This window comes from Micromonospora reichwaldensis (genome assembly GCF_031845925.1).
In the GTDB taxonomy this organism is placed as follows: Bacteria; Actinomycetota; Actinomycetes; order Mycobacteriales; family Micromonosporaceae; genus Micromonospora; species Micromonospora reichwaldensis.
In genome coordinates this window covers 56,759-113,122 of record NZ_JAVRFL010000011.1, presented here as the reverse complement: position 1 = coordinate 113,122, position 56,364 = coordinate 56,759, and the positions used below count along the sequence as shown (strand labels likewise).

Below are 56,364 nucleotides of genomic sequence, written 5' to 3'. Positions count from 1 at the left end.
GGGCGCCCGGATCGAGCGCGTCTTCTTCCTGTACCGCAGGACGCTCGGGGACTGACAACGGGGCGAAGGGGATATAGACCCTCATAACGTCATTCGCCCGCATTGGTGATCGTCGCGCCCTACCGTTTCCGGTAGAGGAGGCAGCCATGACCACGGACGACGAACGCCCCGGCCCGTTGCCGTTCGACCGGCTCGACTACGGCGACGCCGAGCAGCAGGCGGAGATGGCCGGCGTCGACGAGCCGGCCGACGAGCCGGTGACGCTGGTCGACGAGCCGGTGCAGATCCCGCAGCCGTACGACCGGGCGCAGAAGAGACGCAACCAACGGCCACTGCCGACGTGACGGCGCAAGGGGCGGACCGCTGACGCGGCCCGCCCCTCACGGCGTTGTTGGAGCTGGACTCAGAAGTCCATGTCCCCGCCACCCGGACCAGCCGGGGCGGCCGGGGTCTTCTCCGGCTTGTCCGCCACGACGGCCTCGGTGGTGAGGAAGAGCGCCGCGATCGACGAGGCGTTCTGCAGCGCCGAGCGGGTCACCTTGGCCGGGTCGATGATGCCCGCGGCCAGCAGGTCGACGTACTCGCCGTTGGCGGCGTTGAGGCCGTGACCCGGGTTCAGGTTACGGACCTTCTCCACCACGACGCCGCCCTCGAGGCCGGCGTTGACGGCGATCTGCCGCAGCGGGGCGTCCAGCGCGACCTTGACGATGTTCGCACCGGTCGCCTCGTCGCCGACCAGGTCCAGCTTGTCGAAGGCGGTCTTGCCGGCCTGCACCAGCGCGACGCCACCACCCGGGACGATGCCCTCCTCGACGGCGGCCTTCGCGTTGCGGACGGCGTCCTCGATGCGGTGCTTGCGCTCCTTGAGCTCGACCTCGGTGGCCGCGCCGACCTTGATCACCGCGACGCCGCCGGCCAGCTTGGCCAGTCGCTCCTGCAGCTTCTCGCGGTCGTAGTCGGAGTCGCTCTTCTCGATCTCGGCCCGGATCTGGTTGACCCGGCCCTGGATCTGCTCGGCGTCGCCGGCACCGTCGACGATGGTGGTCTCGTCCTTGGTCACCACGACCTTGCGGGCGCGGCCCAGCATGTCGAGGCCGACGGCGTCCAGCTTGAGGCCGACCTCCTCGCTGATGACCTGGCCACCGGTGAGGATGGCGATGTCGGCCAGCATGGCCTTGCGGCGGTCACCGAAGCCCGGCGCCTTGACGGCGACGGACTTGAAGGTGCCCCGGACCTTGTTGACGACCAGGGTGGCCAGGGCCTCGCCCTCGATGTCCTCGGAGATGATCAGCAGCGGCTTGCCCGACTGCATGACCTTCTCCAGGATCGGGAGCAGGTCCTTCACCGACGAGATCTTGCTGTTGACGATCAGGAGGTAGGGGTCGTCGAAGACGGCCTCCATGCGCTCCGGGTCGGTCATGAAGTAGGCCGAGATGTAGCCCTTGTCGAAGCGCATACCCTCGGTGAGCTCCAGCTCCAGCCCGAAGGTGTTGCTCTCCTCGACGGTGATGACGCCTTCCTTGCCCACCTTGTCCATCGCCTCGGCGATGATCTCGCCGACGCTGGTGTCACCGGCGGAGATGGAGGCGGTGGAGGCGATCTGCTCCTTGGTCTCGACGTCCTTGGCGAGCTTGAGCAGCTCCTCCGAGACGCTGGCCACGGCGGCCTCGATGCCCCGCTTCAGGGCCATCGGGTTGGCACCGGCGGCCACGTTCCGCAGGCCCTCGCGGACCAGGGCCTGGGCCAGGACGGTCGCCGTCGTCGTGCCGTCACCGGCGACGTCGTCGGTCTTCTTCGCGACCTCCTTGACCAGCTCGGCGCCGATCTTCTCGTAGGGGTCCTCGAGCTCGATCTCCTTGGCGATGCTCACACCATCGTTGGTGATGGTGGGGGCACCCCACTTCTTCTCGAGGACGACGTTGCGGCCCTTGGGGCCGAGGGTCACCTTCACGGCGTCGGCGAGCTGGTTCATGCCCCGCTCGAGGCCGCGGCGCGCCTCTTCGTCGAACGCGATCATCTTGGCCATACGGCGTTGTCCTCCTGGACACTCACGGGCCACCCGGAGTGTGTGTCCCGGATGGGCCGCCTGGTGTACGCACCTTGGGACGTCGCCACCTGGCGACGACGACGTCTCCTCGGCCGGGCCGGATAGCCCGCGACGACCGGCCATGTGCCGCAGCCGCGTCTGGACGCCGCTACGACCGTGGCCCTACCGCCCCGACCATTGGCACTCACGGTATGCGAGTGCCAATGACTTGTTTAGCACTCTCCCCTGCCGAGTGCAAGCACGATCGCCCCGGTCAGCCGAGTTCACCGGCCAGCCGGGCGCTGTCCACCGGCCCCTCGTGGGCACGCTGCTCGGCGTACGTGACGACCAGGCCGACCAGCTGGGCGAGGTGGGTCGGCAGGGCCAGCACCGCGCCCACCAGCGTCACCACGAGCACACCGACCGCCGTGCCGGGCGATTCCAGCGGGGTGGTGCCGAACGGCAGCGTGCCGATGCCCTCCACCATGCTGGCGGCCCCGCTGCCGACGATCACCGCCGCCGCCACCAGCGCCACCCGGCCGAGCAGCAGACCGAGCCGGTCGTGGAACATGCGGAAGGAACGGCCGATCGGGTGCTGCCGCTCGAACAGGTAGACCGGGCCGGCCATGCTCAGCGCGAAGGCGAAGTAGATGCCGGGGATCACGCAGAGACAGACCCCGAGCCCGATGATGACGCTCATCAGCAGGGTCCAGCCCCAGAGGCCCAGCGCCCGGCGCACCCCGTAGGAGAGGGCGGCGCCCACGCTCACCGGTTGACCTGCCGCCTGCCGGGTGACCACCCAGGTGCCGGCCGCCCAGCCCAGGCTCTGCACGAAGCCGAAGACGAGGGCGCTGCCGAGCACCACGGACAGCAGGACGACCGTGTCGGTCAGGAAGGTGTCGGGCAGCGCGGCCGGGTCGCCGGCCATCGACTCCTCCCACTTGGCGCTCGGGTCGACGACCAGCGAGAGCATCGACACCACCAGGGCCGGCAGCGCCTGGGTGAGCAGCAGGATCGGCAGCAGCAGCCGCCAGCCCCGACGTACCGCGCCGACGCACCGGCCGAACCAGCCGTTGACGCCCGCGCCGGGCGGGGTGACGAGCACGTCGGCCGGGTCGAGGCCGTGCCCCGGCGGGTACCACCCGTGGACCGGCTGCCCGGGATAGGCGACCGGGGCGCCCGGCTGCCCGGGGTACGCGACCGGGGCGCCGGGGTACCACGGCTGCCCGCCGTACGGGCCGGAGCCGGCCGGGTACCCGCCGGTGGGCGGGAAGACCCAGTCCTGCGGCTGTTGCGGGCCTGTCGGCGCAGCGCCGCCCGGGCCGACGGGTGGCGTCGCGGAGGGATCGGGATCTCCCGGGGGCGGCGCGGCCTGGGGTGGCTGGTCGGACATGAACCCTCCTCAGCGATGGCTGGAACGGCTCACGATCCTCCCCTGCCGACGCAACCGCGCCGAAGCCCGCCCCCGTGGAGCGAACCGGCCGACGACCGCCCGGCCCACCGGGCGCCCACCCCCGGCCGACGCCCCACGACCGGCGGTCAGGAGGTCGGTCGGCGCGGGGACGCGGGAGGGACGCCCGTCAGGCGATGACGCGCACGCGCTCGGCCTGGGGGCCCTTCTGGCCCTGGGCGATCTCGAACTCGACCCGCTGGCCGTCGTCCAACGCCTTGTAGCCGTCCATCTCGATCGCCGAGAAGTGGACGAAGACGTCCTGCCCACCGTCGACGGCGATGAAGCCGTAGCCCTTTTCGGAGTTGAACCACTTCACGGTGCCCTCTGCCACGGTGCACTTCCTCACTCTGCGCGGCGTTCCACGACCCCGGAGGCCGGGCGGGCCGGCACCGGAGGACCACCGGCTCGGCGATCGACGAGGGCCGCTGAAACGGTGACCGAAATCGCACGCTACACGAAGCGTGACGACACCGCACGACCACAAATCGGACATACGCCGATCGCCGGCCATCGGCCGTCATCGCTGTGATAGGCATTCGGCATGACGAGCACGCCCGACGGTCCGGGGCCGACGCGGCGGGCGGAGATCCGGCGGGTCCGACCCCCGGACGCTGCTCGGATGCGGGCGCTGCGGCTGGAGATGCTCGCCGACGCCCCGCTGGCCTTCCTGGAGACCCTCGCCGACGCGGCGGCCCGGTCGCACGCCGACTACGCGGCCAGGATCGCGTCCGTCTCCGTCGGGACGGGCACCGCCCAGTTCGTCGCGGACCCGGGCGGCCGGCTCGTCGGGCACGCCGGCGGCACGGTGGCCCCCGGGGAGCCGGGGCTGACCGTGGTGTACGCCGTCTACGTCACCCCGCCCTGGCGGGGCACGGGCCTCCTCGGCGACCTCGTCGACGCGGTCGCGGCCTGGTCCCGCGCCTGCGGGCGCCCCGAACTGATGCTGGAGGTCGTGGTCGGCAACGACCGGGCCTACCGCGCGTACCGGCGGCTGGGCTTCGTCGACACCGGCGTACGCGTCCCGCACCCCACGGTCCCGGCGCTCACCGAGCTCCAGATGCGCCGCCCGGCCTGACCCGCGCCGGCGATGCGTTCCGCCCGGACCGGATCGGCTGCCCGGAGCGGCCCGTGCGGGGCCGACCCGGGCAGCCGGACCTCTCAGGCGTGCCGGCGGGACTGCACGATGCGGAACCGGTTGGCCACGTAGGCGCCGTCGGTGAGCGCCGAGTTGGCCGCCGCGTTGGCGCCGCTGCCGTGGAAGTCGGAGAAGGCCGCCGACTGGTTCACGAAGACCCCGCCGGTCAGGTTGCAGGACAGGTGCACCCCGACCTCGATCGCCGCGGCCTCGGCCGCGTCGAGGACCGCCTCGTCGGTGGAGTAGACCGCCGCGGTGAGCGCGCCCTTCTCGCCGACCGTGGCGCGCAGGATCTCCAGGCTGTGCGCGGTGGAGTCCGTGGCGATGGCGAACGAGATCGGCCCGAACCACTCCTTCGAGTAGGTCGCGGTGTCGTCGGCCGCCAGCCTGACCACCGTCGGGGTGCGGACCACCGCGCCGGGGAAGGCCGGGTGCTCGACCGTACGCGACTCCAGCACGGCCTCGCCGACCTTGGTGACCTCGTCGAGGCGCTCCAGCACCCCGTCGTTGACGATCGCGCCGGTCATCTCCACCCCGCGCGCCGGGTCGGCGGTGACCTTGGCGACCGCAGCGGCGATCCCGCCCGCCACCTCGTCGAAGCTCTTGTGCCCCTGGTCGGTCTCGATGCCGTTGCCGGGGATCAGGATGTTCTGCGACGTGGTGCACATCTGGCCGCTGTAGAGGCTCAGGGTGAAGCCGAGGTTGCGGCACATCCCGGCGAAGTCGTCGGTGGAGTCGATCACCACCGTGTTCAGCCCGGCCTTCTCGGTGTAGACCGCCGCCTGCCGGGCGTTGGCCTCCAGCCAGTCGCCGTACTCGGTGGAACCGGTGAAGTCGATGATCTTCACGGCCGGATGCAGGGCCAGCGTGGAGGCGAGCTTCTCCCCGGGAGCCTCGGGGGCGAGCAGCACCAGGTTCGGGTCGAAGCCGGCCTCGGCCAGCACCTCCCGGGCGTACTTCACCGTGATCGCCAGCGGCAGCACCGCGCGCGGGTGCGGCTTGACGACCACCGGGTTGCCGGTGACCAGCGAGGCGAACAGCCCCGGGTACGAGTTCCAGGTCGGGAAGGTGTTGCAGCCGATCACCAGCGCCACGCCACGGGGCACCACGTGGAAGGTCTTGGTCATCCGCAGCGGGTCGCCCTTGCCGGCCGCCTTCTCCCAGCCCGCCGTCCCCGGGTGCCGGGTCATCTCCGCGTACGCGTAGGCGACCGCCTCCAGCGCGCGGTCCAGCGCGTGCGCGCCGCCGGCCTGGAAGGCCATCACGAAGGCCTGGCCGCTGGTGAACTGCACCGCGTTGGCCAGCTCGAAGATGTGCTTGTGCAGCCGGTCGAGGATCTCCAGGCAGACCCCCGCCCGGGCCTGCGGGCCGGCGTCGCGCCAGGCGGGCAGGGCGGCGGAGGCGGCGGCGACCAGCTCGTCGGCGCCGGCGTGCGGGTAGCGGACGTTCAGCTCGACGCCGAACGGGCTGCTCTCGGTGGCGACCCGGTCGGCCGCGCCCGGCTGGTCGAGGGGGAAGTCACCGCCGAGGTACGCCTCGAAGGCGGCCTTGCCGTCGGCGGCGGCGGTCTCGCCGTAGACCCGGGGGCTGGGCGACTCGGGGTAGGCGGACCAGTACCCGCGCTCCGTGATCGCGGTCAGCGCCCGGTTGAGGGTGTCGGCGTGCCTGTCGTACAGGGGGTGCGGGGTCTCCGTCATGCCCGCCATCATGCAACAGGAACCCCTCAGATCAGTAGGGCCGTGTCACAACTCGGATCGTGAGCTGCCAGTCCGTCCAGCCGCCGAGGCAGCGACGGCGTCGCCGCACGCCCGCACCCCCTCGGCGGGCCGGGGTCCGGGGAATTCGGGTCCACATCGGATACCCCGGGTCAGTTACAGTGACGACCTTCTATCTGTATTCGAGGAGGTTCTGTGGAGCAACGAGAGTCTGCCTTCCGTCGCCGGCCGGCCTGGTCGATGCTGGTGGTGTCCGGGATGCTCGCCGCGTCGGCCCTGTTCGCGACCCCTGCCGCGGCTGACGTGGGAATCGCCGGAAGCGCCTGCAACGCGGTCGACGGTGGGGAACTCGTCTACGATGACTTCACCAAGTACAACGACTCGCTGAATCACGCGGTCAACCAGTGGAACGCGCTCAATCCCATCGACGTCAGAGCGGACGACGCCTGGAGTTACTCCGACGTTGACGTCAGCGACAGCAATGACGGCGGGAACGGCACGGTCGCCTACTACTCCTGCGTGGCCGGCGCGGACGACATCGTCATGAACACCCACTATCTCGACAGTTACAGCACCTCACGTGATCACGCCGCGATGACCCACGAATTCGGGCACGCCATCGGTCTCGACCACGGTCCTGAAGTTGCGGTCATGGACCCCTACTCGACCGACTACAACCCGAACATGAACAACAATTTGCAATCGTGGGACATCAGCACCTATCACAGCAAATGGGGGTACTGAAGATGAACCACCGACTGAAGGCCCCGTTCGTCGGGCTGGTCGCCCTTGTCCTGGCCGTCGGCGGCTGGTTCACCTACCAACAGCTCCGCCCGGCTCAGACCCACCCGGTTTCGGTGAGCTTCGCGTTCGACACCACCAACCGCGCCAAGGTCGCCGGCTACGCCGATGCGGTCGTGGTCGGGACCGTCACTGGCGTCGCGGAGGTACGCCAGGGTGAGCGCGGCGCCCCCCACACCATCTTCAAGGTCGCTGTTTCCGACAAGCTCAAGGGCGACGTCGAGGACACCATCCTCGTCGACCAACTGGGCGGAACCCGCGGGAAGGACACCTGGACAGTCGAAGGCGTCCAGCAACTCGCCGTCGGCTCCGCGTACGTCCTGCCCCTCACCAGCCGGAACGGGTCCGACGAACACGTCCTGGTGCTGACCCCGACCCTGGCACCGGTCACCACGTCCGGCGCGAGCGTGCACGTCTGGACCCAGGCGGTGGCGAACCAGGACACCACGGTGTCCTAGCTCGGGCAGACACCGCAGGGCGCCCGGCCCCGATCCGATCGGCGGACAGCCCGGCCGGACCCGCCGCCCCCGGTGATCGCGGTCAGGTCGGTGGCGGGGATCGACGCGCTCGTTCAGCCCGCCTGGCGTGGGTGTGCCGCACGACGACGATCGGGCCAGCGGATCAACCGCTGGCCCGATCGGAAGTTGGTCGGGAGGGACGCTCGCACAACGCCTCCGGCGTTGGGTCGCAAGAACTGAAAGTCTCCGGCGAAACGCCCTCCCGCACGGAGCATCTTGCGCCGTCCGGTTCCTGCCGTCAAGTCCTTGTCAGCGCGTTTTCCGCACTCACAGCAAAAACCCAGTTACCCGCCGAATCCCCCACCCTCCTGCCCGCAACCCCCTCGACACGCCAGCTCCCGGCCCTTCGAGGACCCGGGGCCCGAGGCCGGCGGCACTGTTCGCGATCAGCTTCGCCGCCAACCTCATGATCGACGCGGAGGGGCGGGGGAAGACCAGGTGCGGGGCGGGGTCAGCCGAGGAGGCCGGCGTCGCGGGCGGCGCGGAGCGAGGGCTTGATGCGGTGGGTGGGGCCGACCTCGCCGGCCACCGCGTCGAGGGTCTTGAGGCCCTCGCCGGTGTTGAAGACGACGGTCTCGGCGGCCGGGTCGAGGCGGCCGGACTCGACCAGCTTGCGCAGCACGGCCACGGTCACCCCGCCGGCCGTCTCGGCGAAGACGCCGGTGGTCCGGGCCAGCAGCCGGATGCCGGCGCGGATCTCGTCGTCGTCGACGTACTCCATCCAGCCCCCGGTGCGGCGCACCGCCTCCAGCGCGTAGATGCCGGCGGCCGGATCGCCGATGTTGAGGGACTTGGCGATGCCGGTCGGCTTGACGGGCGTGATGGTGTCGGTGTCGGCGTGCAGGGCGGTGGCGATGGGGTTGCAGCCGGCCGACTGCGCGCCGAACACCTTCCAGCCGCCGGCCGGCGCCTCGACCAGGCCGATCTCGACCAGCTCGGCGAACGCCTTGTCGATCTTGGTGAGCAGCTCGCCGGAGGCCATCGGGATCACCACCTGCGCGGGGATCCGCCAGCCGAGCTGCTCGGCGACCTCGTAGCCGAGCGTCTTCGAGCCCTCGGCGTAGTAGGGGCGCACGTTGACGTTGACGAACGCGGTGTCCTCGAACTCGTCCGTCTCCACCAACTCGCCGCAGAGCCGGTTCACGTCGTCGTACGAGCCGTCGATGGCGACCAGTTCGCCGCCGTAGACGGCGGTGGTGATGACCTTGCCCTGCTCCAGGTCGCCGGGGATGAAGACCACCGACGGCGCGCCGGCCCGGGCCGCGTGCGCGGCGACGGAGTTGGCCAGGTTCCCGGTGGAGGCGCAGGCGTAGCGGCTGAAGCCGAGCGCGCGGGCCGCGGTCAACGCCACCGAGACGACCCGGTCCTTGAACGAGTGGGTCGGGTTGGCGCTGTCGTCCTTGACCCAGAGCGGGGCGGTGATGCCCAGCTCGGCGGCGAGGTGCGGGGCGGCCACCAACGGGGTGAAGCCGGGGTCGAGGGTGACCCGGGTGGCCGGGTCCTGGCCGGCGGGCAGCAGCGCCGCGTACCGCCAGATGTTCTGCGGGCCCGCCTCGATCTGCTCCCGGGTGACCGTCGCGAGCGCGGCGGCGTCGTAGTCGACCTCCAACGGGCCGAAACACTCGTAGCAGGCGTGCTGGGCGGCGAGCGGGTAGCGCGCCGAACAGGCGCGGCAGACCAGGGCGCGGGCGGGGCTGGCGGTGGTGTCGATGCCGGAGGGGGCGAACGTCGACGTCATGTCGCGGGTCCTCTCATCTTTCCCCGCATCGCACCCTGCGGCGGGGACGGAATTGGCACCTGCCCCGCCGGTCGCTCTGCGATGAGCGCGCGGGGTGGTTGCCGGGGCGTCGTCGGGCCGTATCCCTCAGCCCCTCTGGATGAGGTATGCAGTTGTGCCGTCGAGTCTAAGCACCGACGCCGCCGGGACCGACGCGAGATCCCACGCTGTGAGCGATCCCGCAGCCGCCGTCGGGCGGCCGGCGGGCCTTCCTCGACGGTACGGATTCAGGCGGTCACCGAGCGGGAGCCGGCGGGGCGTCGGGCCCGCAGCGCGGTGTCGACCGCCCACGCGCCGGGGCCGAACACGGCGATCAGCAGGAACGACCAGCAGAACAGGACGGCCAGCTCACCGCCGTTGCGCAGCGGGAGCAGCGCGTCGGGCTGGTGCACCACGAAGTACGCGTAGGCCATCGAGCCGGACGCCAGCAGGGCCGCCGCCCGGGTCAACAGCCCGACGAGCACCAGCCCGCCGCAGACCGCCTGGATCAGCGCGGCCCACCACCCCGGCCACTCGCCGAGCGGGACCGCCTCGCCGGTGCCCCGGCTGCCACCGAGGACCCCGAGCAGCGAGGCCAGGCCATGGCAGAGGAAGAGCAGGCCGACGACGGCACGGAACAGGGACAGGGCCGGGCCGCCGATCCGGTCAGCGAGCATCAGGGCACCTCCGATGAGACGACGGGACGACACCAGAATGCCGACGCCCATTTGGCAATGTCGATGGATTCCCTCTTCGTGGGAACGCTCCCACGAAGCTGCGGGATATGCGTGGCGCGGCCCCGTTACGGTGCAGGCACATCGACCGAAAGGAACGCGCGAATGCGTCGCAAGCTCGTCCCGGTGGTGGCGCTCTCCATGGCCTGCCTGCTGACGGTGACCACCGCCTGCTCCACCGGCAACCGCAAGAAGCGGAACCGGTCCGCCGACCGGACCGCCGGCACCGCCGCGAAGCGGGACGACGTCGACGCCACCCCGGCGACCACCCGGGCCACCCCCACCCCCCGCCGCACCGGCGACCAGCTCACCTGCCTCGAACTGCGCGACACCCGGGTCGGCAGCCGGAAGGTCCACTACCGCGGGTACGCCGCCCCGCTCCGCCTCACCGATGGCCGGTGGGCCGACCGGGACGGCACGACGGTGGAGTTGCAGCGGCCGTGCGCCGTCGGCGACCTCGACGGCGACGGTGCGGGCGACGCGATCGGCGTGGTCAGGCTCGACGGCGGCGGCACCGGCCGCTTCTTCACCCTCGCCGCCTGGCGCAACGTCAGGGGCGAGCCCGACTATCTGGCCCAGGTCGACCTCGGCGACCGCACGCCGGTGGAGAGCGTCAGCGTGCGCGACGGCAGGGCGACGGTGATCTACCTGACCCGGCCGGCGGGCGGCCCGATGGCGGAACTGAGCATCCGGCGCACCGCCGTCTACCAGCTCAGGGGCGCGACGCTGGCCGAGCTGAGCCACACCGACGCCCGGGTGACCGACGCATCCGACGACGGGGACACCGCCGACTCGGGCACCACGCCGGACTCCCCCGACTCCCCCACCCGCAAGCGCAGGCCCCGTTCCCGCTGACGTCCCCCCGACCGGGCCGCCTCAGTCGGGGACCGGTCGGTGGTTGCGGCTCCGGCCGTGCCGGGCACGCGCGGCTCAGCCCGGGACCGGCCGGTGGACCGGCGGCCTCGGCAGCCGCACCATTCCGGTGGCCGGGCAGTCCTGCTGGCGCACCTCGCCGAGACAGCCCCACTCCGTGCCCGGGGGGCGTTCGAAGTACTGGACGGGCTGCGACGGGATGGCCTCGGTGGTGAACGTGCCCGTGCCGCTCGGGATGCGTTGCTCGTGGGCACCGGTCGTGTCGGTGTAGGACGCGACGATGTGCCACTCGCACGTGTGGGTGGACACCTCCGGCTGGACGCGGAAGGCCATGTTGGACTGACCGTTGCCCAGCTCGACGACGTTGCGGCGGAAGTACAACTGTCCCTCCTCCGGTTCGCCGTCGGCCAGGGTGTACGGGCCGTGGGGCTCGTCCGTCGGCCCACCGGTCAGGTCCCACAGCAGGCCCTGCCGGGGCTCGGCACCCGCCGGGGGAAGGGTGACGACGGTCTGCGCCGTGGGCGCGTGGCACGAGTCCTTCACGGCGGTCATGTCGTTGATCGTGAGCCCGGCGGCGCGGTCGCTGTTCAGGTTCAGGTCGAACGTCTGGGCATGACCACGATTCTCGTTGCCGTCCTCCCGCGAGGCCACGTAGGACGCGTGCTCGACCATCCGTCCGCCGAGCGGCTTCAGGAACTCCCACACCTCCGACCTCGGGCCGGTCAGTGCGGTGAGGGCGACCTGCTCGTCCTCGGTCAGGGGCCGGTCGAGCAGGACGGTGAAGGCCTCGGGCAGGTCCCGGTCGTAGTCCAGGGGCGTGACGGTGGACACGAACGCGGGCTGCTCACGGTCGACCGCCTTCGCGGCCTGCCTGTCCGAGCGGGCCCGATCGGTGGCCGTCGACCGGTCCAGGAGGAAGTTGGCCTGGTAGGCGAACAGCGCGCCGACCACGAGGATGACGACGGCGGCGGTCGCGTACACCGCGCGCTGCCTCGGCGGGAGCCCGCGAATCCCGGGCAGGCGCTGATCCGCCAGTACGGCCCAGGCCTTCGGCTCGGCCGCAGACGCGGATGACCGCGCGGGCGCGGACGGCGGCGCAGGCGTAGGCGCGGACGGCGGCGTAGGCGCGGGCGCGGACGGCGGCGTAGGCGCGGGCGCGGACGGCGGCACGGGCGCAGACGCGGGGGAACGCTCGGACGACGGCGCGGGCGCAGACGCAGGCGGCGGCGCAGGCGCAGACGGGGCGGACCGCTCGGACGACGGCGCGGGCGGCGATGTGGACGACGGCTCGGACTGTGGCTCAGGCGGCGGATTGGCCATACCCGATTCTCACTCACCGACACCACGCCATCACTGGAACACTTGCACCGTGCCGGTGGCCGACCGCCGTCACCGCACCCCTAGGGCCTCGCGGCCCGACCGGCGATTCCCTTGTCCTGCCGTCGGACCGGGCCGAGGGAGTGCCCGACCCGGGTCATGTGGGAGTGGGACGGGTGATGTCGTAGACGATCCAGCTCGACACGCACACGCCGTGCCGCCGCCCCTGCCGAACCGTCGACCCTGATGGTGACGCTGCCGCACGGGGCCCCAGCTGGGGTCGGCGGGAAACTGACCAGGGCCGCTCCGGGCCGGTCCCACAGATGGGGCAGCTCGACAGCGCCGCACCGGGACCCCGGCGGCCACCCGACAGAAGCCCCGCGGCGCGAGGTGGCCGGGAGGCCGGCGGACGGGTGCGGGGCCCGTCCGGTGCGATGATCGGACGATGGCAACGGCAACGGCAACGGCGACGAGCCCCGCGCACCGGCCCACACCGCGATCGCGCCGCGCAGTCCCCGGTCCGGTGAGGGCGGTCGGGGTCGCGATCGCCGGCCTCGTCCTGCTCGGCGCCTGCGCGCCGGGGCCCGGCCCGGTGCCGGCAGACCCACAGCCGGCCAGCCCACAGCCGGCCAAGCCCCAGCCGGTCGACACGATGCCGATCGATCCCCCGCGGCTCGTCCCGCGGCCGGGCGGACCGGCGCCGCGCGACACGGCGTCCGACCTTGCGGGCGAATGCCCGGAGTCCGGCGTACGGATCACGTCACCGGGCAGCAGCGCCGCGATGGGACTGCGGGCGCTCAGTCTGCTACTGGTCAACTGCGGCACGAAGCCCTACCGGCTGAACGGCTACCCGGTGCCGCGTCTCTACGCCGGCGACGGCGACCCGATATCCGTCCGGGTCGTCGACGGGGCCAAGGAGATCACGTCGGGCTTCGACGCCCCGCCCCGGCCACTGACCCTGCGGCCCGGCGAACGGGCTGCGGCCACCGTGCTCTGGCGCAACCTGGTAACCGACTCGACGGTCGTCGCCACCAACGGCGAGCACCTGGAGATCGCGCCCGCCGAGGGCCGGCCCGCGCAGATGGTGGGCCTGGACGGGCCGGTCGACCTCGGCAACACGGGCCGGATCGGGGTCAGCGCCTGGAAGAAGGCGACCGACCCGGCGCCCTAGCTGGTGACGTCCTTGCGGGTGAAGCGCCAGAACGCCAGGCCCCAGAACAGTGTCGCGTAGCTGATCGCCGAGATCGCCCCGCGTACCACGTCGTCGGTCTGCACCGGCGTCGACAGCAGCCCCAGCCAGGCGGTGCTGTAGTGCGTCGGCAGGAACGCGCGCAGCGCGCCCAGGGCGGTGATCTGGTCGAGGATGCTGGAGAGGATCCAGAGCAGCACCGCGCCGCCGACCGCGCCCAGCGCGGCGTCCGTCACCACGGACAGCAGGAACGCCAGGCCGGCCACCACCAGGAGTACGACCGCCAGGTAGCCGAGCACGCCCAGCAGCCGCAGCAGCCCCTCGCCCGGTTCGAGCTGGGCCGCCACCGTGCTGCGCAACGGCTCCCAGCCGTAGCGGAGGGTGCCGATCAGCAGGGCGGTGCCAGCGAGCAGCAGCAGTGCCACGGCCGAGTAGACGAGCGCGACGAGCAGCTTCACCGTCAGCAGGCGGGCCCGGGGCACCGGCACCGCCAGCAGGTAGCGCAGGCTGCCCCAGCTCGCCTCGCTGGCCACCGTGTCCCCGCAGAACAGCGCCACCACCACGACCATCAGGAACGACGCCGAGACGAAGATGGTGAAGAGCGTGAAGTTCAGCCCGCCCGACGTGGCGAACTCCACCAGGCTGCCGAACTCGCCCCGCCCGTTGTCGTCGTCGCCGCCCGTGTCGAACTGGAACGCGATCAGGATGATCAACGGCAGCAGCACCATGAACCCGAGCGCGAGCTGCGTACGCCGCCGGGAGGCCTGCCGCCGGAACTCGGCGCCGAACGGCAGGGTCGCCGAGGGCCGGTAGCCCGCCGCCGCTCCCACCGTGGGTGACGTGCCCGCCATCATCGGTCCCCGCTTCCCCGAGAGTTCTCGCCCACCAGGGCGAGGAACGCGTCCTCCAGGCGGCGCCGCGGCACCACCCGGTCCACCCCGATGCCGGCCCGGACCAGCTCGGCGACCACCTCGCTGCGGGCGGTGCCGTTGGTGTCCACCACGAGCTGCCCCTCCCCGTCGGGGAGCACCCGCACCCCGTCCAGGCCGTTCAGCACCGCCCGGGCGGCCTCCGGGTCGGTCACGTCGAAGAGCACGCTGGGCGACTCGCCGACGATCTCCTCGACCGGGCCCGAGGCGACGATGCGGCCCTTGTTCACCACCACCGCGTGGGTGCAGGTCTGCTCCACCTCGGCGAGCAGGTGGCTGGAGACCAGCACCGCCCGGCCGTCCGTGGCGTAGCGCTGGAGCACCCGGCGCATCTCCGCGATCTGCGGCGGGTCGAGCCCGTCGGTCGGCTCGTCGAGCACCAGCAGCTCGGGCAGGCCCAGCATCGCCTGCGCGATGGCGAGGCGCTGCCGCATGCCGTGGCTGTAGTTGTTGGTCCTGCGGTGCACGGAGTCGCCCAGGCCCGCGATCTCCAGGGCCTCCTCGAAGTGCGCGTCCTCGGCGGGCCGGCCGGCGGCCCGCCAGTACGCCTTCAGGTTGTCCAGCCCCGACAGGTGCGGCAGGAAGCCCGGTCCCTCGACGAGCGCCCCGATCCGGGACAGCACCGGCGACCCGGGCACCAGCCGGTGCCCGAAGACGTAGATCTCGCCGGCCGTCGGCTGGGTCAGCCCCATCAGCACCCGCAGCGTGGTGGTCTTGCCCGCGCCGTTCGGGCCGAGCAGGCCGACGACCTGACCGGGGTGCACCTCGAAGTCCACGTTGGAGACGGCGACGAAGCCGTCCGCGTACTCCTTGCGGAGCTGCCGCACGGCCAGCGGGACGCCCGCGTACGCCGGGTGGATGGAGCTGTCCTGGCGGCGGTGCCGACGGCGGACCACGGCGACGACCACGACGAGCCCGACGACGATCGCCGCGACCAGGCCGGCCAGCACCCAGCGCCACACGGTGGCGGAGGTGGGGATGGGGTCGCCGGCGACGGTCGGCAGGCTGACCGCGCCGGTGGCCGCGACGGTGTGCACGGCCGGTTCGACCGGGGTGGCGTACGCCTGGTCGGAGGTCGCCACCACCACGCGCAGCCGGTGCCCGGACTCGATCCGGCGCACGATCGCCGGCAGGGTGACGGTGACCGGCCGCGCCGCGTCGATGGTCGGCGGCAGGCCGGTGAGCCGGACCGGGGCGACCAGGCCGTTGGGCAGGGTTGCCGCGCCGTTGGGGTCGACGTCGTAGAGCTTGACGAAGAGCACCGCCTCCCCCGTCGGCGACGCCGCCCGCACGTCGACGGTCGGGGCGCCCACCACGTCCACCGCCTCGGCCAGCGGCTCCGACTCGAACCGGGCGTGCTGGCCGGGAATGTCGCCGGCCACGCCGCCGAGCAGCGACGACAACTCACCGGCGAAGGGCACCGAGGAGATGGCGGCCGGGTTGCGTGACGGCGGATTGGCGACGGGCTGGGCGGGGCCGGCCACCGGCACGCTCCGGCGGGCCGTGCCGGCGACGCCGGGATAGTCGGCGTAGCGGTAGCCGGTGGCCACCAGGCCACGGTCGAGGGCGTCGAAGCCGGCGATGCGGGACCAGGTGAAGTCGTCGCCCGGGGCGTCGCCCTCGCCCTTGACGTAGTGGTCGAGCCACTGCACGGTCAGGAACTTCACCCGGTCCGAGTCGGTCTTCGGGCCCTCACCGCCGTCGTGCCCGCCGGTGAACCAGGCCACCCGGACGGGGGTGCCGGCCGCGGCGATGCCGCGCGCGTTGGCGTCCGCCTCGCCGAGCGGAAAGAGGGTGTCGGCCTCGCCCTGCACCAGCAGGGTCGGCGCCTTGATCCGGTCGAGCACCCCGGCCGGGCTGGAGCGGCGCAGCAGGTCCACGGCGGCCTGGTCGGCCCTGCCGGTGGTGGCGATCCGCAGGTACGCGGCGCAGATGTCGGCGGCGAACCGGCCGCAGGCCGGGTCTCCCGCCCCGGCGGGGGCGCGCCCCGGACCCGTCCCCGGACCGGCGCCCGGCCCCGGGCTGGGCGGGCCGGCGGAGGCCGGCGCCCCCTCGGGCTGCGCGGCGCTGTTCCCGGAGAGCCCGGCCGGCCCGGAGCCGACGTTGCCGCCGCCGCCGAAGAACAGCCCGGCCCAGCCGGACTTGAACACGCCCTCGGTGGGCTCCTTGCCGCTGCTCTCCGGCAGGAAGGAGCGGGACAGGTCGTTCCAGGTGATCATGGGCACGATCGCGTCGACGCGCTGGTCCTGCGCGGCGAGCAGCAGCGCCAGGCCGCCGCCGTACGAGCCGCCGACGACGCCGACCTTCGGGTCCCCGGCGGCGTCGGTACGGATCTCGGGCCGGGCGGCGAGCCAGTCCAGCAGCCGTTCGGCGTCCCGGACCTCGTAGTCCGGGTGGTCCAGGTGGATCTGCCCGCCGCTGCGGCCGAAGCCCCGCGCGGTCCAGGTGAGCACCGCGTAGCCGCGTCCGGCGAACTCCTCGGCGTCGGCGCGGACGGACTCCTTCGTGCCACCGAAGCCGTGCGCCAGCAGCACCGCCGGCACCTTGTTTGCCGCCGATGCGTCCTCGGGCAGGTAGAAGGTGGTGTCCAGGTCGACGGGCTCGTTCCCGGTCGGCCCGGAGGAGACGTTCACGAACGCCGCCTCGGTGCGGACGGCCGGCCCCTGCGGCAGGACGGCCCAGGTCACGGCAGCGGCGAGCAGCACGACGACCGCCGTCGCGGCGACGGCGCGTCGGCGGGTGGGCAGGGCACGCCGGATCCACGCGGCCGACAACGGCGATCTCATTGGGCACACGGTACGGCCCGGATCCTGAGCGTTGGCTGAGATCCTCCGTACGTCCGTCCGGTTGATCCGATCGGCGTCGCGCCGGCGCGGTCCAGACCGTCTCACGGAGATGAATTCGGATCATGTGAATTCCGATGTTCGTCGGAAATCCACTCCGATCCATCCTTGCCACTCTCTGACCCGGCACGGAAGGTGTCCGATGAGTGACCCTGCGGTTACTTCGGGCTTCGTGACGCAAAGCTGACCGTCCGGCGGCCGGAACGGCCCCCGCTGGTCGGTTAGTTTTCCGGTCCGGTGCACGGGACTTCGCCGTCGACCCCCCGCCACCCCCACCGATCCCGTGCTCCCGCCGGAGGAGACAGACATGACCGTCCCCGCACCGCCGGCCCGCCGGCGGCCCACCGCGGTGGGCCGCGTACTGCCGCTGCTGCTCCTCGTCGCCCTGCTCGCGCCGATGACCCTGCTGTTCGTCCAGACCTGGGGACTCACGGCCGACGACCGGGACCTGGCCGACCGGGAACGGCTGGGCGTGGAGTACCTGCGCGCCCTCGCCCCGGTCACCCACGCCCTGGTCGAGGCCCAGTCCGCCGCCGTCGCCGCCCGGCCCGTCACCAGCGAGGCGCTGACCCGCGCGGTCGAGGCCGCCGCCTCCGTGGACGCGCGGATCGGCGACGAGTTGCGCACCCAGGAACGCTGGGCGGGCCTGCGGGCCAGGATCGAGGCGCTGGGCGCCCGCGGTCCCGCCGACCCGGAGACGGCCTTCACCGCGTACGGCGAGGCCACCGACCTGCTGCTTGCCCTGCACGGCAAGGTCCGGGAGACGTCCGGGCTCGTCCGCGACCCCCGGCCCGACTCCTTCTTCCTCCAGCACGCGAGCCGGGACCTGCCCGAGGCGGTCGTGGCGGCCGGTCGGCTGGCCGACCTGGCCGTGCTCGCCGCCCGCCGGCCCGCCGCCGAGCGGAACCGGACCGCCGTCGAGATCGCCGCCCTCCGGGTGGGCGTGCTCGCCCCGGCCGGTGACCTGGTCGCCGACCTCCGGGCCGCCGTGGACAACTCGGAGAGCGCCGACCTCGGCCCGAGCGTGCTGAACCCGCTCGACACCTACCAGCGGGCCGTCGAGACGTTGGCCGCCCACTCCGCGCCGGCCGGTCGCGACGCGGAGACCGACCAGGCCCGGATCGCCGGCGCCCGGCGGAACGCGCAGGCCGCCGCCGAACAGCTCCAGCCCGTCATCCTGGACGAACTCGACGCGCTCCTCGCCGGACGCTCCCGCGACCTGGACCGGGACCGCTGGCTGACCGTGGCGGCCGGCGCGCTGGCCGTCCTGCTGTGGGCGGCACTGGGCGCGGTGTGGCTCGCCGCCGCCCGGCGGGGCCCGGGGCGCGCGGCACAGGCCCGACGCGAGCGGTACGGCGCCGACGCCCCGCCGGAGGACACGCCGTGGCAGCCGGCCGCCGGCCGGGGTGCCGAACCGCGTCAGCTCCAGCCGGCGGGGTCGACCCGCGAACCCGGCGGCGCGCAGTGGGGGCCCTCCGATGCTGCTCGCTAGGCTCCGCATCCGGGGCAAGCTCGCGCTGCTCGTGGTCATCCCGCTGCTCAGCATGGTGGCGCTCGCCGTGCCGGCGGTGCTCGACCGCGTGGCCGCCGCGCAACGGGCCGGTGACATCGCCGACCGGGTCCGCGTCGCCAGCCGGATCGGCAGCCTCGTGCAGGACCTGCAACAGGAGCGCGTCCTCTCGGTCGGGCTGCTGCTCGGCCGGGTCACCCGGAGCGAGCTGATGCAGCGGACCGCCGGCGTGGACGACCGGGTCGCCGACCTGCGGGCCACCTCGGCAGGCCTGCTGCCGCCGGAGGTGACCGAGGCCCTGCACGGCGTACGCGGGCTGACCGACCTGCGTGCCGCGGTGCTCGCCGGCACCGCCACCCCGGACCAGATCATGGCCGCGTACGGGCCGGTCAGCACGGGACTGATCAACGCGCTGCGGCTGCCGTTCGGGGTGGACACCGAGACGGCGGCCGGGCGGCAGGTGCTGGCCCTGGACGGGTTGCTCCGCGTCGACGAGGCGATGGGCGCCTGCGCCACCCTCATCGTGCTCGTCAAGGCCACCGGCTCGCCCCGGGTCAGTGCCTCGTACGTCGCCTGCATGGCGGGGCTGCGGGCGGACAACCAGGGGTTCCGCAGCCTCATCACGCCGGAGCAGTTGAAGCTGGTGACCCTGAACGACGCGGCCGTGGCCGCCCGGACCAGCGCGGACTTCCTCACCAGGAGCGCGCTGGACCCGGCCGCCGCGACCAGGGACATCCCGCTGGACGCGCTCTTCCCGTCGGTCCGCTCGATGATCACCTTCGGGCAGTTCATCGAGAAGAAGCTCGTCGCCGACGTCATCGCCGAGGTGACCGGGCAGCAACGCCGGGCGCTGGCCGAGGCGTACCTGGTGGCGGGGATCGTCACCCTGATCCTCGCCGTGGTGGTGCTGCTCAGTGCGGCCGTCGCCCGGACGGTGGCCCGGCCGCTGACCCGGCTCACCCGCTCCGCCGACCGGGTGGCCCGGGTCGCCGAGGCGGAGCTGACCCGGGTCGCCGACGACGAGACCGAGGGCGCCGCGCCGGTACGCCTCGACCCGGTCGACGTACGGGCCCGCGACGAGATCGGCGACCTGGCCCGCGCGTTCGACCGGGTGCAGAGCACCGCCGCCCGGCTCGTGGAACGGCAGGTCGCCGGCCGACGCAACGTGGCCCAGATGTTCGGCCACGTCGGCCGCCGTACGCAGAACCTCGTGGGCCGGCAGATCGCGCTGATCGACCGGCTGGAGCGGCAGGAGACCGACCCCGGCCGGCTGGAGCACCTGTACCGGCTCGACCACATCTCCAGCCGGCTGCGCCGCAACGCCGGCAGCCTGGTGGTGCTCTCCGGCTCGGCTGGCGCCGACCCCCACGTGGCGCCGGTGCCGCTCGCGGACGTGGTCCGGCTGGCGCTCGGCGAGATCGAGGACTACACCCGCGTCGACGTGCAGGTCCCGCCCGGCGTGTCGGTGGCGCCCGGCGCCGTCGGCGACCTCGTCCTGGCGCTGGCCGAGCTGATGGAGAACGCGACGGTCTTCTCCCCGCCGCACACCCGGGTCACCGTGGGCGGCGAGCCGACCGGCTCCGGCGCCCGGCTGACCGTGGTGGACCGGGGCATCGGCATGGCCCCGGAGCGGCTGGCGGAGGAGAACGCCCGGCTCACCCGGCGGGAGCGGCTCGACCTCGCGCCGACCGAGGTGCTGGGGCTCTTCGTGGTGGGCCGCCTGGCCCGCCGGCACGGCTGGCAGGTGCGGCTGACGCCGACCGCCGGTGGCGGGGTGACCGCGCACCTGGACGTCCCGGAGACGTCGCTGGTCGTCCACCGCGCCGAGCGGGCCGGCGTGACCGTGGCGCGGGCCGCCGTACCCACCCGCGACCGGCGCTCGCCCGACGAGCCGGAGGCCGCCCGGCCCCGCGCGGCGGTCGGCACGGCACCGTCCGAACCCCGCGCGACCGTCGGCACGGCGCCGTCCGGGGTCGGCGCGGCGCCGGAGGCTGCGCCGTCCGGGTTCGACGCGGCGCTGCTGAGCCGCGCCACCCGCAGCCTGGAGTCCGGCGCCTCCTGGGACGCGTTCACCTCCACCGGTGAGCCGGCCGGCGTCGAGCTGCGGGCACCGGCCGGCACCGGGCCACGGGGACCGGCCGCAGCCGCCCCGCCGGGCATCCGGCAGCGGGTACCCGGCGCCACCCTGCGCCCGGCCGGGCCGCCGGCCCCGTCGGCCGCCCCGCCGGTGAGCGGGCCGGTGCCGGTCACCGACGCGGACCCGGCCGCCGCCCGCGCCCTCGTCGAGGCCGTCGAGTCGGGCGTACGCCGGGCCGAACTGGGCCGGGGCACCCCGGACGGCACCGCGCCGACCGGGCTGACCCGGCGGGTGCCCGGGGCGAACCTGACCGCCACCCCGGCCCGTCAGCCCGACAGCCCGCCCGAGAACCCGGACGAGGTCCGCGACCTCCTCACCGAGTTCGAGGCGGGCGTCGCCCGCGCCCTGCGCGAAGTCAGCCAAGACCACCGCTACGAAGAGGGAACATCACGGTGACCAGCCCCTTCCTGCACGACAACGTCGACCACCAGAACCCGGGCGCCGGGGACCTGAGCCCGGAGGCGCGCACCTTCAACTGGCTGCTGGACTCCTTCACCTCCAGTACGGCCGGCGTGCTGGAGGCGATCGCCGTCTCGTCGGACGGGCTGCTGATGGCCATGTCTGCGATCAAGGACCGCTCCAACGCGGAACGGCTGGCCGCCGTGGTCTCCGGCATGACGAGCCTCGCCGGCGGCGCCGCGAGCTGGTACGCCCTCGGCGGGCTGAACCGGGTGGTCGTGGACATGGCCGAGGGCTACCTGCTGATCAGCGCGATCAGCAGCGGCTCCGTGCTCGGGGTGGTCGCCGACCGCTCGGCGAACCTCGGCACCGTCGCCTACGAGATGACGCTCTTCGCCGGGCGGGCCGGCGGCGCCCTCACCCCGAGACTGATCGCCGAGCTGAAGAACGCCGCCCAGCAATGACCCCCGAGGTCGCCGGCGAGGGACCGGATCCGGAGCCCACGGTCCGGATCCGGCCCTACCTGCGCGCGTCGTCCCCGCACGACGCCCGGCCCGGCCTGCCGGCGACCACGGCCGCGCCGGCGACCGAGGACGGGCCCGCAGGCCCGCGCCCGTTCGTGCTCACCGCCGGGCGGGTGGCCGGCGCCGACCCGGCGATCGGGCTGGAGACGCAGGTGACCGCCCGGCCGGCGACCGACCGGCCGGCGTCGCTGACCTGGCTGGCACCCGAGTTGCAGGCGATCGTCTCGCTCTGCGACGAGCCGATCTCGGTCGCCGAGATCTCCGCCCGTACCCGGTTGCACTTCGGCGTGACCCGGGTGCTGGTCGGCGACCTCCGTGCCGCGGGCCACCTCGACGTGCACGACGGCGCCGACGCCCTCGACCCCGACATCATCCTGCGAGTGATTGATGGACTCCGTGCGATCTCCTGAATGGCCGGTCGCCCCGCTGGGCGGGATCGCCGCCAACAGCGCCGCCACCCGGTACGGCTCCCCGACGGGGCCGCAACCCGCCGCGTCCGCTCCGCCGCCGCACCGGACGCCGGCCACCGGGGTGGCCGCGGTGCCCCGGCCCACGCCGGCCGCCGCACCGCCGATCCCGGTCAAGATCCTCATCGCCGGCGGCTTCGGGGTCGGCAAGACCACCACGGTCGGCGCGATCTCCGAGATCGCCCCGCTGACCACCGAGGCGGAGATGACCACCGCCGGGATCGGCGTCGACGACCCCGGCGTACGCTCCGCGAAGACCACCACCACGGTGGCGATGGACTTCGGCTGCGTCACCATCGACCGCAGTCTGAAGCTGTACCTTTTCGGCACGCCGGGGCAGGCCCGGTTCGGTTTCATGTGGGACGACCTGGCCCGGGGGGCGCTCGGCGCGCTCGTCGTGGTGGACAGCGCCCGGCTCGACGACTGCTACCCGGCGATCGACTTCTTCGAGCGGGCCGGCCTGCCCTTCGTGGTCGGCGTGAACGCCTTCGACGGGCGGCTGGCGCACGACCTCGACGCGATCCGGTGGGCGCTGGCCGTCGGCGACCACGTGCCCCTGGTGCAGTTCGACGCCCGGGACCGGCTCTCGGTGCGGGACGCCCTGCTGGTCGTCCTCGACCGCGCACTCGAGCGGGCCACCCGGGAGGGAAGGTCCTGAACCGCTGCGGCGGTTCGACCCGTTTCACGAGAAGGGGTGGTTCGTGATGAGAGGTGGACTGGACGAGACACTGGCCCGGATGGCGCGCCGCGAGGAGGCGTTGCGGCGGCGGGCCGCCGAGGCGGAGCCGGCGGGCGGGGAGGCCGCCGGGGCGCCGGAGGCGCGGGGCGGATCCGAGCCGGGGCGCGCCGACGTCCGGGGCGAGGGGCGCAACGCCGGGCCCGGCTGGGCCGACACGCGGCGGGGCGCGGAGCACCGCGACCCCGTGGTGGAGGTCGCCGAGGCGGTCCGTCGCGTGGTGGCCGGCCACCCCGGCACGGCGGTCAGCATCCGGGTCGAGCACGACGGGCAGGCGTACCCGCTGCGGGTCGCCTGGACCGACGCGGGCGTGACGGTCGACGTGGAGGCCCCCGTGCCGCCGCCGGCGTGGCCGATGTCGGTCAAGACGGTGCCGGCCTGGACGCCGGCCCAGGAGGGGCCGACCCCCGACCCGGCGGCGCGGCTGGCCGAGCTGATCCGCCGCGACCCCTCCCTGCTGGGGGACGGTGACGCTCCTCGCGGAGCACGGAACGCCCCGGGAGCGGGCAGGGCGTGACCACGGCGGCTAGGGTCGGGCGGTGGCGGAACCCGACCTGACCCTGACCGCGAGCCTGCGGCCGGCGGCCCTCGACGCCCGACGGGGCGTCGTCCGGCTGCACCCGGAGGTGCTCACCGCGCTGGCGCTGCGCCCCGGCGACCCGGTGCGGCTGGCGGGCCGGCGGGTGACCGCCGGCATCGTCGCGCCGGCCGAGCCGACCGCCAGCACCGCGCTGCTCTACGCCGACGACCTCATGCTGGGCAACCTCGGCATCCGCGACGGCGCCCAGGTGACGGTGAGCCGCCTGCCGGTCACGCCGGCCCGTCGGGTGCTTCTCGCCGGTCCGGCGCAGATCGCCGCCGTGGTCTCGCCCGAGATGCTCCGGCTGGCCCTGCTCGGCAAGGTGGTGACGACCGGGGACGACGTGTCGCTGCTGCCGCAGGACGTGCTGCCCGACGCCTCGGTGCGCAGCCTGGTGGAGGCCGCCCGGCGCAGCCTCTCCAACAGCGTCGGGTACGCCTGGACCAGCACCCTGCTCGCCGTGGTCGCCGCCGAGCCCGACACCGGTTCGCTGGTCACCATGGACACCGTCGTCGGCTGGGAGCACGGCCAGGCGACCCACGGCTCCGCCGGCACCGGACCCGCCCCGCAGGGGCGCCGCCTCGACGCGGGCCCGACGGCGAACGGGACCGCCCCGGGCCGGGCGGCTGCCACGGGTGGCGTACGCCTTCCGGGCCCCGTGGACGCCACGGGACGCACCGCCGGGAGCGTCGACGACGCGCCGCCCGCCGTGGACGAGCTGCCCGGGCTGCGGTCGCAGGCCGAGGAGCTGACCGAGCTGCTCGACCTCGGCTTCCACCACCGGGAGGTGCTCGGCCGGCTGGGCACGACCGTCTCGCTGGGCGTGCTGATCGCCGGGCCGGCCGGCTCCGGCAAGGCCGCGCTCGTACGGGCCGTGGCCGCCCGGGTCGGGGCCCGGGTCAGCCCGCTCTGGGCTCCCGAGGTGGCCGCGCTGACCAACCAGGCCGCCGCCGACCGGCTGCGCGCCGCCGCCGCCGAGGCGCGCGCGGACGGCCCCGGGGTGCTGCTGGTCACCGACGTGGAGGCGCTCGCCCCGGCGGACGGGCCGGGACCGGTGGCGACCGTGTTCCGGCAGGTGGTCGCCGAGACCGTACGGGCGGGGGCGGCGGTCGTCTGCACCACCGGCCGACCCGAGGCCGTCGACCCCGCGTTGCGTGCCCCGGACCTGCTCTCGCTGCGGATCAGCGTGCCGCTGCCGGACGCGGCCCTGCGCCGGGAGCAGTTGACGGTGTTGACCCGGCAGGTCCCGCTCGCCGACGACGTGCGGCTCGACGAGGTCGCCGGGCGTACCCCCGGCTTCGTCGCCGCCGACCTGGCCGCGCTGCTGCGCGAGGCCGGGGTGCGCGCGGCGCTGCGCCAGAAGTCGGCCGAGACGCCGACGGTGGCGATGGCCGACTTCACCGCCGCGCTGGAGGTGGTCCGCCCCACCACCATGGCCGCCTCCACCCTGGAGTTGGCCTCGGTGACGCTGGACGACGTGGGCGACCTGACGGAGGTCAAGGAGACGCTGACCGAGTCGGTGCTCTGGCCGCTGACCTACCCGGACACCTTCGCCCGGCTCGGCGTGCAGCCGCCGCGCGGGGTGCTCCTCTACGGCCCACCGGGCTGCGGCAAGACCTACCTGGTCACGGCGCTGGCCGGCTCGGGGCGGGCGAACGTGCTCTCGGTGAAGGGCGCGGAGCTGCTGTCGAAGTGGGTCGGTGAGAGCGAGCGCGCGGTCCGCGAGCTGTTCCGCCGGGCCCGGGAGGCCGCGCCCACCCTGATCTTCCTGGACGAGGTGGACGCGCTCGCCCCCGTACGCGGCCAGGCCAGCGACGGCGGCACCACCGACCGGGTGGTGGCCGCGCTGCTGACCGAACTCGACGGCGTGGAGACGCTGCGCAACGTGGTGGTGGTCGGCGCGACGAACCGCCCCGACCTGGTGGACCCGGCGCTGCTGCGCCCGGGACGGCTGGAACGGCTGGTCTACGTGCCGCCGCCGGACGGGCCGGCGCGGGCGGAGATCCTGCGCGCCTCGGCGCGGAACGTGCCGCTGGCACCCGAGGTGGACTTCGTGGAGCTGGGCGACGAGTTGGACGGCTTCTCGGCGGCGGACTGTGCCGCGCTGGTGCGCGAGGCGGCCCTGGCCGCCATGCGGGAGTCGCTGACGGCGTCCACGGTCACGGCCGCGCACGTGGCGGCGGCCCGCGCCCGGGTCCGCCCGTCCCTGGACCCGGCCCAGGTCGCCTGGCTCGCCGCGTACGCCGAGAAGCGGGCCGGCTGACCGGCCGGGGGTGACGGGCGCTGTCGGGCCGACGTCGTGGACGACCCGTCAGTCGGTGGGCAGGAGGGGGCCGAGGGGCCCGAGGTCGAGATTCAGGTCCTCGGGCGTGAGGCCGAAGTACTCGCGCAGCCCCGCCATCTGCTCCTCCAGGGCCATCAGCGTGGTGCCGATCCGTTCGATCTGCTCCTCGGTGAGGTCGCCGAGGTCGACCCGGCGCAGCGCCTGTCGCTCCATGAGCTGCCGCAGCAGCTCGATCACCGTGAGCACGAGGCTGGCCAGTCCCCGCTCGACGCCGTCCCGGTCGATGGCGAGCCGACGGTCCAGCGGCGTCACCCGGGGCGGCTGCCACCGGGTGTCGCCGAGCGCCGCGGCGAGCTCGGCCGCCTCGTCCCGCCGGCCGCCACCGCCGCCCGGCTCGTCCCGGCGGCCGCCACCACCGCCCGGCTCGTCCCGGCGGCCGCCACCACCGCCCGGCTCGTCCCCGCGGGGGCCACCGCCGCCCGGTCTGCCCACGCCCACTCCGCCGCCCCCGCCACCCGGGCCGGTCGCGCCGTCCGGGCGGCCGTCCGAGGCGGTCACGGCCACGTCCCCGGCGTCCCGGCGGCGCTCGGGGCGGCGTCGGGCAACTCCGGCGGGGCGAGCGCGCCGACGGAGGCGACCAGCGCGCGCAGGGAGATCCGGACCAGGTCGATGTCGGCGATGGCGATGGTGATGTCGCCGCTGATCACCACGCCGGTGGCGAGGACCCGGTCGAGCAGGTCGACCAGGGCCACCGGCCGGTAGGCCAGCGGGTCGTCGGCGCTGCTGGGGGCGAGCGACGTGGTCACCACGCCGGCCCCCGGGCCGTCAGCACGCCGGCTCCCGTACGGTGAGCGCCGGCTCGGCGGGCCGCTCCTCGGCGAAGGAGTACGGCGGCCACGGGCCGGTCAGCTCCAGCCGGATCTCCGGGTGCCGCCCGGCGAGCGCGCCGACCAGCTGGCGGAATCCGACGACCGAGCCCTGGCCGACCAGGTACGCCCCGTTGAGCACCATGGCGGTGGGCGCGCCGGAGAGCCGGCGGTCCTGCGGGGGGTGCCGGCGGACGGCCACCGCGTGCCCGGCCAGTGCCTCGTGCACGGCGGAGGCGGCGTCGGCGGCGATCCGCTGCCCCTCCTCGCGCGCGTTGAGCTGGGCCCGGCGCCGCCGCAGGTACGCCGCCCCGGCGCCGCCCGACCCGGCGGGCTCCGCCGCGCGGGGCGTCGCGCCCGGCACGACGTACCCCTTGACGCCCCACTCGTCGTGGCCCGCGAGCCGGTCCAGGACGGTGCTCAGCTCGACCCGCCGGGCGGTGAGCTGCGCCGCCACCCGCGCGTCGTCGTGGTGGACGGTGGCCAGCCGGGCGGGCACCACGGCGCCGTGGCGGGACAGGGCCGCGACCACCGCGTGGTGCGTCCGGGCCGCCCGCTCCAGCCAGGCCAGGTCCTCCAGGTTCCGGCGCAGCGCCTCCTCGCCGTACTCGGACAGCGGCGCGGCGCTGACGACGGCGACCAGGCCGGCGGCCCGTACCGCGCGCACCGGGGCGCCGTCCATCCCGGCAGTGGTGGCGAGCAGGGCGGGATCGACGTCCCGCGCCACGCCGTGCAGCCACACCCCGACGCCGGGGCTCACCGGCCCGGTGGTGGGCGCTAGGTCAGCCGTCGAACTCATCCCGCTCCTCCCTGCGGGCGGCCGTCCGGGCGACCCGGGGGCGGCGTTCCGCCTCCACCTGCTCCGGGTCCCGTGGGCCGGGCTCCACCGGCGGCCTCGCCCGGGAGCTGAGCCACGGGTCGTGCTCCCACCAGTCGATGCCGATCTGCCGGGCCGTGTCGACCGAGGCGATGACCAGTCGCAGCTTGAGCGTCAGCAGCTCGATGTCGAGCAGGCTGACCCGGATGTCGCCGGCGATCACGATGCCCCGGTCGAGCACGCGTTCCAGGATGTCGCCGAGATTGGCCGGCTCGTGCCCGGCGGGCAGGACCTGGCCGGAGTTCTGCACCACCGGGGGCGGCTGCACGCTCACCTCAACCCACCTCGCCCTTCCCGCGCTGGTAGCGCCGCACCCGCCGGTAGCCGAGCAGGCCGCCCTCCAGGTCCAGCTCCACCTCGTAGAGGCCGAGCAGGTCGGTGGAGCTGGGGATACGCCGGTCCTCGATCACCTCCACCCCGATCAGCCAGCCGTCCCGCGACGACTTCAGCGAGGTGGTCCCCACCGGATCCCGGCTGGTCAACTCGACGATCTGCCGCATCCCCTCGCGCGCCGCCTCGGCGGCCGTGATGGGTTCGAGGTACTCCTCCTCGTCGTCGTACCGGTCGTCGTCGACGGGCTCGCTCCTACGCGCCCGACCCCCGTCGCCGCGGATCAGACCCTCCATCGCGCTCACCTCCCCTCGCCGCCGCCGCGCGACACCCGCCGCGAGCGTTCGGTGCCGACCTGCCGCGCCCGTTCCGTACCGGTCCGCCGCGCCCGACCCTCGCCGGGCTGCGGCGCTCGTTCCGTGCCGGCCTGCCGCGCCCGGCCGGAGGCGGACTGCCGCGCCCGGCCGGAGGCGGACTGCCGCGCGCGGTCCGCGCCGGACTGGTGCCGGGGTCCGCCGTTCTGCCGACGGGACCCGGGGCCGTTCCGGGCCGGGGCCCGGCCCTGGGCGGGCTCCGGCCGCTGGACACCGCCGGTCAGCCGTTCCAGCACCTGCTGCTGCCCCCGGTCCCGTTCCGCGGCGCTGATCTCGCCCGCCGCCGCCGCCGCGTCCAGCGCCTCCAGCTCGCGCCGGACGTCGACGGGGTTGCGCTGCCGCGACTCCGCCTCCCGGGCGATCACCTTCACCACCGCGGTCAGCCCCCGCACCGGCGCGTACGGCAGGGTCAGCAGCGTCCACAGGATGTCCACCGGTCACCCCATCAACTGGTGGGCGCTGACGAAGTCGTACGGCGCGAGCGGGCCGAGCAGCCGCATCCGGATCAGCTCCCGGCGCTGCTCGGCGTACTCCTCGACCGCCGAGACGAACTCGTCCTCCCGGTCCTGGTCGACCAGGAAGGCGGCGTTCGACGCGTCCAGCTCGTTGCTCGGCGGCCGGGGCGCGCTCGCCACGACGAGGGGACCGAGGGTGTCGACCAGTTGCCGGTTCTCCGCCTCCCGGCGCAGCTCCACCGCCTGGCTGATGATCTCGCCGAGCCGGATCCGCTGCGTCCGGGTGGCCGCCTCCGGCTGCCCACGCACCTGGTCCGCCAGGTCGGCGGCGCCCGGGTTGTCCGCCAGCACCGCCGCGATCAGGTTCGCCTCGTCGTAGCGCCCGTGCACGGTGTACTGGATCCGGCCCTCGAACTCGTCGAGTGCGGCGGCGAACCGCTCGTGGTGCGCGTCCAGCAGGTCGGCGACCGCGTCGGGCCCGGTGACGACCGTGCCGAAGCGCACCGGCAGCACCGGCGCCACCGCCGCCGTGCCGTCCACCAGTTCCTGGTACGCGGTCAGGTCCGCCGGCCGGCCGAGCGGCTCGGTCAGGCTCACCTCGCTGACCAGCGCGGCCAGGTCGTCGTGCCGGACCGCCGTCACCTCTCCGGGCGGGTCGCCGACCCCGGCGGCGTCCGGGGTCGGCTCCACGTCGGAGGGCACGATGCCGTAGATGAACAGTCCGGTCTCCTCGGCCATGCTCACCGCTCCTCGTCCCGTCGCCGCCGGGGCCGGTCGCGATCCCGGTCCCGATCGCGGTCCTGCTCGTCCGAGCCCAGCTCGCCGACGGCGTCCTTGATCGCGCCGACCGTCTTGCCGATCCCGGAGACCGCCTTGCCGGCGCCGACCGCCCCCGAGGCCCCCTCGACCAGGTCGGGCAGCCCCTTCTGGCCCTTCGGAGTGATGTCGAACCGGTCGACCGCCTCGGCGAAGCGCAGATAGGTCTCCACGCTGGCGATGACGATCCGGGCGTTGATCTCCACCAGCTGGATGCCGACCACCGCGATCGAGACCTGGGCGTCGATCACCACGCCCTTGTCCAGCACGGTCTCCACGACATCGGCCAGGCCGGAGCCCCCTCCGCCGCGTTGCAGGGCGCCGCCGCCCTGACCCTCACTCGTCGCGATTGTCACTCCCGCTCCTCCCGTCGACGGCGGACCACGGGACGCCGGGGCGCTTCCGGGGAACGGCGGGCCCGGGGCTCCTCACGGGAGCGGGGCTCCTCACGGGGCTGCGGGCGGCGGGCCCGCTCCGGGGCACGGCGGCGCGGCGGGGGCTGTTCCTCCTCCGGCTCCTCCTCCTCGTACTCGTCGTAGTCGCCCTCGTCGTACTCGTCCTCGTACTCCTCGTCCTCGGCCGGGCGACGGCGCTGGGGCGGTCGGCGGCGGCCACGCTCGGCGGGCCTGCGCTTCTCGCGCGGCTCCTCCTCGGCCTCCTCCTCCTCGGGCTCGGGCTCGCGCTCGCGCCGGCCGCGCTGCTCGCGCTCCTGTCGCTCCTCGCCCTCCTCCTGCCCCTCGCGTTCCTGCTCCTCGCGCTCCTCCTGCCTCTCGCGCTCCTCCTGCTCCTCGCGCAGCGCGGTCTCGTGGTCGCGGACCACCCGCGAGTCCTCGATCTCGCCGCGCCAGCCCTGGACCGAATCCGGATCGAGGACCGTCCGGGTCATCACGTGCCGGACGAAGTGCTTCAGCTCCAGCCGGGCGCGGCGGCCCTGGGCCCGCCACAGGTTGCCGGTGTGCTCGAAGAGGCCCTGCGGGTGGTACTCCAGCACCACCAGGATCCGGGTCAGGTCGGGCGACAGCTCGTGGAAGCTGACGGTGCCGTCGACGGAGCCCTTCTCGCCCTTCGAGCGCCAGTGGATCAGCTTGTCCGGGATCTGCCGGACGATGGTGGACTCCCAGGTGCGGTGCGACCAGAAGACCTGCGCCTTCCAGGTCAGCTTCTCGTTCGACTCGGTGTCGACGTTCTCGACCTTCTTCATGAAGCTCGGGAAGTCGCCGAACTGGGTCCACTGGTCGTACGCGACCCGGACCGGCACGCCGACCTCGATCGCCTCGACGATGTTGGTGACCTTGACCTTCTTGCCGCCACCCTTGCCGCCCTTGCCGAGCGCCGACATGACCTTCTCCTTACCGCCGGCCAGTCCGGCATGGACCATCGCCTTCACCGGTGAACCGCCCTCCGCGATCTTCTGCGCGCCGGTGGCAGCGGCGATCAGGCCGGGACCGCCGCCCTGCTTCGCGTAGTCGCTGAGCCGGCCGGTCGCGCCCGTGATCCGCTCGGTCACCACCCGCATCGCGCGTTCGCCGATGGCGCTGGCCAGGTTGCGTGCCTCGCCGGCGAGCTGGCCCCGGACCTTGTCCCCGAGTCCGCCGGGGTTCGTCGTGTCCGGCATGGTCACCGCCCCCGCCGCTGGTCGCCGGCGTCGCGGTTCCGCTGCCCGCCGTCGCCGTCGCGCTCCCGCCCGCCGTCGCCGTCGCGGTCCTGCTCCCCGCCGTCGTCGTCGCGGTCCTGCTCCCCGCCGTCGTCGTCGCGCCCCTGCTGCTCGGCGTCGCGGTCCCGGTCCGACCGGTCGCCGTCGTCGCCGGCGCCGGCGCCGGCCCCGCCCTTGCGGCGCAGCGCGTCGGCCGAGCCGCGCAGCTTGCCGCTGATGGCATCGATGCCGCTGCCGGCGGCGGCGGTCGCGGCCGCCTTGGAGGCGGCGGCGAGCGGGCCACCCAGGCGGCCGAGGCTGCTCAACTGGGGAGACGACTGAAGCAGGTTGCCGCCCGCCTTCAGCAGTCCGCCGGGCTCCCGACTGGCCCGGCCGGCCGCGACCGCGGCGGCCAGGGTGAGGGCGGTACGCAGCTTGCGCCGGCGGCCCAGCAGGTAGCCGAAGCCGACCGCGAGCCCGATTCGTGCTCCGCTCTTCATCAGTTCTCCTTCGCTCCCCGGAGCGCCGGACACCTGACGGCAATGGTCGAAAAAATGGCCGCCGGGGATCAGCACGCGCCGGACCGCACATCAGGTGTCCCGTTTAATCGGACCCGACGGGCAGTACCCGTTGACCTATCGGCGAAACACTCCCGTGCTTTGCCGCACCATTCACCCGGGCCGGAGCGCGCGCCCTACAAACCGCTCAAAGCCGACATGGATGCAGCGCCGAGCAGGAAGAACGTCAGAAAGGAAATAGATGCGGAACGGCCGTCACATGGCCGGCAGCGTCGAATCGAGGCATATCTCGGCGCGCACCGCACCGCCACTTTCGCGCAATTTGGCGCCACACTTCTTGAGCACGGAAACGGCGCCGTGGTTGTCGGGGGTGGTCTCCGCGACCACCAGTCGCATTCCGGCCGCCGCCGCCTCGTTCAACATTTCGCGCAGGGCGCCCGCGCCGATTCCCTGGCCCCGGGCGGAGCGGCCCAGCCACATCCCGGTCTCGACCGTGCCCGGCTCGTCGCGGCGGGTCATCCGGATCATCCCGACCACCTCGCCGCCGGCCAGGATCGCGTACATGCAGGTGCCGGTCGGGCCGTCCAGACCTCCGAAGCTCGCCCGGTGGAACTCCCGGAACGCCTCCCGCCGGGCGCACGACCAGCCCGCGGGGGCCTCCACCGGCGGCATCACGTCGCCAGGCTCTGCTTCCGCAGCCGCTACGGAGAGCAATGGTTCCAGGTTCTGCTCGTCCACCGGCTCCAGCCGCACCGTTCCCGCCACGTGCCGCAGTCTGCCGGCCCCACCGGCCCAAGTCCACCCCATCGGGCCCCGACTGGCGGTCCGGCGGAAGGTACCGGCCGGTCGGCCCGCATCGTGTTCCGCCTCACGCTCCGCTGTCGACCGCCCGTCCGGCCCGATGACGGGCGGCGGGCGCGCCCGCCCGCGGGGCCGTCAGGGTGCCTCGGCGTCGAACTCGCAGAGCACCACGGAGGCGTCGTCGGCGGGCTTGTGCCGGCGCAACCGGTCCGGATGGTCGCGCTCGGCGACGCGTACCCGGTCGATCAGCGCGCCGGGGTCCTCGGCGGTCGCCACGTCCAGCAGCCCCGCCCAGTCGAGGACGCCGAACTGCTCCACCAGGGCCGACGCGCCGTCGCTGAGCAGCGCCGCCCGGCGTACCGCGCCCGGCCCCCGCACCGGCATGGTCCCGGTCACCGCGTGGAACGCCGCGTCCGGGTCGGCGGCCGCCACCCAGTAACCGTGGGTGCGGTTCATCCGCGCCCGCTGCATGTCGACCGCCTGCCGCATCCGGGTGGCCCGGTCGGCGCCGCCGGCCGGCAGGGCCGCGACCATGGACCGCAGCTCCGCCGTGGCGGCGTCCAGTCGGTCGTCGGTGACCACGTCGACCCGACCGTCGGCGTCGAGCACCAGTGGGCTGTCGCAGAGCACGAGGTAGTCGAGGTGGTCGCCCCCGTCGCGCAGCAGGCAGACCGTGCTCGACGGGGTGCCCGGATGGTCCAGGTCGCACCCGTCGCCGTGGTCGGCCCGGACCGCGAGGATCGCCGCCGCCAGGTTGCTCATCAGGGTCGCCGTCGGGCGGACCGCCTCCGCCAGCCCGAGCCGGGCCGCGAGGTGCCGGACGTACCAGGCGGTGCCGTGCGCGCAGCCCGTGTCGAAGCCCTCCGGCACGCTGGCGCCGTCCAGTACGCCGACCAGCGGCCCGAACCGGAAGACCAGGTCCTCGTTGACCGCCCGGCCGGGGGGCGGCGCGGACGCGGAGCGTACCCGCATCGTCCGCGCCGCCCCGACCACCCGGGTCGCCTCAGCGGCGACGGAGGTCGTCGGCGGTCTCATGCGCCTGCCCCTGCATCTGGTGGGCGGCCGACCGGCCCTGATCCCGGACGGCGGACGCGCCACTGGCGGCCGTCGAACCGACCGCCCGGGCCGCGTCCTGCGCCGGTCCGCGCATGTTGTGGCCCACCTCGTGGCCCATCTCGCGGCCCACCTCGCCGGCCTGCTCACGCAGGTGTCTGGCCTGCGCCCGCAGCTGGTCGGAATGCTCGCCGACCATGTCCTTGGCCTGCCCGGCCCACTGCCGTTCGGGACGGCTGGGCGGGATCAGCGACGAGACCAGCAGCCCGGCGCCGAAGGCGATCAGGCCGGCCGCCAGGGGGTTGCCCTGCGCCTGCTGGCGGGACTGCTGCCCGAGCGAGCGGGCCTCCTCCCGCACCGACCCGGCCATGTGCGACATCTGCTCCCGGGACTGCTCCCCGAACGCCCGCGCCGAATCGGCCGCGTGCGACACCCGTTCCCGGGACTGCCCGCCGAACTCCCGCGCCGAATCGGCCGCGTGCGACATCCGCTGACCTGTCGCCTGCGACATCCGCTGTGCGGCGCCCTGCCCGTCAGACTGCACGCCCATCACCTTCTCCCTGGCCCGGGTGAACGCGCCACGGGCCTGCCCGACGCGCTCACCGGCGATCCGCCGCGGGTTGACCTTGTCGGCCAGCGCGTCGACGTCGCTGCTCAGTTCGTTCCGGGTGTTCTCGATCTCCCACCGGATCCGGTCCGGATCGTTGGACATGATCTGCTCCCTCCCGGCTGGTTCACCGTCCGCGCGCCGCGTCCGGTATCTGCCGTGCGGTCTGCCTCGTCCGGGGCAGCACCGAGCGGAGCTGCTCCTTCTCCTTGCGCGCCCTGGAGAGCAGGACACCCGTGACGACACCCCAGATGACGGCCACGATCAGCGCCGCCCAGCTCTGGTCCATCACGTTGGACAGCCCCCACCACAGCGCGTACGACACGAACAGCACCGTCAGGAAACCGGCCAGCGAGGCCCCGCCGAACATGCCGGCGAGCCTGCCGACCTGACCCGCCTCCTCGCGCAGCTCCGCCTTGGCCAGTTCGACCTCCTTGCGGACCAGCACGGAGAAGTCCCGGGTCACGTCGCCCAGCAGGTCGCCGACCGACTGCGTCCGTTCCTTCTCGGGGGCGCTCACGGCGCCACCCCGCCCGGGATGTCCGGCCCCTGCCGGCCCGACGGCGAGGCGTTGCGCACCCGGGCCGTCCCGGTGTACGCCCCCTCGGGCATGTACGGCGCCTCGGCCGTCCGCTCGTACGGCTGCGGCCCGGCCGCGGGGGGCGCGGTACCCGGCTCGGTCGGCGGCATCGACGGCTGGCCCTCGCCCCGCGCCCCGTCGCCCGACGCGGTCAGGTTCCGGGTGAGCCGCCCGACCAGCATGCCGGCCAGGGCCGCGCCGGCCAGGAAGGTGCCCGGGTGCCGGCGCGCGTACGACCGCACGTCGTGGAGCACCGCCCCGGGTTCGCGCTCGTCGAGCCAGCCGGCCGCCTGCTGGGCGGCGTCGGCGGCCCGGCGGACCGCCTGGGCGGCCATCCCGGAGTCCTCGCTCCGCTCCGCCATCGAGCTGAGTTCGCGCCCGATGCCGCGCAGCCCGTCGGCCGCCCGGTGCTGCTGCGCCCGGGCCTGGTCGCGCAACTGCGTGCCGGCCTCGCCGGTCAGGTTGCGCGCCTGCCGCCCGGCCTCCGACGCCACGTGTCCGCCCTGTTCGGCGGCAGCGTGCGCGACGTGTCCGCCCTTCTCGGCGGCGGCGTGCGCAGCGTGTGCGCCCTTCTCGGCGGCGGTGTGCGCGAGGTGTCCGCCCTTTTCGGCGGCGGCGTGCGCAACCTGTCCGCCGGCCTGGGCCGCCTGGTCTCCGACCCGGGACGCCTCCTGCCGGGTCTGCTGTGCGGTGCCGGTCGCACCGTCCGGTGGCCGGCTCGGGTTGATCTGCGTCATCGCCCGCTCCCTCCGTCGGCCCCGGGCCGCAGGTCACGGCCCGGAACGTGAACCGGCCGCGAGATGCGGCCCGGAACGACACCCGCGTACCCGCGCGGATCGCCGACAATCCGTCCCGGCGTCGGGGGTAGGAGCGGCGGACCGCCCGGGTGCGCCGCCACGCGGACGGCACCGGACCGGTCGGCCGGAACGGGGTCGGTGGGGCCGGGACCGGTCGCGGGGTACGACAGCGGTCAGCGGCGGCGGTTGCGGGCCCGGGAGGACCGCAGCCGGCGCAGCCGCCCGACCAGCACCGGCTCGGCGGCGAGGGCGGCCGGGTTGTCGAGCAGCCCGTTGAGCAACTGGTAGTAGCGGGTGGCCGAGAGGCCGAAGGTGTCCCGGATGGCCTGTTCCTTGGCGCCGGCGTGCCGCCACCACTGCTGTTCGAAGGCGAGGATGCCGCGCTCACGCTCGGTGAGGCCACCCTCCGGCCCGGCGTCCGCGGGGGCGCCGGCCTCGCGGGGCGCCGCCACGGCGGCATCCGGCTCCGGCGCCGAGCGGGGCTGCGGGACCGCCGGCGTCGCGGCGCCCGGAACGGTACGCGGCTGGGGAACGACGCTGGCGGTGTCCCGCGCCTCCCCGGTGGGGTCCGCCCCGACGGTCGCGCCAGCCTCGCCGGGCCGGCCCGGCACGGGCGGCTCGGTGGCGGCCGGGGCGGCGTCGGCGGGCTGCATGGCGCTCCTCGTGGGGCTGGCGGGCGGCACACCACGACGCCGACCGGTAGGGGACTCCCAGCCTAACCAGGGCAGACCCGGTTCGCATCGGACGACAGTGCCGGAACGTGACCGCTCCGGTTCACGTCGTGTCCGTCCCGCGAACCCTACCGCGCTCCGCCCGGAGTACGCCGGTTCGTCATCCCCCGCCGAGAAATGGGCGGTGCGACCGGGGCCGGGGAGAGCCGCCGGTCGCACCGCCGACGGTCAGGAGATGTCCCGCCGGCGCATCGCCCAGAGGGCCGCGCCGAGGATCACCACGAACCCGACCGCCATCATCACCGAGGACTGCTGCCAGGTGATGTCGAGCGTGTCCGGTTTGCACTCGCCGAAGTAGGTCGCCTGGCAGGTGTTCCAGTCCTCCAGGGTCACCTTCTTCTGCATCCACGCCACGGCGTAGGTCGGCAGCAGCCAGGCCTCGGCGAAGCGCACGCCGGCCATCGCCAGCAGGATGCCGAGGCCGAACTGCCCGACGACCATCAGGGCGATCACCCCGCCCAGGGCCATCGCGGTGTGCCGCCCCAGCGAGGCGAGCGCGAAGCCGATGGTCGCGGTGACCAGCGCGAGCACCAGCCCGCGCAGCCCGGTCAGGGCGAAGGACTGCCATGCCCCGGAGGTCATCTTCGCCGTGCTGCCACGGAACGTGGCGACCAGCCAGAAACTGCCGAACCAGAGCGCCGTCGTGGGCACCGCCAGGGCGACCAGCCCGGTGAGCAGCGCCGCCAGCTTCGTCAGCAGTACGGTCAGCCGCTTCGGCCGCCACAGCAGCAGGTTCATCATGCCGCCGGTGTTCCACTCCGCCCCGACGAACGAGGCCCCCACGACGAACCCGACCAGCGCCAGGATCGCCGCGAGCGGCAGCAGCGTGTCGCCGAAGTTCTCCCGGAAGTCGAACGTGGAGGGCAGGAACCAGTCCGCCTGGATCGCGTCCCGGGGCGGGGGCTGGATCATCGCGCAGTCGTCGGGGAACTCCCCGGCCTGGGCCGTGCCGGCAGCCTTCGCCTTCTCGCACTCCGCGCGGTACTGCGTGTTGTGGCGGACGTCCTGCTGCCACTGCTGCTCGGCGGCGCGCTCGGCCTTCGCCAGCGCGCTGGCGTCGATCTTCTCGTTGGTGAAGAAGACCCCGACCACCACGGCCGCGAGCACCAGCAGGCCCAGCAGGCCCATCCAGCGGGTGAAACGCCGCTTGGCGAGCCGGCGCAACTCCGTACGGTAGAGGCTCACGCGCCCCACCCTCCCCCGGTGGGACCGGGCTGCCCGGCGCCACCGACCTTCGTGGACTGGTCGACCTGCCGGTGCTGGCCGGGGACCGGCGCGGTGGCGGTCAGTTCGAGGAAGACGCTCTCCAGGTCGACGGCGACCGGGGCCAGCTCGCTGACGTAGAGGCCCTGCTCGGCGAGGAGCCGGGTCACCGTGGCCGGCTTGTCGACCCCGGCGAGCATCAGGTGGTCGGCCTGGCCCGACACCCGGATCCCGGCCCGGGTCAGCGCGTCGGCGGCGACCGGCAGGTCGGTGACCGCCTCCAGCCGCACCCGGACCGCGCCCGAGGAGTGCTGGGCGAGCACCTGCTCGACCGGGCCGAAGGCCACCCGCCGGCCCAGCGAGATGATGGTGACCGAGTCGCAGATCAGTTGGATCTCGCCGAGGATGTGGCTGGAGAGCACCACGGTCATCCCCGACTCGGCGAGGTTGCGCGTCAGGGTGCGCATCTCCCGGATGCCGCCCGGGTCGAGGCCGTTGGCCGGCTCGTCGAGGATCAGCAGCTTCGGGTTCTTCAGCAGGGCCGAGGCGACGGCGAGCCGCTGCTTCATGCCGAGCGAGTAGGTCTTGACCCGCTCGCCGGCGCGGTCGCGCAGCCCGACCAGCTCCAGCACCTCGTCGACCCGGTGCTGCGGCACGTCGCCCGCGCCGGCGAGCAGGGACAGGGTGTCCCGCGCGGTGAAGTGCGGAAAGAACTGCGGGCTCTCCACGATCGCGCCGACCTGACCGGCGACGGCGGGCAGCGCCGCCGGCACCTCGTGGCCGAGGATCGTCATCCGGCCGCCGTTGGGCCGGATGAGGCCGAGCAGCGTACGCAGCGTGGTGGTCTTGCCCGACCCGTTGGGGCCGAGGAAGCCGTGCACCTGCCCCTGTTCGACCCGCATGTCGAAGCCGTCGAGCGCGTTGCGGGTGCCGCGCCGACGGCTCTTGTACGTCTTGCGGAGACCTTCGATCTCCAGGACAGCTGGCAAGCTGCACCTCCCCCGATGGGTGTATGACACGCGACACCATACGCGGTATGCAGGCACCCGCAATACCCGGTATGCATGCGACGCGCCGATCAGGTGAAAGGAAGGGCCCCTTCCTATGCACCAGGCGTTAGGAAGGTGCCCTTCCTTACAACGTCAGGCGCAGATGACCGTGACGCCGGCGGCGCGGAACGCCTCCACCACCTCGGGGTTGGCTCCGGAGTCGGTGACCAGCGTCTCCACCCGGTCCACCGGGCAGATCCGGGCGAACGCGTGACCGCCCAGCTTGGACGAGTCGGCGATGATGACGACCCGCTTGGCCCGGGCCACCATCAGGTTGTTCATCGCCGCCTCGCCCTCGTGGTGGGCGGCGGCGCCGAGCTGCGGGTCGATCGCGTCCACACCGAGCAGGGCGACGTCCAGGGTGACCTCGCGCAGCAACGCCCCGCCCAGCGGGCCGACCAGCTCGAACGACTTCGGGCGGACCACGCCGCCGGCCACCACGACCTTCATCCGGGAGCGGACCAGCAGCTCGTTGGCGATGTTCAGCGCGTTGGTGACCACGGTGAGCTGGGCGCCCTCGGCGCTGGTGTTCAGGTCGGGCCGGACGGCGAGGGCCCGGGCCACCTCCGTGCTGGTCGTGCCGCCGTTGAGGCCCACCACCGTGCCCGGCGAGACGAGCGCCGCGGCGGCGGCGCCGATCCGCTGCTTCTCCGCCGAGTGCTTGGCCGTCTTGTAGCGCAGCGGCAGGTCGTACGAGACGCCGTTGGCGACCGCGCCACCCCGGGTCCGGGTGATCATCTGCTGCTGGGCGAGCTGGTCGAAGTCGCGCCGGATGGTGGCCTGGGAGACGTCCAGCCGCTCGGCCGCCTCCTCGACGCTGACCCGGCCGTTGTCGGTCAGCATCTCGAGCAGGGCGTTCCATCTGGCGTACCGGTCCACCCGGGCCCTCCAGTTACTGCACGGTCGGTGATTGATTGCGTGCACAGTAGTGCGCGAAACTACGAGGGCGCAAAACCCTGTCTTGCGCGATGCCGGGGCTGGTTGCCACAGCCAGCCGCTTTCGCGCAGAATAACGCGCGAAAGGCGGCTCTAACGAGCCGTATTGCGCACCGCTCCCCTGCGTAGGAGTTCTCATGTCGTACGTCGACGCCGAGATCGCGAGCCAGCCCGACTGCTGGCGGGAGGCGGCGCGACTCGCCGCCACCGCGACGGACCACCTCCCCCGCCCGGGGGAGCGGGTCGCCGTCGTGGGTTGCGGCACGTCGTGGTTCATGGCGATGGCGTACGCGGCCCGCCGCGAGCACCTCGGCCAGGGCGAGACCGACGCCTTCCAGGCCTCCGAGTTCCCCGCCGGCCGGCGCTACGACCGGCTCGTCGCGATCACCCGCTCCGGCACCACCACCGAGGTCACCGAGCTGATCGCCGCCCTGCGCGGGCGGGTGCCGAGCACCGTCCTGGTCGGCGACCCCGACTCTCCCGCCGTCGCGCTGGCCGACGCGGCGGTGACCATGCCCTTCGCCGACGAGCGCTCGGTGGTGCAGACCCGCTTCGCGACGACCGCCCTGGCCCTGCTCCGCGCCCACCTCGGCGACAACATCGACGCGCTCGCCGCCGACGCGGAGGTGGCCGTACGCGCCCCGCTGCCGATCGACCCGACGAGCATCGAGCAGGCCACCTTCCTCGGTCGCGGCTGGACGGTCGGGCTGGCCCAGGAGGCGGCCCTGAAGTGCCGCGAGGCGGCCACCTTCTGGGCCGAGGCGTACCCGGCGATGGACTACCGGCACGGGCCGATCTCGATCGCCGCGCCGGGCCGGCTGGTCTGGGCGTTCGGCGAGCTGCCCGAGGGGCTGCCGGAGGACGTGGCGGCGACGGGAGCGGCATTCGTGCACAGCCGCACCCACGGCTGCCGCACGGTGCTGGGCAGTTGGGCCGCCGGCCGTACGCCCGTCGACCCGATGGCCGACCTGATCCTGGCGCAGCGCTTCGCCGTCGCGCTCGCCACCAGCCGGGGCCTCGACCCGGACGCGCCCCGGCACCTGACCCGTTCCGTGGTCCTCGCGTGAGGCCGGCCGACGTCGTCGTCGCGCTGGACGTCGGCGGCACCGGGATGAAGTGCGCCCTGGTGCGGGCCGACGGTGCCGTACTGCACACCGAGCGGCACCCCACCGACGCCGGGCGCGGCCCGGACGCCGTGGTGGACACCGTCCTGGGGGTCGCCGAGGGGCTGGCCGGCAAGGCCCGCGCCGACGGGCTCGACCCGGTCGCGGTCGGCATCGCGGTGCCCGGGGTGATCGACGAGGCGCGCGGGGTCGCCGTCTGGTCGGCGAACGTCGGCTTCCGGGACGTACCGCTGCGGGATCTGACGCAGGCGCGGCTCGGACTGCCGACGGCGGTCGGCCACGACGTGCGCGCCGGTGGCCTGGCCGAGGCGCGGCTCGGCGCGGGCAGCGACGCCGCGCACGTCCTCTTCGTCGCGATCGGCACCGGGATCGCCGCCGCGCACCTGGTCGGTGGCACGGCGGCCACCGGCGCGCACGGCGCCGCCGGCGAGATCGGCCACATTCTGGTACGCCCCGGCGGGCCGCGCTGCGGCTGCGGCCGTCCCGGCTGCCTGGAGGCGGTCTCCTCCGCCTCCGCGATCGGCCGGCGCTACTCGGAGTTGGCGGGTGTACCGGCGACCGCCGCCGAGGTCGCCGACCGGGCGGCGGCCGGCGAGCCGCTGGCGGCGGACGTCTGGCGGGAGGCCGTCGAGGCGCTCGCCGACGGTCTCGCCACCGGTCAGGCCCTCTACGACGTGGATACCGTCGTGATCGGCGGCGGGCTGGCCCGGGCCGGCGCGCTGCTGTTCGACCCGCTGCGGGCCGCGCTGCACGAGCGGATGACGTTCCACCGGGAGCCGCACCTGGTCGCGGCGGCCCTCGGCGACGAGGCCGGCTGCCTCGGCGCCGCCCTGCTCGCCCTCGACAGTCTGGAGAAGTGATGGCTCTTCGGGTGAACGGCAAGGTGGTGACCCCGACCGGAGTGATCCGGCAGGGCTGCGTGGAGGTCGACGAGGGCCGGATCCGGGCGGTGGCCGAGTACCCGTCGGTCCGCGACGGGCACTGGATCGTGCCGGGCTTCGTCGACATGCACACGCACGGCGGCGGCGGGCACACCTTCACCACCGGCGACGCCGAGCAGGCCCGGCAGGCCGCCGACTTCCACCTGCGGCACGGCACCACCACCCTGCTGGCCAGCCTCGTCAGCTCGCCCTTCGTGCTCATGCGCTCGGCCACCGAGGCGTTCGCCCCGCTGGTCGCCGAGGGGGTGCTGGCCGGGATCCACTTCGAGGGCCCGTACCTCTCCTCCGCCCGCTGCGGCGCGCAGAACCCCGAGTACCTGCGCGACCCGTCCACGGACGAGCTGGCCGAGCTGATCGAGCTGGGCGGCGGGGCGGTCCGGATGGTCACCCTCGCCCCCGAGCGGGACGGCGCCCTGGAGGCGATCAAGCTGCTCACCGCGCACCGGGTGGTCGCCGCGATCGGCCACACCGACGCCACGTACGACGAGACCCGCGCCGCCGTCGCGGCGGGCGCGAGCGTCGGCACCCACCTGTTCAACGGGATGCGGCCGGTGCACCACCGCGAGCCCGGCCCGGTGGTGGCCCTGCTGGACGCCCCGAACGTGGTCTGCGAGCTGGTCGCCGACGGCGTGCACCTGCACGACGGGATGCTGGCCTTCGCCACGTCGACGGCGGGCCCCGAGCGGTCCGCCCTGATCACCGACGCGATGGCCGCCGCCGGCATGGCCGACGGCGAGTACGACCTGGGCGGCCAGACGGTCACGGTGGCGGACGGCGTGGCCCGGTTGGCCCGCGACGGCGCGATCGCGGGCAGCACACTGACCATGGACGCCGCCCTGCGGCACGCGGTGGGCGCCGGGATCCCGATCGCGGACGCCGTACGGATGGCGGCCACCACCCCGGCCCGCGCCATCGGCCTCGGCGACCAGCTGGGCGCGCTCCAGGTGGGGCTCCGGGCCGACCTGGTGGTGCTCGACGACGACCTGAACGTGGTCCGGGTGATGCGCGGCGGCTCCTGGCTGGAGTGACCGGACGCGCCGCGCGGCTCCGGGCTGCGCGGGCCGGACTGGTGCGGGCCGTGTTGCGCGGGCTGGACTGGCGCGGGCCGGGCCGGGCTGGTGCAGGCCGGGCTGCGCGGGCCGGACTGGTGCGGCCGGGCTTGTGCACCGAGTTCAGCGGCAGCCGACACCGGCCCCACCGCCGAGACGGCCAGTTTGTCGCGGTAATCACCGGTTCCGCCAGGCCGCCAGGCCGGCCGCCAGGCCGCCAGGCCGCCAGGCCGCCAGGCCGCCAGGCCGCCAGGCCGCAAGCGCTGTCGAGCTGCCCCATCTGTGAGACCACTCCGCCAGGTTGGCGCTGTCGCGCCTGGAATCCCTGCGTGGCGGGTCGGTGGCACGCACCCGCCGGGCTGCCCCATCTGTAGGGGCAGCTCGACAGCGCCGGCCGAGATGGCCCCCAGCAACCACCCACACGTGCCCCGTCGCCGCGAACACCACCTCCGGGCAGAAACGAACGGCGGTCGCCAACCGAGGCACACCGACCGAACACGAATGGTGGGCGCCGGCCGAGGCCATCGACCGAACACGAACGGCGGCCGGCGGCCGACAGCAGGCGGCGGGCGGCGGCGGGCAGGGGGCGGGCGGCAACAGGCAGGAGGCGGGCGGCAGCAGGCCGTCAGCCGGCGGCGGGGACCTCGACGCCGAGCACCGCCTGCTCGTCGGGGCGGTGCACCAGCACGTCGGAGAGGAACGACTGCACGGCCGGGGCCATTCCGACATCCCGGCCGGCCCGCTCGGAGAGCAGCCACTTGTGCTCGATGATCTGGGCGAAGAGCTCCTGCGGCTCCAACTTGCGGCGCAGGTGCGCGGGCACGGCCCGGACCACCGGCTCGAAGACCTCGGTCAGCCAGCGGTGCGCGGCCTGCTGCTCGTCCATCAGGTAGCTCTCCGCCCGGTAGGCGTCCAGGTCGTTGAGCAGCCGGCGGGCCTGGTTCTCCTCGGCGTCGAGGCCGGTCAGGCGGAGCAGCCTTCGGGTGTGGTAACCGGCGTCGACCACCTTCGGCCGGACCAGGTAGCGCCCGTTGTCGATCGTGGACATGGCCACCTCGGCGACGTCGAAGCCCAGCTCGTTGAGGCGGCGGATCCGCCCCTCGATGTCGTGCCGGGCCTCCCGCTCGACCTGCTGCTCGTAGGTGATCTCGTGCCACAGCCGCTCGTAGCGCTGCACGACCTCCTCGCAGACCACCTCCGGGTCGATCGACTCGTGCAGCAGCCCGGCGGCCTGGAGGTCGAGCGCCTCGCCGAAGATGTTGACCCGGGCGATCTCCAGGTCCTCGCCGCGCTGTCCGTTGGAGAGGGAGTGGTGCAGCGCCCCGGTCTCGGCGTCCACCAGATACGCGGCGAACGCCCCGGCGTCCCGCCGGAACAGCGTGTTCGACAGCGAGCAGTCGCCCCAGAAGAAGCCGGTCAGGTGCATCCGGACGATCAGGGCGGCGAGCGCGTCGAGCAGCCGGCCCATCGTCTCCGGGCGCAGGGTGTGCGAGAAGAGCGCCCGGTAGGGCAGGGAGAACTGCAGGTGCCGGGTGATCAGCACCGACTCGAGGGGTTCCCCGTCGTCGGTCTGCCGGTCGGCGACGATCGCCACCGCCTCGACCGACGGGAAGTCGATCCGCTCCAGGGCGCGGAGCAGGTCGTACTCCCGCTCGGCGATCCGCTCGCGGGTCTCCTTGAACGCGTAGACGTACTCACCCAGCCGGACGAAGCGGACGATGTGCCGGGAGATGCCCTGGGGCAGCGCCACCAGGTGTTGCGCAGGCCACTCCTCCAGCGGGGTCGACCAGGGGAGGTCGAGCAGCGCCGGGTCCACGAGGGCCGAGGTGATCCGCACGGGGACAAGTCTGACGGGTACCCCCCGCCGAGCGCCTCCCTTCGTGGCTCGGCACACAGGCGGCCCCGGCCCGTCCCCATCCGGCGCCGGGCGGGGCCGGTAGCGTGGTCGGGGTGCGGGAGACCACGACGGTACGGGCGAAGGTGCAGCTCCGGCCTGTCCGGCCGGCCGGTTGGTGGTTCGACGCGCTGCTGCTGACCGCCCTCGTCGGGTTGACCGTGGCCCTCGCCGGCGAGCGGCTCTTCGGGATCGACCGCGCGATCGCCGACTGGTCGCAGGCGCACCGGCCCACGGCCGCGCACTGGACGGCGGTCGTCCTCAACTATCTCGGCCAGGGCACCCCGTTGACGTTGATCGCCCTGGGGCTCGGTGTGCTGCTCGCGGTGCGGCTGAAATCGGTTCGCCCGGTGCTGCCGCCGGTGCTCGCCTTCGCCCTCAGCTACCTGACCATCGGTCCGCTCAAGGTGTGGACCGCCCGACCCGCGCCCAGCGCGAGCGTCAAGGAACCCTTCCTTCCCGCCGAGCAGACCCTCCCGTTGTTCCAGGACGAGCTGCCACTGCGGTTCGCCCAGTCCTACCCCTCCGGCCACGTCGCGAACGCGATCCTCTGGTACGGCGTCATCGCGCTGCTGCTCGCCCCGCTGCTGCGCACGTACGGCCGGACAATGCCGCCCCGGCTGGTCACCGTGGTCCGGGTCGTGCCGCCGGTGGTGGTGCTCTGCACCACCACCTACCTCGGCTGGCACTGGCTGACCGATTCGGTCGCCGGGCTGCTGCTGGGGCTTCTCCTCGACCGGCTGGTGCACCGGGTGCCGTGGGACGACCTGCCGTTGCCGGGAGCACTGCGGGACTGGAACCGTCCGTTCATCTCCGCCCCCTAGGGTCGCGCCGTGGATCAACTGGCGCGCCGCCTCGGCGTACGGGATGCGGTGGTCATCGGCCTGGGGTCGATGCTCGGCGCGGGCGTCTTCGTGGTCTTCGCGCCCGCCGCGGCGGCGGCCGGCGGGGCCGGCCTGCTGGCCGCGCTGGTGCTGGCCGGCTTCATCGCCTTCTGCAACGCGACCAGCTCGGCCCGGCTCGCGGCCCGCTACCCCGAGTCCGGCGGCACCTACGTGTACGGGCGGGAGCGGCTCGGCCCGTTCGCCGGGTTCCTGGCCGGCTGGGGCTTCGTGGCCGGCAAGACGGCGAGCTGCGCGGCGATGGCGCTGACCATCGGGGCGTACCTCTGGCCGGGGCAGGCCCGGCTCGTCGCCGTCGGCGCGGTGGCGGCGGTGACCGTCGTGAACCTGCGCGGCATCGGCAGGACCGCCACCGCGACGAAGGTCCTGGTGGGCGTGGTGCTGGCGGTGCTGGCCCTGGTCGCGGTGGCCGGCGCGGTCGGCGGCGACGTGTCGCTCGACCGGCTCGGCGACCTCGACGGCGGCGGTAGGGGCGTGCTCACGGCCGCCGGGCTGCTCTTCTTCGCCTTCGCCGGGTACGCCCGGATCGCCACCCTGGGCGAGGAGGTACGCGACCCCGCGCGGACCATCCCCCGGGCGGTCCCGCTGGCCCTCGGCGTGGTGCTGGCGGTCTACCTGGTGCTCGCCGTGGTCACGGTCGGCGTGCTCGGGGCCGACCGGCTGGCCGGTTCCGCCGCGCCCCTGGCCGACGTGGTGACCGCCGCCGGCCTGCCCGGCCTGGCCTGGCTGGTGCGGGCCGGGGCGACGGTGGCGGTGACCGGGGTGCTGCTCTCCCTGCTCGCCGGGGTGGGGCGCACCGCGCTGGCGATGGCCCGCCGCCACGACCTGCCGGGGGCGCTCGCCGCCGTCCACCCGGTGCACCGGGTGCCGCACCGGGCGGAGTTGGCCGTGGCCACCGTGGTGGTGGCGATCGTGCTGCTGGGCGACGTACGCGACGCGATCGGCTTCTCCAGCTGCACCGTGCTGGTCTACTACGCGATCACCAACGCCGCCGCGCTGACGCTGGGCCGGGACCCGGGCCGGCGGCTGCCGGTGCGGGCGCTGGCCGTGCTGGGGCTGGCCGGCTGCCTGCTGCTCGCGGTCAACCTGCCGCCGGCCAGCGTGCTCGCCGGCGCCGCCGTGCTCGCCGCCGGCGCCCTCTGGTACGCCCTGCGCCCCCACCGGGCCTGACGGTCACTCCTCCGGTTGGCGGGGCGCGGGCGTGACCGGGTCCTCCGGCGGGGGCGCGGCCTCGCGGAGCAGGGCGTTCAGGCCGGCCCGGCGGGCAACCACCGTGAGCCGGTCGCCCGCGACGATCACCAGCCGGGCATCGGGCGCCCAGTCGAGGCGCTGGCCGGCCCGGGCGTGCGCCAGCAGGCGTACGCTCTCGGCCCGCCCGACGGCGGCGAGCGGCCTGCCGTCCAGCGACGATCCGGCGGCGACGGAGACCTCGGTGACCAGCAGCGCGTGCCGGCCGACCGGGATGGTGGCGATCACGGCGCGGTCCAGCAGCGCGGCGGAGAACGAGAACGCGGCGAGGTACGACACGCTGCGCGAGACGCCGATGCCGAACGCCTGCTGGATGCGTTCGGCGAAGTGGCCGTCGAAGAGGCGCAGCACCACCTGGAGTTCCGGGTTGACGGCCCGGCCGATGAGCGCCGCCTGGAGGTTGGTCTCGTCGTCGGTGGAGACCACCACCAGTGCCTGACAGCCGCCCACGGACGCCGACTGGAGGGTCTCCTCCAGCGCGGCGTCGCCCACGATCAGCGGTACGCCGAGCCGCCGGGCCAGCGCGCCACCGCGCGGCTCGGGCACCTTGTCGATCGCCACCACCTCGACGCCGAAGTCGCAGAGCTGGGCCATCACCCGGGTGCCGACGTTGCCCAACCCGACCACCACCACGTGTCCGGAGCGCTCGGGCTGGATGCGGCCGGAGTGCAGGGCCAGCCGGGCGTTGACGATGCCGTCCACCACCACGGCGGTGATCAGCGGGATCAGCGCCAGCCCGGCCAGGTTGAGCACCACCTGCATGACCTGCTCGGCGGCCGACTTGTCCGGGTTCGGATCCTGCCCGGTCAGCGTGGTCACCAGCGTCAGGTAGAGCGAGTCGGCCCAGTCCTCGTGCGCGGCGTAGCCGTTGAGCGAGCCGAGCACCCCGATCACCGCCAGCAGCACGATCACCGCGACGCCGATCTTGCGGGTGGCGAAGCTGCGTACCGCGCGCAGCAGCACCGTCAGGGGCCGGCGGCGCCGCCGGGCGCGCCTCAGGCGGCGGGCGGCCAACTCCGTCCCCGGCGGCGTCCCGGTCGCCTCGGCGATCACCAGGTCGGCCGCGCGATCGTCGGCGGGGAGCAGCCGGACCTGCTGCGCATCGCGGGTGTCGGCGACCCCGCAGACCACGTCGGGCGGGCGTACGTCGTCGCGGCGGGCCACGTAGAGGGTGCGCCCGCCGTGCCGGAAGTGGGTGGGGGCGACCTCGCCCAACGCGGCGGCCACGAAGGCGGGGGCGGCCATGGAGGCGTCGGAGAGCACGGCCGAGTCGGGGAAGATCTGCCGCACCCCGTTGGCGAGGCCCGTGTTGAACATCCGCACCACCAGCCGCAGCCGGGGCTCGACCTCCTGCGCGCAGAGCGCGGCGTGCATGTTGCCGACGTCGTCCTGGTGCAGCAGGGCCAGCCCGTCGGCGCCGGCCAGCCCGGCCCGGCGGAAGGTCACCTCGTCCAGCCGGTCGGCGCGCACGACCTCGACGCCCTGGAGGTCCCGCCCGTCGGGCTCGTCCGAGCGCGGCCGTTCGGGCACCACCAGGGTGATCCGGACGCGGCCGGCCTGGAGCTCCGTGGCGAGCAGCGCCCGCACCACCCAGTAGGCGAGGGCGTCGCGACCGCAGATCACGTAGTGCGCCCGTGCGTCCCCGTTGACCCGGAGCCGCCGGCCGGCACGCCGCGCACGATCCAGCAGGGGCTCCGCCATGTGCCGCATCGTAGTCAGCCGGTCGCGCCGGACGCAGCCCCGTGATCATGGACGCTGGTCGCGTCGGCATGTCCCCTCCGGTGACGGGTAGAGCACCGGCATGCAGACGTTCCTGCCGTACCCGGACTTCCTGGCCAGCGCCCGGACGCTGGACCAGAAGCGGCTGGGCAAGCAGCGGGTGGAGACCATCCAGGTGCTGCGCGGGCTGACCTGGCCCACGTACGGCTGGCGCAACCACCCGGCGGTGAAGATGTGGGCCGGGTACGAGGAGGCCCTCACCCGGTACGGGCTGGACGTCTGCGCGGTCTGGTGCGAGCCCGGCCGGGCCGACACGTGCGCGACCACGATGACCGCCGACCTCGCCGCCGCCTGCGGCCTGACCCGGGTCCGCACCCAGGCCGAGCTGGCCGAGGCCGGGGAGCTGCCGCCCTGGCTGGGCCGCGACGACCTGCACCTGAGCCACCGCTCGTCGCTGCTGCGCAAGGACCCCGGACACTACGGGCCGCTCTTCGGCAACGACGTCCCGCCCGACCTGGAGTACGTCTGGCCCGCCTCGGACCGCGAACGCCGCTGCCTCCCGCCGGGTTGAAAGGAAGGGCACCTTGTTAACGCCTGAGGTAGAGGAAGGGTCCCTTCCTTCCACCTCAGGCAGACTGGAGAGCCACCCGGCGGGAAGGTGCACATGGCGCTGTCGAAAGTGGTCGGTCGGCTCATCGGCGTACGCGAGCACGAGGTGGACCCGGGCGGTGGTGGCGCCCCCCGCGTGCCGGGCCGGGTCGAGGCGGTGGTGGTCGGCGGCGGGATCGCCGGCATGTCGGCGGCGGTGGTGCTGGCGGAGCGCGGGGTGGCGGTGACCGTGCTGGAGGCCGCGCCGACGCTCGGCGGCCGGCTCGGGGCCTGGCCGGAGACGCTCGCCGACGGCAGCCGGCAGATGAACGAGCACGGCTTCCACGCGTTCTTCCGGCAGTACTACAACTGGCGGTCCATCCTGCGCCGCGCCGACCCGGGGCTGGGCTTCCTCAAGCCGGTTCCGGGCTACCCGATCCTGAGCGAGCAGTGGCCCCCCGAGGAGTTCGGCAAGCTGCCGCCCGCGCCGCCGATGAACCTGCTGGCGCTGCTGCTGCGCAGCCCCAGCCTGCGCCTGGGCGACCTGCGGGGCATGGACCGGGACGCGGCGCTGCCGCTGCTCACCTACGACCCGGTGCGCACCTACGCGGAGTTCGACGACAGCACCGCCGACGCGCTGCTCACCTCGCTGCGGCTGCCCGACCGGGCCCGCGCGATGCTCTTCGAGGTCTTCTCCCACTCGTTCTTCAACCACGAGGCGGAGATGTCGGCGGCCGAGATGATCGCCCAGTTCCACTTCTACCTGCTCGGCAACCCGGAGGGGCTGGCCTTCGACTGCCCCGACGAGGACTACGCGACGGCGATCTGGGAGCCGCTGGCCCGGCACGTGGAGAAGCACGGCGGCCGGGTGCTGACGGGCGCCGCCGCCACGGCGCTGACCCGCGACGGCGAGGGCTGGCGGGTGGCGACCGCCGACGGCACGTCGTACCCGGCCGGGCACGTCGTGCTCGCCGTCGACCCGCCCGCCCTGGCCGCGCTGGTCGCGGCCTCGCCCGGCCTGGGCGACCACGCGCCCCGGCTGGTGGCGCGGATGCCCGCGTTCGGTCGGCCCGGTCCGCCGTACGCGGTGGCGCGCTTCTGGTGCGACGGGGACGTCTCCGCCGACCGGGCGGTGTTCAGCGGGGTGTCCCGGCAGCCCACTCTGGACTCGGTGACCCTCTACCACCGGCTGGAGCACGAGTCCCGCCGCTGGGCCGGGCGCACCGGCGGCTCGGTCGTCGAGCTGCACGCGTACGCCTGCGACGCGGGCGTGCCCGCCGAGGAGCTGGCCGAGCGGATGCGGGTCGAGCTGACCGCGCTCTGGCCGGAGGCGGCCCGGCTGCGGGTCCGCGAGCTGCGCGCCCGGGTGGAGGCGCAGGCGCCGGCGTTCACGCCCGGCAGCCACGCCTGGCGGCCGGGGGTGCGCACCGACGCCGACGGGCTCTACCTGGCCGGCGACGGCATCCGGACGGATTTCCCGAGCGCGCTGATGGAGCGGTCGGCGGCGACCGGGATCATCGCGGCCAACCACGTCCTGCGGGCCGAGGGCGGCGCGACGGAGCGGATCCGCTCGATCCGGCCCCGGGGCCTGCTCGCCCGGCGAGGATGAGCAAAGCGGACAAATGGGCCGTTCGGTTCACTTAGGCTGATCGTCTGGGGTGAGCCGGGAGGTCGGATTGTCGCCGCGCACGGACGACGGCCCGCTCGTCGCCGACGTGCCGCGGGACGACGCGTACCCGCTGATCCGGGACGAGCGGGCCTGCGTCGTGACCGCCCTGCGGCTCGGCTGGTGGATGGCGGACGCCTACCACCACGCGCGGACCGCCGAGCTGCGCGACCCCGGGACCGACCGGCCGGCGGGCGCACCCGCGAAGCTGTCCAACCTGACCGAGATGTCGGGGCGGCGGCGCATGCAGATGTACCTGGACGGCGTGGAGGTCGCACTCACCCAGATCGCCGAGCTGACCCGGCGCGTCGGCCCCGTGCCCGCCACCGCCGACGCGCGGGGCCGGGTGGCCGACGGGTCCGCCGACGCCCTGCTGCTCGCCCTCGACGACCTGAACGTGGAACTGCTGCGCTGGACGATGGCCACCAACCAGCGGGTGGGGCTGGCGTACCGGCTGGGACGCTCGCTGGCCGACACCGTCCGGTACGGCGACGCCGTGCGGAACGGCGACGCCGGGCAGGTGGCCCAGCGCTTCGGCGGGCGGCAGTTCGAGATCGGCCGTTGGCTGGGCGAGCTGGCCAGCGTGCTGCCCCCGTACTCGGCCGTGGTGGTCCGCCACTCGCTGTCGGCGTGGGCGTCGGCGGTCACCCGGGCGGGCGTGGGCGACCCGACCGAGGCGGGGCTGCCCGAGCTGGCCCGCGAACTGCGCAACCAGGGCGAGCTGTGGCAGGGCGTGCTCACCGGCGGGCTGCACCCGAGGGACCTGCTCGACGAGGAGGACTACGCGATCGTCGCCCGGAACCTGATCGTGCGGGACCGGAGGCTGGTGGTGCAGGCCGTCCGGGGGATCTTCTGGCCGGTGCTCGTACCGCTGCTCGCCGTGCTGTTCGCCGTGGTGGGGGTGAGCGCGCTCGCCGCCGCCGGCCCGCCGGTGACCCGGGCCGCCGTGGCCCTGCTCGGACTGGGCGCCGGGCTGGCCGCGATCTGGCGCACCGTCTCGGGGCCGGCGCTCGCGGTCGCCGGGGAGGTCAACCGGCCGCTGCTGGAGAGCGAGCTGACGGCGCGGATGGCCGTACGCATCGACCGGCCCCTGGCCGCCGCGCGGGCCGCCGGCCGGGCCCGCCGGCAGCGCCGCCCCGACGAGCCAGGGCCTCGATCGAAATCCGTTGCCCCTCTGTCCCCCGCGGACCTACCGTGATCGCGCAAGGTCAACCACCGCCGCGGGAGCTGGTCATGTCGATGTCGCACGTCACCGGTGTGCCGTCGTGCCTGCCCACGCGTCCGGCATCGCCGGCCGGCGGCGGTCGTCACCGTGCCGAAGACCCCGGGGGCGGCCGGCCCGACTGACGCGTGCCCGCACGACGTCGAGCCGCCCGTCCGTAACCCGGACCGGGCGGCTCTTTCGCGCTCCGGCCCGCCCAGCTCGTCACCGCCACGAAGGGAGACACCGGTGGACGCCGTCCTCGTCGTCAACGCCGACCTCGGCCCGCTGCACCGGGTCACCGTCCAGCACGCGATCCGGATGCTCTGCCGGCGGGTCGCCGAGATCCACGAGGCCGAGCCCGACCGGGTGATCGGGGTGTTCCCGATGCCCCGGGTGGTCCGCCTGGTCCGCTACGTGGTGACCCGGTGGCGGTTCAGCGCCGGCCCGGCCTGGTCCCGGGCGGGCGTGCTGCGCCGCGACGGGCGCTGCTGCGCGTACTGCGGGGGCCCGGCCGGCACCATCGACCACATCCTGCCCCGCTCGCGCGGCGGCCGGAACACCTGGCGGAACACGACGGCCGCCTGCTACGGCTGCAACCAGCACAAGGGCGACCGGACGCCGGCCGAGGCGGGCATGCCGCTGCGGCGTGAGCCGGCCGTGCCGAGCTGGGCGGCGCTGGCGGGGCGGTGACGGACCGGCCGGCGGGAACGGGGGGCCGCGTCGGGGGTACGCCCTCGGCGCGGCACCCGTCGGCCCCTCACCACTCGGTCCCGGCCTGCCGGGTCCCGGCCTGGCGGTACGGGAGGTGGCGCGGTCAGTGCCGGGCGGGCGGGGTCCAGCCGAAGCGGGCCGGGCGGCGCTCGTGGAAGGCGGCCACGCCCTCGCGGGCCTCGCCGCTGGCCCGGACCTGCCCGTGCCACCAGGCGATCCGGTCCTCGTCCGCCCGGCCGTCGACGATCTCCTTGGCGGCAGCGACGCTGAGCTGCGACCGGGCGACCATGGCGGCGGTGAGCTCGTCCACCCGGGCGGCGAGCCCGTCGCCCGGCAGCACCTCGTCGACCAGGCCCACCCGCAGCGCCCGCTCGGCGTCGATCAGCTCGGCGGTGAAGAGCAGGTGCTTGGCCGCGGCCGGGCCGACCAGCCGGGCCAGCCGGCGGGTGGTGGGCGCCGGATACACCAGGCCCAGCCGCGCCGGCGGCACGCCGAACCGCGCGTCGGTGGTGGCGACCCGCAGGTCGCAGGCGACGGCGAGCTGACAGCCGCCGCCCACGCACGCGCCCCGGACGGCGGCGACGGTGGGCTTGGCGAAGGCGGCGAGCCGCTCCTCGGCGGCCACCGCGATGCTGGCGTCACCGGCGTCCAGCAGCTCGTCCAGGTCTCCCAGGTCCGCGCCGGCGCAGAAGGTGTCCCTCGCGCCGGTGAGCACCAGCGCCCGGACGGCCGGGTCGGCCTCCAGCCCGTCGAGCAGCTCCGGCAGCCGCCGCCACATGGCGGTGGTCATCGCGTTGCGTCGCGCCGGGTTACGGATCACCACCGTCGCCACCGGCCCGGCCACCTCGACGAGGAGTTCCGCGTCCGCCACCGTCACCACCCCTTCGACGTACCGCCCGGCCGCCGGGAGCGGCGACGCGTGCGGCGACGGTACGGCTACGTCAGGAGACGTTCAGCGCGGTGTCGTCCACGACGAAGGACGTCTGGAGCGACGAGTCCTCGACGCCGGTGAACCGCAGGGTCACGGTCTGCCCCTTGTACGCGGCCAGCGAGAACGACTTCTGGCTGTAGCCCGCGGCCTTGTTCAGGTTCGAGTACGTGGCGAGGGTCGCCAGCACCGTCCCGGAGGAGTTGAGCACCTGCACCCGCAGCGTGTCGTACGCGGTGCTGCTGGTGGTCTCGGCCGAGTCGATGTGCAGCCAGAAGCTGAAGTTGTACGACGTGCACCCGGCCGGCAGGCTCACCGACTGGGAGAGCGTCTCGGTGCGGGTGGTCCCGTACCCGTTCATCCACGCGCTCCACGTGCCGGTGCGGGCCGGCTGCGCGGTGCCGTGCTGGCCGATCACGCCCGAGGTCTGCGTCCAGGCGGTGACCCCGGACTCGAAGCCCGCGTTGGCGAGCTTCTGACCCGGGCTGGTGCAGCCGCCGCCGGTGCCGTTGACGGTCAGCGTGTAGGTGGCGCTGCGGGTGACCGAGCCGGCGCCGTTCACGGTGACCGTGTAGGTGCCGGGCGCCGTGGCGGCCGTGGTGGCGATGGTCAGGGTCGACGAGCCGCCCGAGGTCACCGAGGCCGGGCTGAACGAGGCGGTCGCCCCGCTCGGCAGGCCGGCGGCCGACAGCGTCACGGTCTGCGCCGAGCCGCTGGTGGTGGCCGTGGCCACGGTGGTGGAGACCGAGCCGCCCGGGTTCACCGCGCCGGAGGTCGGCGAGAGCGAGACCGAGAAGTCGTTGCCGGTCGAGCACGGCGCGTCGTTGCCGGCCACGTTCACCGCGGTCCAGGCCGCCTGGACGGTCCGGTACTCGGTGGAGCAGCTGCCGTACAGGTCGGTCGCGGCGCGCAGGCTGTACGCCCGGGCGGTGTTGGCCGGGTTGCTGGTGTTGACGTACGAGGTGTTGGAGGTGAAGTACGCGTCCAGCGCCCGCCACCAGATCTTCTCGGCCTTGGCGCGGCCGATGCCGGTCACCGCCGGGGCGGAGCCGCAGACCGGCGAGGTGCCGTACGAGGTGGCCCCGGTGCCCTCGGCGAGGTTGAAGAAGAAGTGGTTGGCGACACCGGACGAGTAGTGCACGTCCTTGCTCCTGGTCGCGGTGGACCAGCAGCTGTCGCTCGAACCGTCCAGGGACGGGTTGTACATGTAGCGCAGCGGCGTGCCGTTGCCGTTGATGTTGATCTTTTCACCGACCTGGTAGTCGCCCGGGTCGGCGGAGCTGTTGGCGTAGAACTCGACCATGTTGCCGAAGATGTCGCTGGTGGCCTCGTTGAGGCCGCCGGACTCGCCGGAGTAGGTCAGGCCGCCGGGGACGACGTTCTCGGTCACGCCGTGGCTCATCTCGTGGGCGGCCACGTCGATGGAGACCAGCGGCCGGGAGTTGCCGCTGCCGTCGCCGTAGGTCATCCGGGAGCCGTCCCAGAAGGCGTTGACGTAGTTGTTGCCGTAGTGCACCCGGCTCGGCACGCCCCGGCCGTCGCCGAAGATGCCGTTGCGGCCGTGCACGTTCTTGAAGTAGTCGAAGGTCTTGGCGGCGCCGTGGTGCGCGTCCACGGCGGCGGACTGCCGGTTGGAGGCGGCGCCGGTGCCCCAGGTGTTGTCGGCGTCGGTGAACGTGGTGCACGTCGACGTGCCGTTGTTCATGTCGCACGTGGAGCCGTTGCCGCGCAGCGGGTCGATCATCTGGTACGTGCTGCCGGAGAGCGTGGTGTCCACGGTGACGGTGCCCGAGTAGACGCTGTTGCCCGTGCCGGCGACGGCCTCGATCTCGTCGTACGAGCCGACGACCTTGCCCGTGGTGGCGTCGGTGACGACGTGGAACCGCGACGGCGTCTGCCCGTCCGGGTGCCAGCCGGTGACGACGGTCTCCCAGGCGAGCCGGCCCTTGCCGGAGCTGGCGTCGACGAAGAGTTCCGGGGTGCCCACGGCGGTGAGCGTGCCGGAGAACTCGGCGCGGGCGGCCTTCTTCGCCGCCGCGGCGGGGACCTTCGCCGTGGTGGGCAGGGTCAGCGGGGCGTCCAGACCGACCGAGGAGCCGGCGTAGCCGCCGGTCGGGGTCGTGTGGATGACGAAGTCACCGCCGTACACCCGCAGGCCCTGGTAGGTCCGGGTGTAGCGGGTGTGCGCGGCGCCGTTGGCGTCCACCTTGGTGCTGTGCACCTGGTAGGCCTCGGCGCCGGTGCCCTGCACGGCGCCGGGGTTGGTCCGCAGGACGCTCGCCGCGGCGGCGGCGGGCCCGCCCGGGGCGGGGGCGGTGGGGGGTGCCGCGAGCGCCGGGGTGGCGACGCCGGTCAGCAGGCCGCTGGTGAGCAGGGCCGTACCGACGGCGGCAATGGGTCTTTTCACGTGCCCTCCTGAACGGGGGTATGCGCGACAGGGATAGTCACGCATGTAGATATAACGATGTGACGACCCAAAAGAGAAGAGGTGATCCGGATTCCGCCCGGGACACTGACCGTTCGGTGGAACCGGGGCCGGCGGGAACCGCGCCGCCGCGCCGCGCGTCCGAACGGAATGAGATCAGCTTCGATGGGCGGCGTCAAGATCGCGTTGGTGGCGGCGATCCTGTCCGCGACGGCCCTGTCCGGCTGCGCGACGACTGAGCCGCCCCGGGTGCCGCCGCCGAAGAGCTTCCCGGCGGGCCCGTCCGCACCGACCGTGGCGTCGCCCACCTCCGCGCCGACGGCCGCAGCGGCACGCGTGGTGCTGACCCGCTCGGGCGGGTTCGCCGGGCGCGGCGACACCGTGACGGTGGAACCCGACGGACGATGGAGCGC

The 56,364-nt window shown here is 74.2% G+C and carries 56 protein-coding genes and 1 riboswitch (2 of these 57 only partly in view); of the genes, 24 read left to right on the top strand and 32 right to left on the bottom strand.

Translation table 11 applies throughout. The features are described from left to right. On the top strand, positions 1-55 hold the end of the coding sequence (locus RM555_RS11685) for a GNAT family N-acetyltransferase (protein ID WP_311411757.1). The gene continues 875 nt to the left of window position 1, outside the view; 55 of the gene's 930 nt are visible here — the last part of the coding sequence; the start codon falls outside the window, past its left edge; it ends in the stop codon at positions 53-55. A 91-nt stretch (positions 56-146) separates the two neighbouring features. Then, positions 147-344: a hypothetical protein gene (locus RM555_RS11680; protein WP_088998151.1), complete on the top strand. Its 198-nt coding sequence runs from the start codon at positions 147-149 to the stop codon at positions 342-344. Positions 345-403: 59 nt separating this feature from the next. On the opposite strand, the gene groL is transcribed toward RM555_RS11680, so the two are convergent. The 3 genes from groL to RM555_RS11665 all read right to left on the bottom strand — a co-directional run bounded on the left by groL (position 404) and on the right by RM555_RS11665 (position 3,810). After that, positions 404-2,026, bottom strand: a complete 1,623-nt coding sequence (gene groL / locus RM555_RS11675) for a chaperonin GroEL (RefSeq protein WP_311411756.1) — start codon at positions 2,024-2,026, stop codon at positions 404-406. Between the two features lie 274 nt (positions 2,027-2,300). Next, positions 2,301-3,419, bottom strand: coding sequence for a DUF3824 domain-containing protein (locus RM555_RS11670; RefSeq protein WP_311411755.1), 1,119 nt, complete (start codon positions 3,417-3,419; stop codon positions 2,301-2,303). Between the two features lie 187 nt (positions 3,420-3,606). Next, positions 3,607-3,810, bottom strand: a complete 204-nt coding sequence (locus tag RM555_RS11665) for a cold-shock protein (protein ID WP_121400069.1) — start codon at positions 3,808-3,810, stop codon at positions 3,607-3,609. A 210-nt stretch (positions 3,811-4,020) separates the two neighbouring features. Here RM555_RS11665 and RM555_RS11660 point away from each other — a divergent pair, with 210 nt between their 5' ends. Then, entirely contained in the window at positions 4,021-4,554 is a 534-nt protein-coding gene (locus RM555_RS11660; RefSeq protein ID WP_311411754.1) for a GNAT family N-acetyltransferase, read from the top strand. An 83-nt stretch (positions 4,555-4,637) separates the two neighbouring features. On the opposite strand, the gene paaN is transcribed toward RM555_RS11660, so the two are convergent. After that, positions 4,638-6,311, bottom strand: a complete 1,674-nt coding sequence (paaN, locus tag RM555_RS11655) for a phenylacetic acid degradation protein PaaN (protein ID WP_311411753.1) — start codon at positions 6,309-6,311, stop codon at positions 4,638-4,640. Between the two features lie 213 nt (positions 6,312-6,524). Between paaN and RM555_RS11650 the strand changes: the two genes are divergently transcribed. Further along, on the top strand, positions 6,525-7,073 hold the full coding sequence (locus tag RM555_RS11650) for a matrixin family metalloprotease (protein WP_311411752.1): 549 nt from the start codon (positions 6,525-6,527) through the stop codon (positions 7,071-7,073). 2 nt (positions 7,074-7,075) lie between these two features. Continuing rightward, positions 7,076-7,588, top strand: coding sequence for a hypothetical protein (locus RM555_RS11645; RefSeq protein ID WP_311411751.1), 513 nt, complete (start codon positions 7,076-7,078; stop codon positions 7,586-7,588). Positions 7,589-8,099: 511 nt separating this feature from the next. Here RM555_RS11645 and thrC read toward each other — a convergent pair. Next, entirely contained in the window at positions 8,100-9,386 is a 1,287-nt protein-coding gene (gene thrC, locus RM555_RS11640; RefSeq protein WP_311411750.1) for a threonine synthase, read from the bottom strand. 10 nt (positions 9,387-9,396) lie between these two features. Next, positions 9,397-9,532, bottom strand: a riboswitch (SAM riboswitch). Between the two features lie 120 nt (positions 9,533-9,652). Further along, positions 9,653-10,081, bottom strand: coding sequence for a DoxX family protein (locus RM555_RS11635; RefSeq protein WP_311411749.1), 429 nt, complete (start codon positions 10,079-10,081; stop codon positions 9,653-9,655). A 162-nt stretch (positions 10,082-10,243) separates the two neighbouring features. Here RM555_RS11635 and RM555_RS11630 point away from each other — a divergent pair, with 162 nt between their 5' ends. Next, the gene (locus tag RM555_RS11630) at positions 10,244-10,993 is read left to right on the top strand and encodes a hypothetical protein (RefSeq protein WP_311411748.1); all 750 of its coding nucleotides are present in this window, start codon (positions 10,244-10,246) and stop codon (positions 10,991-10,993) included. 75 nt (positions 10,994-11,068) lie between these two features. On the opposite strand, the gene RM555_RS11625 is transcribed toward RM555_RS11630, so the two are convergent. Next, entirely contained in the window at positions 11,069-11,992 is a 924-nt protein-coding gene (locus RM555_RS11625; RefSeq protein WP_311411747.1) for a hypothetical protein, read from the bottom strand. 781 nt (positions 11,993-12,773) lie between these two features. Between RM555_RS11625 and RM555_RS11620 the strand changes: the two genes are divergently transcribed. Beyond that, positions 12,774-13,499 carry a DUF4232 domain-containing protein gene (locus RM555_RS11620; RefSeq protein ID WP_311411746.1) on the top strand — a complete coding sequence of 242 codons (726 nt, stop codon included), beginning with the start codon at positions 12,774-12,776 and terminating at the stop codon, positions 13,497-13,499. Here RM555_RS11620 and RM555_RS11615 read toward each other — a convergent pair. Both RM555_RS11615 and RM555_RS11610 read right to left on the bottom strand, forming a co-directional pair. Next, positions 13,496-14,371, bottom strand: coding sequence for an ABC transporter permease (locus tag RM555_RS11615; protein ID WP_311411745.1), 876 nt, complete (start codon positions 14,369-14,371; stop codon positions 13,496-13,498). The genes RM555_RS11620 and RM555_RS11615 overlap by 4 nt on opposite strands. Continuing rightward, a complete protein-coding gene (locus RM555_RS11610) occupies positions 14,368-17,232 on the bottom strand; it encodes an alpha/beta fold hydrolase (RefSeq protein WP_311411744.1) in 2,865 nt (954 codons plus the stop codon). The genes RM555_RS11615 and RM555_RS11610 overlap by 4 nt, the downstream gene beginning before the upstream one ends. Positions 17,233-17,596: 364 nt before the next feature. On the opposite strand from RM555_RS11610, the gene RM555_RS11605 reads away from it, so the two are divergent. Genes RM555_RS11605 through RM555_RS11575 form a run of 7 tightly spaced genes read left to right on the top strand, consistent with a single transcriptional unit; the run spans position 17,597 to position 25,905 of the window. Further along, complete coding sequence (locus tag RM555_RS11605) at positions 17,597-18,781, top strand: hypothetical protein (protein ID WP_311411743.1); 1,185 nt, start codon at positions 17,597-17,599, stop codon at positions 18,779-18,781. After that, positions 18,768-21,332 (top strand): sensor histidine kinase, encoded by a 2,565-nt coding sequence (locus tag RM555_RS11600; RefSeq protein WP_311411742.1) that lies wholly within the window; start codon positions 18,768-18,770, stop codon positions 21,330-21,332. Before RM555_RS11605 ends, RM555_RS11600 begins: the two co-directional genes overlap by 14 nt. Then, a complete protein-coding gene (locus RM555_RS11595; protein ID WP_088998136.1) occupies positions 21,329-21,799 on the top strand; it encodes a roadblock/LC7 domain-containing protein in 471 nt (156 codons plus the stop codon). Before RM555_RS11600 ends, RM555_RS11595 begins: the two co-directional genes overlap by 4 nt. Beyond that, the gene (locus RM555_RS11590; protein WP_311411741.1) at positions 21,796-22,269 is read left to right on the top strand and encodes a DUF742 domain-containing protein; all 474 of its coding nucleotides are present in this window, start codon (positions 21,796-21,798) and stop codon (positions 22,267-22,269) included. The genes RM555_RS11595 and RM555_RS11590 overlap by 4 nt, the downstream gene beginning before the upstream one ends. Then, complete coding sequence (locus RM555_RS11585; RefSeq protein ID WP_132239958.1) at positions 22,247-22,984, top strand: GTP-binding protein; 738 nt, start codon at positions 22,247-22,249, stop codon at positions 22,982-22,984. Before RM555_RS11590 ends, RM555_RS11585 begins: the two co-directional genes overlap by 23 nt. Positions 22,985-23,030: 46 nt before the next feature. Next, a complete protein-coding gene (locus tag RM555_RS11580; RefSeq protein ID WP_311411740.1) occupies positions 23,031-23,579 on the top strand; it encodes a hypothetical protein in 549 nt (182 codons plus the stop codon). A 22-nt stretch (positions 23,580-23,601) separates the two neighbouring features. After that, the gene (locus tag RM555_RS11575) at positions 23,602-25,905 is read left to right on the top strand and encodes an AAA family ATPase (protein ID WP_311411739.1); all 2,304 of its coding nucleotides are present in this window, start codon (positions 23,602-23,604) and stop codon (positions 25,903-25,905) included. 48 nt (positions 25,906-25,953) lie between these two features. Here the strand turns inward: RM555_RS11575 and RM555_RS11570 are convergent, their stop codons facing one another. The 19 genes from RM555_RS11570 to RM555_RS11480 form a co-directional block, all read right to left on the bottom strand. Beyond that, the gene (locus tag RM555_RS11570) at positions 25,954-26,418 is read right to left on the bottom strand and encodes a gas vesicle protein K (protein ID WP_311411738.1); all 465 of its coding nucleotides are present in this window, start codon (positions 26,416-26,418) and stop codon (positions 25,954-25,956) included. Positions 26,419-26,480: 62 nt separating this feature from the next. Continuing rightward, positions 26,481-26,735, bottom strand: coding sequence for a gas vesicle protein (locus RM555_RS11565; RefSeq protein WP_311411737.1), 255 nt, complete (start codon positions 26,733-26,735; stop codon positions 26,481-26,483). A gap of 16 nt (positions 26,736-26,751) precedes the next feature. Continuing rightward, positions 26,752-27,591 carry a GvpL/GvpF family gas vesicle protein gene (locus RM555_RS11560; RefSeq protein ID WP_311411736.1) on the bottom strand — a complete coding sequence of 280 codons (840 nt, stop codon included), beginning with the start codon at positions 27,589-27,591 and terminating at the stop codon, positions 26,752-26,754. Continuing rightward, positions 27,575-27,943: a gas vesicle protein gene (locus tag RM555_RS31160; RefSeq protein ID WP_225852198.1), complete on the bottom strand. Its 369-nt coding sequence runs from the start codon at positions 27,941-27,943 to the stop codon at positions 27,575-27,577. The genes RM555_RS11560 and RM555_RS31160 overlap by 17 nt, the downstream gene beginning before the upstream one ends. A 1-nt stretch (position 27,944) precedes the next feature. Next, positions 27,945-28,295 carry a gas vesicle protein GvpO gene (locus RM555_RS11550; protein ID WP_311411735.1) on the bottom strand — a complete coding sequence of 117 codons (351 nt, stop codon included), beginning with the start codon at positions 28,293-28,295 and terminating at the stop codon, positions 27,945-27,947. A gap of 5 nt (positions 28,296-28,300) precedes the next feature. Next, positions 28,301-28,807: a gas vesicle protein GvpG gene (locus tag RM555_RS11545; RefSeq protein WP_311411734.1), complete on the bottom strand. Its 507-nt coding sequence runs from the start codon at positions 28,805-28,807 to the stop codon at positions 28,301-28,303. A gap of 3 nt (positions 28,808-28,810) precedes the next feature. Then, positions 28,811-29,566, bottom strand: coding sequence for a GvpL/GvpF family gas vesicle protein (locus tag RM555_RS11540; protein ID WP_311411733.1), 756 nt, complete (start codon positions 29,564-29,566; stop codon positions 28,811-28,813). A gap of 2 nt (positions 29,567-29,568) precedes the next feature. Beyond that, positions 29,569-30,000 (bottom strand): gas vesicle protein GvpJ, encoded by a 432-nt coding sequence (gvpJ, locus tag RM555_RS31155; protein WP_311411732.1) that lies wholly within the window; start codon positions 29,998-30,000, stop codon positions 29,569-29,571. Then, complete coding sequence (locus RM555_RS11530) at positions 29,997-31,259, bottom strand: SRPBCC family protein (RefSeq protein WP_311411731.1); 1,263 nt, start codon at positions 31,257-31,259, stop codon at positions 29,997-29,999. The genes gvpJ and RM555_RS11530 overlap by 4 nt, the downstream gene beginning before the upstream one ends. 2 nt (positions 31,260-31,261) lie before the next feature. Further along, positions 31,262-31,777, bottom strand: coding sequence for a hypothetical protein (locus RM555_RS11525; protein WP_311411730.1), 516 nt, complete (start codon positions 31,775-31,777; stop codon positions 31,262-31,264). 273 nt (positions 31,778-32,050) lie between these two features. Then, positions 32,051-32,560, bottom strand: coding sequence for a GNAT family N-acetyltransferase (locus tag RM555_RS11520; protein WP_311411729.1), 510 nt, complete (start codon positions 32,558-32,560; stop codon positions 32,051-32,053). A gap of 171 nt (positions 32,561-32,731) precedes the next feature. Beyond that, complete coding sequence (locus RM555_RS11515; protein WP_311411728.1) at positions 32,732-33,631, bottom strand: hypothetical protein; 900 nt, start codon at positions 33,629-33,631, stop codon at positions 32,732-32,734. Further along, positions 33,600-34,361 carry a DUF3618 domain-containing protein gene (locus RM555_RS11510; protein WP_311411727.1) on the bottom strand — a complete coding sequence of 254 codons (762 nt, stop codon included), beginning with the start codon at positions 34,359-34,361 and terminating at the stop codon, positions 33,600-33,602. The genes RM555_RS11515 and RM555_RS11510 overlap by 32 nt, the downstream gene beginning before the upstream one ends. 22 nt (positions 34,362-34,383) lie before the next feature. After that, positions 34,384-34,776, bottom strand: coding sequence for a phage holin family protein (locus RM555_RS11505; protein WP_311411726.1), 393 nt, complete (start codon positions 34,774-34,776; stop codon positions 34,384-34,386). Further along, positions 34,773-35,573 carry a hypothetical protein gene (locus RM555_RS11500; protein WP_311411725.1) on the bottom strand — a complete coding sequence of 267 codons (801 nt, stop codon included), beginning with the start codon at positions 35,571-35,573 and terminating at the stop codon, positions 34,773-34,775. Before RM555_RS11500 ends, RM555_RS11505 begins: the two co-directional genes overlap by 4 nt. A gap of 233 nt (positions 35,574-35,806) precedes the next feature. Next, the gene (locus RM555_RS11495) at positions 35,807-36,286 is read right to left on the bottom strand and encodes a DUF3263 domain-containing protein (protein WP_311411724.1); all 480 of its coding nucleotides are present in this window, start codon (positions 36,284-36,286) and stop codon (positions 35,807-35,809) included. A 246-nt stretch (positions 36,287-36,532) separates the two neighbouring features. Further along, entirely contained in the window at positions 36,533-37,549 is a 1,017-nt protein-coding gene (locus tag RM555_RS11490; RefSeq protein ID WP_311411723.1) for an ABC transporter permease subunit, read from the bottom strand. Next, positions 37,546-38,556, bottom strand: a complete 1,011-nt coding sequence (locus tag RM555_RS11485; protein WP_311411722.1) for an ATP-binding cassette domain-containing protein — start codon at positions 38,554-38,556, stop codon at positions 37,546-37,548. Before RM555_RS11485 ends, RM555_RS11490 begins: the two co-directional genes overlap by 4 nt. Positions 38,557-38,709: 153 nt before the next feature. Continuing rightward, complete coding sequence (locus RM555_RS11480) at positions 38,710-39,495, bottom strand: DeoR/GlpR family DNA-binding transcription regulator (protein ID WP_091626905.1); 786 nt, start codon at positions 39,493-39,495, stop codon at positions 38,710-38,712. A 194-nt stretch (positions 39,496-39,689) separates the two neighbouring features. Here RM555_RS11480 and RM555_RS11475 point away from each other — a divergent pair, with 194 nt between their 5' ends. The 3 genes from RM555_RS11475 to nagA are packed head-to-tail and all read left to right on the top strand — an operon-like array spanning position 39,690 to position 42,645. Beyond that, a complete protein-coding gene (locus tag RM555_RS11475) occupies positions 39,690-40,619 on the top strand; it encodes an SIS domain-containing protein (protein ID WP_311411721.1) in 930 nt (309 codons plus the stop codon). Then, positions 40,616-41,536: an ROK family protein gene (locus tag RM555_RS11470; protein WP_311411720.1), complete on the top strand. Its 921-nt coding sequence runs from the start codon at positions 40,616-40,618 to the stop codon at positions 41,534-41,536. Before RM555_RS11475 ends, RM555_RS11470 begins: the two co-directional genes overlap by 4 nt. Further along, on the top strand, positions 41,536-42,645 hold the full coding sequence (gene nagA, locus RM555_RS11465; RefSeq protein WP_311411719.1) for an N-acetylglucosamine-6-phosphate deacetylase: 1,110 nt from the start codon (positions 41,536-41,538) through the stop codon (positions 42,643-42,645). The genes RM555_RS11470 and nagA overlap by 1 nt, the downstream gene beginning before the upstream one ends. Positions 42,646-43,291: 646 nt before the next feature. On the opposite strand, the gene RM555_RS11460 is transcribed toward nagA, so the two are convergent. Next, positions 43,292-44,503, bottom strand: coding sequence for a DUF4032 domain-containing protein (locus RM555_RS11460; protein WP_311411718.1), 1,212 nt, complete (start codon positions 44,501-44,503; stop codon positions 43,292-43,294). Between the two features lie 143 nt (positions 44,504-44,646). Here RM555_RS11460 and RM555_RS11455 point away from each other — a divergent pair, with 143 nt between their 5' ends. Next, positions 44,647-45,384 (top strand): phosphatase PAP2 family protein, encoded by a 738-nt coding sequence (locus tag RM555_RS11455; RefSeq protein WP_311411815.1) that lies wholly within the window; start codon positions 44,647-44,649, stop codon positions 45,382-45,384. Between the two features lie 9 nt (positions 45,385-45,393). Then, positions 45,394-46,632, top strand: a complete 1,239-nt coding sequence (locus tag RM555_RS11450; protein WP_311411717.1) for an APC family permease — start codon at positions 45,394-45,396, stop codon at positions 46,630-46,632. 3 nt (positions 46,633-46,635) lie between these two features. Here the strand turns inward: RM555_RS11450 and RM555_RS11445 are convergent, their stop codons facing one another. After that, the gene (locus RM555_RS11445) at positions 46,636-48,420 is read right to left on the bottom strand and encodes a potassium channel protein (protein WP_311411716.1); all 1,785 of its coding nucleotides are present in this window, start codon (positions 48,418-48,420) and stop codon (positions 46,636-46,638) included. A gap of 91 nt (positions 48,421-48,511) precedes the next feature. Between RM555_RS11445 and RM555_RS11440 the strand changes: the two genes are divergently transcribed. The 4 genes from RM555_RS11440 (at position 48,512) to RM555_RS11425 (ending at position 52,577) form a co-directional block, all read left to right on the top strand. Then, entirely contained in the window at positions 48,512-49,000 is a 489-nt protein-coding gene (locus RM555_RS11440; protein ID WP_311411715.1) for an MSMEG_6728 family protein, read from the top strand. 93 nt (positions 49,001-49,093) lie between these two features. Further along, positions 49,094-50,626: an FAD-dependent oxidoreductase gene (locus tag RM555_RS11435; protein WP_311411714.1), complete on the top strand. Its 1,533-nt coding sequence runs from the start codon at positions 49,094-49,096 to the stop codon at positions 50,624-50,626. 67 nt (positions 50,627-50,693) lie between these two features. Beyond that, on the top strand, positions 50,694-51,881 hold the full coding sequence (locus RM555_RS11430) for a hypothetical protein (RefSeq protein WP_311411713.1): 1,188 nt from the start codon (positions 50,694-50,696) through the stop codon (positions 51,879-51,881). Positions 51,882-52,133: 252 nt separating this feature from the next. Continuing rightward, a complete protein-coding gene (locus RM555_RS11425) occupies positions 52,134-52,577 on the top strand; it encodes an HNH endonuclease (RefSeq protein WP_151454751.1) in 444 nt (147 codons plus the stop codon). A 124-nt stretch (positions 52,578-52,701) separates the two neighbouring features. On the opposite strand, the gene RM555_RS11420 is transcribed toward RM555_RS11425, so the two are convergent. Together RM555_RS11420 and RM555_RS11415 are read right to left on the bottom strand one after the other, a co-directional pair. Next, complete coding sequence (locus tag RM555_RS11420; protein ID WP_311411814.1) at positions 52,702-53,475, bottom strand: enoyl-CoA hydratase/isomerase family protein; 774 nt, start codon at positions 53,473-53,475, stop codon at positions 52,702-52,704. A 64-nt stretch (positions 53,476-53,539) separates the two neighbouring features. Beyond that, positions 53,540-55,933, bottom strand: coding sequence for a M4 family metallopeptidase (locus tag RM555_RS11415; protein ID WP_311411712.1), 2,394 nt, complete (start codon positions 55,931-55,933; stop codon positions 53,540-53,542). Between the two features lie 183 nt (positions 55,934-56,116). Between RM555_RS11415 and RM555_RS11410 the strand changes: the two genes are divergently transcribed. Further along, positions 56,117-56,364, top strand: the 5' end (the start) of a protein-coding gene (locus tag RM555_RS11410) for a protealysin inhibitor emfourin (protein ID WP_311411711.1). 256 nt of this gene lie beyond the right edge of the window; 248 of the gene's 504 nt are visible here — the first part of the coding sequence; the start codon lies at positions 56,117-56,119; the stop codon falls past the right edge of the window.

Coding starts and splice junctions, on each gene's coding strand:
- RM555_RS11560 (WP_311411736.1), bottom strand. CDS start 27,591: ATGAGTTCGACGGCTGACCTAGCGCCCACCACCGGGCCGGTGAGCCCC.
- RM555_RS11610 (WP_311411744.1), bottom strand. CDS start 17,232: ATGAGATCGCCGTTGTCGGCCGCGTGGATCCGGCGTGCCCTGCCCACC.
- RM555_RS11645 (WP_311411751.1), top strand. CDS start 7,076: ATGAACCACCGACTGAAGGCCCCGTTCGTCGGGCTGGTCGCCCTTGTC.
- RM555_RS11510 (WP_311411727.1), bottom strand. CDS start 34,361: ATGTCCAACGATCCGGACCGGATCCGGTGGGAGATCGAGAACACCCGG.
- RM555_RS11475 (WP_311411721.1), top strand. CDS start 39,690: ATGTCGTACGTCGACGCCGAGATCGCGAGCCAGCCCGACTGCTGGCGG.
- RM555_RS11680 (WP_088998151.1), top strand. CDS start 147: ATGACCACGGACGACGAACGCCCCGGCCCGTTGCCGTTCGACCGGCTC.
- RM555_RS11435 (WP_311411714.1), top strand. CDS start 49,094: ATGGCGCTGTCGAAAGTGGTCGGTCGGCTCATCGGCGTACGCGAGCAC.
- RM555_RS11500 (WP_311411725.1), bottom strand. CDS start 35,573: ATGACGCAGATCAACCCGAGCCGGCCACCGGACGGTGCGACCGGCACC.
- RM555_RS11635 (WP_311411749.1), bottom strand. CDS start 10,081: ATGCTCGCTGACCGGATCGGCGGCCCGGCCCTGTCCCTGTTCCGTGCC.
- RM555_RS11630 (WP_311411748.1), top strand. CDS start 10,244: ATGCGTCGCAAGCTCGTCCCGGTGGTGGCGCTCTCCATGGCCTGCCTG.
- RM555_RS11605 (WP_311411743.1), top strand. CDS start 17,597: ATGACCGTCCCCGCACCGCCGGCCCGCCGGCGGCCCACCGCGGTGGGC.
- RM555_RS11525 (WP_311411730.1), bottom strand. CDS start 31,777: ATGAAGAGCGGAGCACGAATCGGGCTCGCGGTCGGCTTCGGCTACCTG.
- RM555_RS11600 (WP_311411742.1), top strand. CDS start 18,768: ATGCTGCTCGCTAGGCTCCGCATCCGGGGCAAGCTCGCGCTGCTCGTG.
- paaN (WP_311411753.1), bottom strand. CDS start 6,311: ATGACGGAGACCCCGCACCCCCTGTACGACAGGCACGCCGACACCCTC.
- RM555_RS11615 (WP_311411745.1), bottom strand. CDS start 14,371: ATGATGGCGGGCACGTCACCCACGGTGGGAGCGGCGGCGGGCTACCGG.
- RM555_RS11495 (WP_311411724.1), bottom strand. CDS start 36,286: ATGCAGCCCGCCGACGCCGCCCCGGCCGCCACCGAGCCGCCCGTGCCG.
- RM555_RS11590 (WP_311411741.1), top strand. CDS start 21,796: ATGACCCCCGAGGTCGCCGGCGAGGGACCGGATCCGGAGCCCACGGTC.
- thrC (WP_311411750.1), bottom strand. CDS start 9,386: ATGACGTCGACGTTCGCCCCCTCCGGCATCGACACCACCGCCAGCCCC.
- RM555_RS11530 (WP_311411731.1), bottom strand. CDS start 31,259: ATGCCGGACACGACGAACCCCGGCGGACTCGGGGACAAGGTCCGGGGC.
- RM555_RS11670 (WP_311411755.1), bottom strand. CDS start 3,419: ATGTCCGACCAGCCACCCCAGGCCGCGCCGCCCCCGGGAGATCCCGAT.
- nagA (WP_311411719.1), top strand. CDS start 41,536: ATGGCTCTTCGGGTGAACGGCAAGGTGGTGACCCCGACCGGAGTGATC.
- RM555_RS11620 (WP_311411746.1), top strand. CDS start 12,774: ATGGCAACGGCAACGGCAACGGCGACGAGCCCCGCGCACCGGCCCACA.
- RM555_RS11445 (WP_311411716.1), bottom strand. CDS start 48,420: ATGCGGCACATGGCGGAGCCCCTGCTGGATCGTGCGCGGCGTGCCGGC.
- RM555_RS11515 (WP_311411728.1), bottom strand. CDS start 33,631: ATGAGACCGCCGACGACCTCCGTCGCCGCTGAGGCGACCCGGGTGGTC.
- groL (WP_311411756.1), bottom strand. CDS start 2,026: ATGGCCAAGATGATCGCGTTCGACGAAGAGGCGCGCCGCGGCCTCGAG.
- RM555_RS11585 (WP_132239958.1), top strand. CDS start 22,247: ATGGACTCCGTGCGATCTCCTGAATGGCCGGTCGCCCCGCTGGGCGGG.
- RM555_RS11550 (WP_311411735.1), bottom strand. CDS start 28,295: ATGGAGGGTCTGATCCGCGGCGACGGGGGTCGGGCGCGTAGGAGCGAG.
- RM555_RS11540 (WP_311411733.1), bottom strand. CDS start 29,566: ATGGCCGAGGAGACCGGACTGTTCATCTACGGCATCGTGCCCTCCGAC.
- RM555_RS11660 (WP_311411754.1), top strand. CDS start 4,021: ATGACGAGCACGCCCGACGGTCCGGGGCCGACGCGGCGGGCGGAGATC.
- RM555_RS11440 (WP_311411715.1), top strand. CDS start 48,512: ATGCAGACGTTCCTGCCGTACCCGGACTTCCTGGCCAGCGCCCGGACG.
- RM555_RS11580 (WP_311411740.1), top strand. CDS start 23,031: ATGAGAGGTGGACTGGACGAGACACTGGCCCGGATGGCGCGCCGCGAG.